At 69.6% G+C, this 57671-nt stretch carries 44 protein-coding genes and 2 riboswitches (1 of these 46 running past the window's edge); of the genes, 23 read left to right on the top strand and 21 right to left on the bottom strand.

Annotated elements, in window-relative coordinates; genetic code table 11:
• The 4 genes from ABDW59_RS08310 to ABDW59_RS08295 form a co-directional block, all read left to right on the top strand.
• On the top strand, window positions 1-2368 hold the end of the coding sequence (locus ABDW59_RS08310; RefSeq protein WP_343629187.1) for a HAMP domain-containing protein. 2690 nt of this gene lie to the left of the window's left edge; 2368 of the gene's 5058 nt are visible here — the last part of the coding sequence; the start codon falls outside the window, past its left edge; it ends in the stop codon at window positions 2366-2368.
• Window positions 2365-4701 (top strand): response regulator, encoded by a 2337-nt coding sequence (locus ABDW59_RS08305; RefSeq protein ID WP_343629185.1) that lies wholly within the window; start codon window positions 2365-2367, stop codon window positions 4699-4701. Before ABDW59_RS08310 ends, ABDW59_RS08305 begins: the two co-directional genes overlap by 4 nt.
• Window positions 4702-4798: 97 nt before the next feature.
• Window positions 4799-4966 carry a hypothetical protein gene (locus ABDW59_RS08300; protein ID WP_343629183.1) on the top strand — a complete coding sequence of 56 codons (168 nt, stop codon included), beginning with the start codon at window positions 4799-4801 and terminating at the stop codon, window positions 4964-4966.
• Window positions 4967-5278: 312 nt separating this feature from the next.
• Complete coding sequence (locus tag ABDW59_RS08295) at window positions 5279-7420, top strand: hypothetical protein (RefSeq protein ID WP_343629182.1); 2142 nt, start codon at window positions 5279-5281, stop codon at window positions 7418-7420.
• 118 nt (window positions 7421-7538) lie between these two features.
• Here ABDW59_RS08295 and aceA read toward each other — a convergent pair whose 3' ends face one another.
• The gene (aceA, locus tag ABDW59_RS08290) at window positions 7539-8828 is read right to left on the bottom strand and encodes an isocitrate lyase (RefSeq protein ID WP_343629330.1); all 1290 of its coding nucleotides are present in this window, start codon (window positions 8826-8828) and stop codon (window positions 7539-7541) included.
• Window positions 8829-9276: 448 nt separating this feature from the next.
• On the opposite strand from aceA, the gene ABDW59_RS08285 reads away from it, so the two are divergent.
• On the top strand, window positions 9277-9450 hold the full coding sequence (locus ABDW59_RS08285) for a hypothetical protein (RefSeq protein WP_343629181.1): 174 nt from the start codon (window positions 9277-9279) through the stop codon (window positions 9448-9450).
• Window positions 9451-9582: 132 nt separating this feature from the next.
• Here ABDW59_RS08285 and ABDW59_RS08280 read toward each other — a convergent pair whose 3' ends face one another.
• Window positions 9583-10560: a tripartite tricarboxylate transporter substrate binding protein BugE gene (locus tag ABDW59_RS08280; RefSeq protein WP_343629180.1), complete on the bottom strand. Its 978-nt coding sequence runs from the start codon at window positions 10558-10560 to the stop codon at window positions 9583-9585.
• 174 nt (window positions 10561-10734) lie between these two features.
• Between ABDW59_RS08280 and ABDW59_RS08275 the strand changes: the two genes are divergently transcribed.
• Window positions 10735-11622, top strand: coding sequence for an AEC family transporter (locus ABDW59_RS08275; protein WP_343629178.1), 888 nt, complete (start codon window positions 10735-10737; stop codon window positions 11620-11622).
• Here ABDW59_RS08275 and ABDW59_RS08270 read toward each other — a convergent pair.
• Complete coding sequence (locus ABDW59_RS08270; RefSeq protein ID WP_343629177.1) at window positions 11615-12385, bottom strand: amino acid racemase; 771 nt, start codon at window positions 12383-12385, stop codon at window positions 11615-11617. The two genes, ABDW59_RS08275 and ABDW59_RS08270, sit on opposite strands and share 8 nt — an antisense overlap.
• Before the next feature lie 7 nt (window positions 12386-12392).
• Window positions 12393-13298, bottom strand: a complete 906-nt coding sequence (locus ABDW59_RS08265) for an amino acid ABC transporter substrate-binding protein (RefSeq protein WP_343629176.1) — start codon at window positions 13296-13298, stop codon at window positions 12393-12395.
• Between the two features lie 127 nt (window positions 13299-13425).
• On the opposite strand from ABDW59_RS08265, the gene ABDW59_RS08260 reads away from it, so the two are divergent.
• Window positions 13426-14307: a LysR family transcriptional regulator gene (locus tag ABDW59_RS08260; protein WP_343629174.1), complete on the top strand. Its 882-nt coding sequence runs from the start codon at window positions 13426-13428 to the stop codon at window positions 14305-14307.
• Here ABDW59_RS08260 and queG read toward each other — a convergent pair.
• Window positions 14273-15355 (bottom strand): tRNA epoxyqueuosine(34) reductase QueG, encoded by a 1083-nt coding sequence (queG, locus tag ABDW59_RS08255; RefSeq protein ID WP_343629329.1) that lies wholly within the window; start codon window positions 15353-15355, stop codon window positions 14273-14275. The genes ABDW59_RS08260 and queG overlap by 35 nt on opposite strands.
• A 95-nt stretch (window positions 15356-15450) precedes the next feature.
• Here queG and tsaE point away from each other — a divergent pair, with 95 nt between their 5' ends.
• Window positions 15451-15948, top strand: a complete 498-nt coding sequence (tsaE, locus tag ABDW59_RS08250) for a tRNA (adenosine(37)-N6)-threonylcarbamoyltransferase complex ATPase subunit type 1 TsaE (RefSeq protein ID WP_343629172.1) — start codon at window positions 15451-15453, stop codon at window positions 15946-15948.
• Between the two features lie 18 nt (window positions 15949-15966).
• A complete protein-coding gene (locus ABDW59_RS08245; protein ID WP_343629171.1) occupies window positions 15967-17451 on the top strand; it encodes an N-acetylmuramoyl-L-alanine amidase in 1485 nt (494 codons plus the stop codon).
• 16 nt (window positions 17452-17467) lie between these two features.
• Here ABDW59_RS08245 and ABDW59_RS08240 read toward each other — a convergent pair whose 3' ends face one another.
• The 3 genes from ABDW59_RS08240 to ABDW59_RS08230 form a co-directional block, all read right to left on the bottom strand.
• Window positions 17468-17953, bottom strand: a complete 486-nt coding sequence (locus ABDW59_RS08240) for a hypothetical protein (RefSeq protein WP_343629169.1) — start codon at window positions 17951-17953, stop codon at window positions 17468-17470.
• A gap of 246 nt (window positions 17954-18199) precedes the next feature.
• The gene (locus tag ABDW59_RS08235; RefSeq protein ID WP_343629167.1) at window positions 18200-21646 is read right to left on the bottom strand and encodes a PDZ domain-containing protein; all 3447 of its coding nucleotides are present in this window, start codon (window positions 21644-21646) and stop codon (window positions 18200-18202) included.
• A gap of 158 nt (window positions 21647-21804) precedes the next feature.
• Window positions 21805-22455, bottom strand: coding sequence for a DedA family protein (locus ABDW59_RS08230; protein WP_343629166.1), 651 nt, complete (start codon window positions 22453-22455; stop codon window positions 21805-21807).
• 185 nt (window positions 22456-22640) lie between these two features.
• Here ABDW59_RS08230 and mutL point away from each other — a divergent pair, with 185 nt between their 5' ends.
• Genes mutL through miaA form a run of 3 tightly spaced genes read left to right on the top strand, consistent with a single transcriptional unit; the run spans window position 22641 to window position 27341 of the window.
• Window positions 22641-24689 carry a DNA mismatch repair endonuclease MutL gene (gene mutL, locus ABDW59_RS08225; RefSeq protein ID WP_343629165.1) on the top strand — a complete coding sequence of 683 codons (2049 nt, stop codon included), beginning with the start codon at window positions 22641-22643 and terminating at the stop codon, window positions 24687-24689.
• Between the two features lie 49 nt (window positions 24690-24738).
• On the top strand, window positions 24739-26355 hold the full coding sequence (locus tag ABDW59_RS08220) for a pseudouridine synthase (protein WP_343629164.1): 1617 nt from the start codon (window positions 24739-24741) through the stop codon (window positions 26353-26355).
• Between the two features lie 26 nt (window positions 26356-26381).
• Complete coding sequence (gene miaA / locus ABDW59_RS08215) at window positions 26382-27341, top strand: tRNA (adenosine(37)-N6)-dimethylallyltransferase MiaA (RefSeq protein ID WP_343629163.1); 960 nt, start codon at window positions 26382-26384, stop codon at window positions 27339-27341.
• A gap of 30 nt (window positions 27342-27371) precedes the next feature.
• Here miaA and ABDW59_RS08210 read toward each other — a convergent pair whose 3' ends face one another.
• Window positions 27372-28004, bottom strand: coding sequence for a hypothetical protein (locus tag ABDW59_RS08210; RefSeq protein ID WP_343629162.1), 633 nt, complete (start codon window positions 28002-28004; stop codon window positions 27372-27374).
• Window positions 28005-28179: 175 nt separating this feature from the next.
• On the opposite strand from ABDW59_RS08210, the gene ABDW59_RS08205 reads away from it, so the two are divergent.
• The 3 genes from ABDW59_RS08205 to ABDW59_RS08195 are packed head-to-tail and all read left to right on the top strand — an operon-like array spanning window position 28180 to window position 32745.
• Entirely contained in the window at window positions 28180-28839 is a 660-nt protein-coding gene (locus ABDW59_RS08205; protein ID WP_343629160.1) for an ABC transporter ATP-binding protein, read from the top strand.
• A gap of 1 nt (window position 28840) precedes the next feature.
• On the top strand, window positions 28841-31459 hold the full coding sequence (locus ABDW59_RS08200; RefSeq protein WP_343629159.1) for an ABC transporter permease: 2619 nt from the start codon (window positions 28841-28843) through the stop codon (window positions 31457-31459).
• Window positions 31456-32745, top strand: coding sequence for a carotenoid 1,2-hydratase (locus ABDW59_RS08195; protein ID WP_343629158.1), 1290 nt, complete (start codon window positions 31456-31458; stop codon window positions 32743-32745). Before ABDW59_RS08200 ends, ABDW59_RS08195 begins: the two co-directional genes overlap by 4 nt.
• Here the strand turns inward: ABDW59_RS08195 and ABDW59_RS08190 are convergent.
• Window positions 32721-33224 carry a diguanylate cyclase gene (locus tag ABDW59_RS08190; RefSeq protein ID WP_343629156.1) on the bottom strand — a complete coding sequence of 168 codons (504 nt, stop codon included), beginning with the start codon at window positions 33222-33224 and terminating at the stop codon, window positions 32721-32723. The genes ABDW59_RS08195 and ABDW59_RS08190 overlap by 25 nt on opposite strands.
• A gap of 422 nt (window positions 33225-33646) precedes the next feature.
• Between ABDW59_RS08190 and ABDW59_RS08185 the strand changes: the two genes are divergently transcribed.
• Window positions 33647-35680: a CHASE domain-containing protein gene (locus tag ABDW59_RS08185; RefSeq protein WP_343629155.1), complete on the top strand. Its 2034-nt coding sequence runs from the start codon at window positions 33647-33649 to the stop codon at window positions 35678-35680.
• A gap of 19 nt (window positions 35681-35699) precedes the next feature.
• On the top strand, window positions 35700-36275 hold the full coding sequence (locus ABDW59_RS08180) for a GNAT family N-acetyltransferase (protein WP_343629154.1): 576 nt from the start codon (window positions 35700-35702) through the stop codon (window positions 36273-36275).
• Here ABDW59_RS08180 and ABDW59_RS08175 read toward each other — a convergent pair.
• Entirely contained in the window at window positions 36254-36856 is a 603-nt protein-coding gene (locus ABDW59_RS08175; protein WP_343629152.1) for a MarC family protein, read from the bottom strand. The genes ABDW59_RS08180 and ABDW59_RS08175 overlap by 22 nt on opposite strands.
• Window positions 36857-36953: 97 nt before the next feature.
• Here ABDW59_RS08175 and ABDW59_RS08170 point away from each other — a divergent pair, with 97 nt between their 5' ends.
• Entirely contained in the window at window positions 36954-37409 is a 456-nt protein-coding gene (locus ABDW59_RS08170) for an Lrp/AsnC family transcriptional regulator (RefSeq protein ID WP_343629328.1), read from the top strand.
• Between the two features lie 21 nt (window positions 37410-37430).
• On the opposite strand, the gene ABDW59_RS08165 is transcribed toward ABDW59_RS08170, so the two are convergent.
• The 7 genes from ABDW59_RS08165 to ABDW59_RS08135 all read right to left on the bottom strand — a co-directional run bounded on the left by ABDW59_RS08165 (window position 37431) and on the right by ABDW59_RS08135 (window position 47025).
• On the bottom strand, window positions 37431-39581 hold the full coding sequence (locus tag ABDW59_RS08165; RefSeq protein WP_343629150.1) for a hypothetical protein: 2151 nt from the start codon (window positions 39579-39581) through the stop codon (window positions 37431-37433).
• Window positions 39582-39670: 89 nt separating this feature from the next.
• On the bottom strand, window positions 39671-40621 hold the full coding sequence (xerD, locus tag ABDW59_RS08160; protein WP_343629148.1) for a site-specific tyrosine recombinase XerD: 951 nt from the start codon (window positions 40619-40621) through the stop codon (window positions 39671-39673).
• Between the two features lie 112 nt (window positions 40622-40733).
• Window positions 40734-42317, bottom strand: coding sequence for a DegQ family serine endoprotease (locus tag ABDW59_RS08155; protein WP_343629146.1), 1584 nt, complete (start codon window positions 42315-42317; stop codon window positions 40734-40736).
• Between the two features lie 114 nt (window positions 42318-42431).
• Window positions 42432-43811, bottom strand: coding sequence for an ATP-binding protein (locus ABDW59_RS08150; protein WP_343629144.1), 1380 nt, complete (start codon window positions 43809-43811; stop codon window positions 42432-42434).
• Entirely contained in the window at window positions 43808-44467 is a 660-nt protein-coding gene (locus ABDW59_RS08145) for a response regulator transcription factor (protein WP_343629142.1), read from the bottom strand. The genes ABDW59_RS08150 and ABDW59_RS08145 overlap by 4 nt, the downstream gene beginning before the upstream one ends.
• A gap of 64 nt (window positions 44468-44531) precedes the next feature.
• Window positions 44532-46151 (bottom strand): hypothetical protein, encoded by a 1620-nt coding sequence (locus ABDW59_RS08140; RefSeq protein WP_343629141.1) that lies wholly within the window; start codon window positions 46149-46151, stop codon window positions 44532-44534.
• A gap of 106 nt (window positions 46152-46257) precedes the next feature.
• Complete coding sequence (locus tag ABDW59_RS08135) at window positions 46258-47025, bottom strand: hypothetical protein (protein WP_343629140.1); 768 nt, start codon at window positions 47023-47025, stop codon at window positions 46258-46260.
• 167 nt (window positions 47026-47192) lie between these two features.
• A riboswitch (glycine riboswitch) is annotated at window positions 47193-47296 on the top strand.
• An 11-nt stretch (window positions 47297-47307) separates the two neighbouring features.
• A riboswitch (glycine riboswitch) is annotated at window positions 47308-47426 on the top strand.
• Between the two features lie 66 nt (window positions 47427-47492).
• On the opposite strand from ABDW59_RS08135, the gene gcvT reads away from it, so the two are divergent.
• From gcvT to ABDW59_RS08115, 4 genes are all read left to right on the top strand, one after another.
• Window positions 47493-48626: a glycine cleavage system aminomethyltransferase GcvT gene (gcvT, locus tag ABDW59_RS08130; protein WP_343629138.1), complete on the top strand. Its 1134-nt coding sequence runs from the start codon at window positions 47493-47495 to the stop codon at window positions 48624-48626.
• A gap of 69 nt (window positions 48627-48695) precedes the next feature.
• Window positions 48696-49067, top strand: a complete 372-nt coding sequence (gene gcvH / locus ABDW59_RS08125) for a glycine cleavage system protein GcvH (protein WP_343629136.1) — start codon at window positions 48696-48698, stop codon at window positions 49065-49067.
• Between the two features lie 75 nt (window positions 49068-49142).
• Window positions 49143-52034, top strand: coding sequence for an aminomethyl-transferring glycine dehydrogenase (gene gcvP, locus ABDW59_RS08120; protein WP_343629134.1), 2892 nt, complete (start codon window positions 49143-49145; stop codon window positions 52032-52034).
• A 111-nt stretch (window positions 52035-52145) separates the two neighbouring features.
• Window positions 52146-53537 carry an L-serine ammonia-lyase gene (locus ABDW59_RS08115; protein ID WP_343629132.1) on the top strand — a complete coding sequence of 464 codons (1392 nt, stop codon included), beginning with the start codon at window positions 52146-52148 and terminating at the stop codon, window positions 53535-53537.
• 146 nt (window positions 53538-53683) lie between these two features.
• On the opposite strand, the gene ABDW59_RS08110 is transcribed toward ABDW59_RS08115, so the two are convergent.
• Complete coding sequence (locus ABDW59_RS08110) at window positions 53684-54253, bottom strand: spore coat U domain-containing protein (protein WP_343629131.1); 570 nt, start codon at window positions 54251-54253, stop codon at window positions 53684-53686.
• Between the two features lie 319 nt (window positions 54254-54572).
• On the opposite strand from ABDW59_RS08110, the gene ABDW59_RS08105 reads away from it, so the two are divergent.
• The gene (locus ABDW59_RS08105) at window positions 54573-56018 is read left to right on the top strand and encodes an MFS transporter (RefSeq protein WP_343629129.1); all 1446 of its coding nucleotides are present in this window, start codon (window positions 54573-54575) and stop codon (window positions 56016-56018) included.
• A 7-nt stretch (window positions 56019-56025) separates the two neighbouring features.
• On the opposite strand, the gene ABDW59_RS08100 is transcribed toward ABDW59_RS08105, so the two are convergent.
• Together ABDW59_RS08100 and ABDW59_RS08095 are read right to left on the bottom strand one after the other, a co-directional pair.
• On the bottom strand, window positions 56026-56916 hold the full coding sequence (locus ABDW59_RS08100; protein WP_343629127.1) for a serine protease: 891 nt from the start codon (window positions 56914-56916) through the stop codon (window positions 56026-56028).
• Window positions 56913-57671: PilZ domain-containing protein (locus ABDW59_RS08095; protein WP_343629125.1), on the bottom strand; the 759-nt coding region annotated here is incomplete at its 5' end. The genes ABDW59_RS08095 and ABDW59_RS08100, both read right to left, overlap by 4 nt.

Below are 57671 nucleotides of genomic sequence, written 5' to 3'. Positions count from 1 at the left end.
CCAGCAGGAGCTGCAGCAGACCAACCAGGAGCTGCAAGAGAAGGCGCGCCTGCTGGCCCACCAGAACCAGGAAGTGGAGCGCAAGAACACCGAGGTCGAGCAGGCCCGGCAGGCGCTGGAGGAGAAGGCCGAGCAGCTGGCCCTGACCTCCAAGTACAAGTCGGAGTTCCTGGCCAACATGTCGCACGAGCTGCGCACGCCGCTGAACTCGCTGCTGATCCTGTCGGACCAGCTTTGCAAGAACACCGAGGGCAACCTCACGGGCAAGCAGGTCGAGTTCTCCAAGACCATCCACGCCTCGGGCAACGACCTGCTGATGCTGATCAACGACATCCTGGACCTGTCCAAGATCGAGTCCGGCACGGTGGCGGTGGACGTCAGCGAGCTGCGTCTGGACGAGCTGCAGCGCTCGGTGGAACGCAGCTTCCGGCACTTCGCCGAGTCCAAGCACATCGGCTTCGCGGTGGAGGTCGAGCAGCCGCTGCCCAAGTCGCTGGTGACCGACGTCAAGCGTCTGCAGCAGATCATGAAGAACCTGCTGTCCAACGCCTTCAAGTTCACGCATCAGGGCCAGGTGACCTTCACCGTCGCCGCGGCGAGCGAGGGCTGGTCGGCCGACCACGAAGTCCTGAACCACGCGGGCCAGGTGATCTCGTTCGCGGTGTCCGACACGGGGATCGGCATCTCCGCCGACAAGCAGCAGATCATCTTCGAGGCCTTCCAGCAGGCCGACGGCTCGACCTCGCGCAAGTACGGCGGCACCGGCCTGGGCCTGGCCATCAGCCGCGAACTGGCCAGGCTGCTGGGCGGGGAGATCCGCCTCGTGAGCGCGCCGGGCCGAGGCTCGACCTTCACGCTCTACCTGCCGCAGCACTATGCGCCGCCGCGCAACCCGCGACCGCGCGCCGGCGCGAGCGAAGCCGCTGAGGGAGCCGGCGCCGGAGCGGACACCGTGCGAACCGCCCTGCCCGTCTCCGCGCGCGGCAAGATCAGCGCCTCCGCGCTGGCCGAGGCCGCGGTGCAACGGGCCGCGTCGCGCCGGCCGCGCGCCGACGCCAACGGCGCCGCCGGTTCGACCGCCCCCTTGCCCCTGGAGACGGACCGCCCCCACCTGGACGCGCCGCCGGACAGCGTCGTCTTCGCCAACGTCGCCAAGGACGACCGCGCGGACATCGTCTCCGGTGACCGGGTGCTGCTCATCGTCGAGAACGACCTCGCCTTCGCCGGCGTGCTGCTGGAATCGGCACGGCAGGCCGGCATGAAGGGCCTGGTGGCGACCACCGGCGCCGGTGCGCTGACCTTGGCGCAGGAGTTCCGGCCGGCGCTGATCACGCTGGACATCTTCCTGCCCGACATGCAGGGCTGGCGCGTGCTGGACCGGCTCAAATCAGATCCCGACACCCGTCACCTGCCGGTGTGCGTGGTCTCCACCGACGAGTCGCGCGAGCGCGCGCTGCAGGCCGGCGCGCTGGGCTTCTTGGCCAAGCCGCTGCAATCGCGGGACGACGTCGACGCCGCGCTGCGCGATCTGCAGCTCTACCTGGACCGTCCGGTGCGGCGCCTGGCCGTGGCCATGCCGGCCGGGACGGAGCGGGAGGAGCTGCTCGCGCCCTTCGCGGCGATGGCGCACGAGTTCGAGACCGTGCTGCTGGGCTCGGCGGCGGACGCCCGCGCGCTGCTGCCCGGCGCGGACGCGCTGCTGGTCGACGCCGCCCGCAGCCCCTTCGGGCCGCAAGATGTGCTGGACGCGCTGGAGCGCCGCCCCGGGACGCTGCCACTGCCGGTGGTCGCGTTGCATGCGACGCCCTCGCCCGCCGGTCAGGACGCGACCGAGGCGGCCCGCTGGAGCCATGCGCACGGCCTGCCGGTGCGGGTCGCGGCGGACGTCGAGACGGCGGCCGCGCATCTGGCGTTGGCGCTGCATCGCGCGCAGGCCGATCTGGACGAGCGCGAGCGCCAGGCGTTGCGCCGGGCGCAGGAGTCGCGCTGTCCGCTGGCGGGGAAAAAGGCCCTGATCGTCGACGATGACATGCGCAACATCTTCGCGCTGGCCACGGTGCTGGACTCGCACGGGATGGTGATCGTCTCGGCGGACAACGGCCGCGAGGCGATCCGGCTGGTGCAGGAGGATCCCGCCATCGACATCGTGCTGATGGACATCATGATGCCGGAGATGGACGGGTTGGAGACCATGCAGCAGATCCGCCGCCTGCCGCGCGGGCGGGAGCTGCCCATGGTCGCGGTGACCGCCAAGGCGATGAAGGGCGACCGCCAGAAGTGCATCGAGGCCGGCGCCTGGGACTACCTGTCCAAGCCGGTGGACCCGACCTACATGCTGACCGTGCTGCGGGGCTGGCTATGCCATTGAGCGCCATCTTCGACGGCTACGCCACGCCCGACGCGGCCGAGCGGGCCAGCATCCTCATCGTCGACGACCTGCCCGAGAAGCTGCTGGTCTTCGAGACCATCCTGGCCGACCTGGGCCAGCATCTGGTGATCGCGCGTTCGGGCAGCGAGGCGCTGCGCGAGGTGCTGCGCCAGCAGTTCGCGGTGATCCTGATGGACGTGAACATGCCCGGCATCGACGGGCTGGAGACGGCGCGGCTGATCCGCGGCTACCGGCGCTCGGCGCACACGCCCATCATCTTCATGACCGCCTACGCCGACGAGATGCAGCTGGCACAGGGCTACTCGCTGGGGGCGGTGGACTACATCCTCTCGCCGGTGATCCCGGATGTGCTGCGCAGCAAGGTGAGGGTCTTCGTGGACCTGTTCATCATGCAGCAGCGGCTGCGGCAGCAGGCGCTGGAGCGTATCGCCATCGCCCGCGCCGAGGCCGCCCAGCGCGCCGCCGAGGAGAACACGCGCCGCTCCATCTTCCTGGCCCAGGCGGGCCAGGAGCTGGCGCACTCGCTGGACGCGGACATTGCGATGCGGCGGCTGCTCGCGCTGCTGGTGCCGCGCTTCGCGCCGCGCGCGCTGCTGTGGCTGCGCGACGGCGGCCACGGCCATGAGCGGGTGCTGCGCTGCGACGCGCCCGCCGCGGCGGACGAACCGCCGTTGTTCTTCGAGGGCCGCGAGCAGATGCTCTCGGAGGTGCTCTACAACGCCACGCGCAACGCGCTGGAGCCGGCGGTGGCCGCGGACGAGGACCTGGCCGCGCACGCGCCGCTGCGCCGCGACACGGCCAGCGGCTCGGTGCTGCCGCTGGTGACGGGCGAGCGCGCCATCGGCGGTCTGCTGCTGGCCGATCCGCATCCGCCCACCGACTGGCCGACGCTGGAAGAGCTGGCAGGACGCGCCGCGATCGCCTTTGAGAACGCGCGGCTCTACGGCGCGCTGCAGGCGGAGATCGTCGAACGCCGCCAGGCCGAGGCCGAGCTGCTGCAGGCGAGCCATCGCAAGGACGAGTTCCTGGCGATGCTCTCGCACGAGCTGCGCAACCCGCTGGCGCCGATCCGCAACGCGATCGAGGTGATGCGCTCGTTGGCGGGCGCGCCGCGCGCGGCATCGGGTGCGGCAGCAGGCGCGGTGGCGGGCACGGCCAGCGGGTCTGTGACGGGCGTCGCGGCAGGCGCCGGAGCCGACGGCCGCTTGGCCGAGGCGGTGGCGGTGACCGATCGCCAGATGAAGCACCTGACGCGCCTGGTCGACGAGCTGCTGGACGTCGCCCGCATCAGCCAGGGAAAGATCGTGCTCAAGACCGAACTGCTGGACCTGCGCGACATCGTGCGCCAGGGCCTGGAGCCGGTGCAGTCGCTGATCGACGCGCAGCGCCAGCAGCTGCGGCTGACGCTGCCGGCGCATCCGGCGCCGGTGCGCGGCGATGCGGCGCGGCTGATCCAGGTGGTCACCAACCTGCTGCACAACGCGGCGAAGTACACCGACCCGGACGGCCGCATCGAGCTCACGCTGCGCGCCGATGCGCGCGGCGTCACGCTGTCGGTGCGCGACGACGGACGCGGCATCGCGCCCGAGTTGCTGCCCCATGTGTTCGACCTCTTCGAGCAGGGGCCGCGCAGCCTGGACCGCAATCAAGGGGGACTGGGCGTCGGTTTGACGCTGGTGCAGCGCCTGGTGCAGCTGCATCACGGCGAGGTCCGCGCGAGCAGCGAAGGCGCGGGACACGGCTCGGAGTTCGTGGTGACGCTCCCGATCGCCGAAGGCGCCGACATCGTTTCACTACCCTCGTCCGTGTCCCCACGATCGACGGCCGCGCTGATCGCTGCCGGGACGCTGACAACACCGGGTACCCCGGGGTCGGTGCCGAGTCTGCGCGGCGGGACCTCGCTGCCCGACGACTGCCGCGTGATGGTGGTCGACGACAACCGCGATGCGGCGGACTCGATGGCCGTGTTCCTGGAGCTGGCCGGTTTCGAGGCCCTGGTGGAGCTGGACGGTCCCTCGGCGCTCACGCGCGTGGCCGAGCGCATGCCGCAGGTGGTGCTGCTCGACATCGGCCTGCCGGGCCTGGACGGCTACGAGGTGGCACGTCGCTTGCGCGCGCTGCCCGGCGGCGACAAGTGCCTGCTGATCGCCCTCACCGGCTACGGCCAGCAGGACGACCGGCGCCGCGCGCATGAGGCCGGCTTCGACGTGCACCTGGTCAAGCCGGCGGATCCGGACGCGGTGGTCGAGCTGATCCAGGAATGGCGGCATCGGGAGGCGGCGGCGCTGAGTTCGGCCGAGGGGATGCGCTGACCGGCCTCCGACCAATGAGCGCTCCGGACGGATCGGGACACTAGGTCCGTTCATTCATCCCGGCGGTCAACGACCGCCCCTCTCAAGGAGTGCTCTCATGTCCATCAATCCTCTGGGCGCCGTCTCCGGTGCCGTCTCCGGGGTCGCCAACGGCGTGTCCAACGCAGTCGAGAAGATCCCCCTGGTCGGCGGGCTCTTGGGCGGGATCACCCGCGGGATCGGCGCACTGGCGGGGGGCGGCCTCTCCAAGCTCTTCGGCGGCTGATCGGGAGCGCGCGATGGTTGCTCCGGTTCTCCTCACAGCTTGCACCTCTCTGGGTGTCTCCGCCGCAGGCGACCTGCTATGCAAGTGCCTTAACAAGGCCGGGCTGACAGGCACGGCCAGTACCCTTCACAACACCACGCAGGCTGTTTCAGGCGGCATGATGGGCGCGTCCGCCAACAGCATCTTGAACGCGTTCAGCCCATCCACGCGCTGATCGTGAAGCCCGCCCCGGTCCCGTGCCGGGGCGCCCCCCAGCCAGCTCGACAGTCCCTCGACAAGCCAGGTCCATTTCGCCCATCGAGGAAGGACCCGATGAGAGACTCATCCATCAACGCCAGCGCGCACGCGCTCTTCCCACCCCCATCGGAGCCCGAGGCCGGAGCGTCCTGCGCATCGTCGGGCACGACCCCACAGATCGTCGACGCCGGGCTACCGCTCCAAGCGACGCCCTCGGCGCCCGTCGCCGTCCGATTGGGCCGGTGCCTCTTCTCTTCCCGCCCCAAGGTCATCGACGATTTTTCAGGCAGCGGCCTGCTGTCGGCGCTGCGCATGGTCGCGCGGCTGCGTAATCTCGACGGCCCCGACGACCTCGCCGGCGCCATCCCGGCCGGCTTCTCCGAAGCCAATCAGCCGTACATCGAGATCGGCTTGCTCGCCGCGCTCTTTCCGCTGGTCGCGATCGCTGCCCATGGGGCGGTGCGGTCCGCCAAGGCCGGCTATCAAGAGGTCTATCCGCAGAGCGTGCAGAAGGTGCTCGATCAGCAGCGACAACTGATCGAGGCGCTGCGACACGCCAACGAATGCGATGCCGCCGACGCGGCGCGCGATCCTGGCCACCCGTACGGCGATATCTACCACCGGCTGGACCAGGAGTTGCGCCTGCGTCGCCTCGAACGGCTGAATGCCGCCGGCGTACGCCGCTTCGAGAACCGTCAACACCATCGGGAGAAGGGATGGTTTTCGATTCCTCTCGCAGGGCACAACCTGGTGAGCAAGATCCGCGGCGTCCCCGGCAATGCCATGTTGAGCGAGCAGTTCAGCCAAGCGGCGGCGGAGCTGCTCGCCGCACGCTTCGCTCACCGCCGGGCAGCGGCGGCATCCCAGACGCCTGGTGCCGATGCGGCGAACGCGCGCGGCACTTATTTCGCGGAAGTCGACTATCAGCACCACCTGAGCTGCAAGCTCAACGTCGGTCTGCCCCAAGCCAAGCGCGGGCGCATCGCCTGGCTGTTCAGCGGCATCGGCATGCCGGGCATGGCCAGCGGCATGGCGACCTCGGCCGGCGCCTCCGCCGCGAAGGCGGCGGGACAGCTACTCGGCGGCACCGCGCCACGGCTGGCTGAACAGGCCTTGGAATCCGCGACCGGTGGTCTCATGATCGGCGCCCAGCTCGCCCAAGGCATGGCCGGCGCCTGCAACTTCCGGCTCCACCGCGCCGAACATCGCCAGCTGAAGGCCGATCACGACGCGGCGCGCGGCCTGTCCGCGCATCTCTCGCCGACGGCATTCAAGGTCTACGAGGGCGACGCCGCTTTCCGCCTGGCCGACAGCGCGCGGGATCAGGTCTTCGACGCCATGCTGACCGCGGGCCAGGGCCTGATGCTCGGCGCGAGCATCTCCAACTTTGCCTGTCCGCCGGTCGCGGCGGCCTTGGCGGCGCCGGGTGCGCTGCTCACCATCGGCGCGAGCATCGGCGCTGGCGTCAACGAAAAGCACCGCGCGGACTTTCTCGGCGACCAGACGCCGGAGACGGTCAAGTCTCAGATGAGATGGGGCAATCTCGGCCCGCGTCTGCGCGAGCACGCCCTCGACACGGTGCTGCAGGAAGTCGCGGGCGGCTTCGAGGGGTATCAGGAGCAAGTCGTCCGCACGCGGCTGTGGAACGACCTGCTGAAGGTGCTCAAGAAGGAAGACGCGCTCGACGAACGCAGTTCCCATCCCGCGGCGGAGCGGCATCGACGGCTCGTCGAGCGCACGGAGCGGCGCAAGGGCGCGGCACATCTGCTGCCCGTCGGCGTGGAACGCCTGCGGGCGCTGCGCGACGAGCGTTATCCCTTGCCGAACCTGGCGGCCTCCACCGCGGTGCTGCACGAGCGTCTGGCGCAGGAACTGCGGGCGCATCCCGCCAGCGACGCGATCATCGCCCAGCCGTCCTTCCAGCGGGATGTGCTGTTCGCGACCGCGCAAGATCTGGCACATCGCAATCGGCCAGACACGCGCGCACTGTTCTTCGATGCGCGGGGGCGCCGCAAGCCGACCCTGCCGGCCGACGCGCAGTTCTTCGATTTCCTGGACGGCAACGACGCGGCGCGCACCGTCTATCTCCAGCACCACAACGAGGCCCTGGTCCGCGCGCTGACGCCGACCGACCTCTTCGGCCGGGCCGACAGCCGCGATGCGCTCACCGATCTGGCCCATGTGATGCGCGAGCGCGCGCTGCGTCAGCGGCCCTGAAGCGAAGACCGGGCGAGGACCTCCGTGGAGGGACTCGCCCGGTGCGGGCGGCCGTCGATCGGACGGCCGTCGGAGGGCGGCCTCGGTCAGGCCGCCGCGTTCACGATGCCGGCGGCGATCAGCCGTGCTTGGCGTCGAAGAACTGCTCGTCCTCGGTGGAGCCCTTGAGCGCCGCGGTCGAGGCTTGCGCCTCGATCGTGGTGGTGACCGCGTCGAAGTAGCCGGTGCCCACCTCGCGCTGATGCTTCACCGCGGTGAAGCCCTTCTCGGCGGCGGCGAATTCGGCTTCCTGCAGCTCGACGAAGGCGCTCATGTTGTTGCGCGCATAGCCGTAGGCCAGGTTGAACATCGAGTAGTTCAGGCTGTGGAAGCCGGCCAGCGTGATGAACTGGAACTTGTAGCCCATCGCGCCCAGTTCGCGCTGGAACTTGGCGATGGTGGCGTCGTCCAGGTTCTTCTTCCAGTTGAAGCTGGGCGAGCAGTTGTAGGCCAGCAGCTTGCCCGGGAACTTGGCGTGGATGGCCTCGGCGAAGGCCTTGGCGAAGGCCAGGTCGGGCTTGCCGGTCTCGCACCAGATCATGTCGGCGTAGGGGGCGTAGGCCAGGCCGCGGCTGATGGCTTGATCGAGGCCGTTGCGGGTACGGAAGAAGCCCTCGACGGTGCGCTCGCCGGTGCAGAAGGGCTTGTCGTTGTCGTCGATGTCGGAGGTCACCAGATCGCCGGCTTCGGCGTCGGTACGGGCCAGCAGCACGGTGGGCACGCCCATCGTGTCGGCCGCCAGACGCGCCGCCACCAGCTTGGCCACCGCCTCACGCGTGGGGACCAGCACCTTGCCGCCCATGTGGCCGCACTTCTTGGCCGCGGCCAGCTGGTCCTCGAAGTGCACGCCCGCCGCGCCGGCGTCGATCATGCTCTTCATCAGCTCGAAGGCGTTCAGCACGCCGCCGAAGCCGGCTTCCGCGTCCGCCACGATGGGAGCGAAGTAGTCGATGTCGTTCTTGCCCTCGCTCCACTGGATCTCGTCGGCGCGCTTGAAGGTGGCGTTGATCTTCTTGACCACCTTCGGCACCGAGTCCACCGAGTACAGCGATTGGTCGGGATACATCTCGCCGTTGCTGTTGGCGTCGCCGGCGACCTGCCAGCCGGACAGGTAGATCGCCTTGAGGCCGGCCTTGACCTGTTGCATCGCCTGGTTGCCGGTCAGGGCGCCCAGCGAGTTCACGAACGGCTCGGTGTTGACCAGGTTCCACAGCTTCTCGGCGCCGCGCTTGGCCAGCGTGTGCTCGATCGGCAGCGAGCCGCGCAGCCGCACCACGTCGGCGGCGGAATAGCCGCGCTGGATGCCCTTCCAGCGGGGGTTCTCGGCCCAGTCCTTTTCGAGGGCGGCAATCTGCTGCTCGCGGGTCAGCGTCGTCATGGTCAATCTCCTGTCGGGTGAAGTTGAGGAATTGCGAAACCGTTGGGGTCAAATTTAGGCGCGGACGGCGCCTTGGTTTCGCTTCATGTCTTATATAAGACCGAATTTTTTATCCTTCAAAATCAACGACTTGCGATTAAAAAACCGGATCGTGAGATGAGCTCTTCCATGATGAGAAATTTTGCGGCGGCGCAGCACACGGATTTTTTGCATGCCGCGAGATTCTTTTCATCATCTGAAATTTGCTAGCGGACCGCACCGATAGGCCAGTCGAGCACGAACTGTTCGCACCTTCTACGAACGACTGGATGTCGACAGACAAGCACTAGCCCGCTTGTGCCGCGAACGACATCCGGATCGCCGGTGTTTCTCCCCTCCGCCAGCGGCACGCGATCTCGGGGAGCGACGAGCCGGCGGTCCATCCTTCTGGAGAACTCACATGATTCCCATCATCGGCCCCCTGCTCAGCAGTCTCGGCGGCAGCGCCATCGGCGGCGCGGCCAGCAGCGCGGTCTCCCAAGCCGCTCCGGCCATCGGCAACACCATCGGCAATGTCGCCGGCAACCTGCTCGGCAATGTGGTGGGCGGCCTGGGCAAGATCTTCGGCGGCTGATCGACCGGAAAGCGCACCGGGCCTCACGAGGGCCCGGTGACGCCGGAACGACAAAGGGGGCACCTCACGGTGCCCCCTTCTCTTTTTGAGCGTCGCGGTCTGGCGCGCCGGACCGCAATCTTCATCGATGGATCAATCGAGCTTGAGCTTCTGCTGCTCGACGACCTTCTTGTAGACCGCGTACTCGGCCTTGATCTGCTCCGTGAACTGCTCCGGCGTGTTGCCGATGACAATGGAGCCGGTCTGCTCGATGCGGCTCTTCACCTCGGGCATCTCGATGGTCTTGCGGGCGGCCTCGTTGATCTTGGCCACGACGTCCTTGGGCAGGTTCTTCGGGCCCAGGATCCCGTAATAGGCCATGCGGTTGACCGGCTCCAGACCCAGTTCCTTGAAGGTCGGGACGTTGGGAAGCACGGCCAGACGCTGCGGCGCGGCGACCGCGATGGCGATCAGACGGCCGTCCTTGATGAAGGGCAGCGCGGACGGCAGGTTGTCGAAGATCATCGGCACCTGACCGGCGACAGTGTCGTTCAGGGCCGGGCCGGCACCGCGGTACGGGATGTGCGTGACGAACGTGCCGGTGAGGCTCTTGTAGAGCTCCATCTGCAGGTGGCCGATGCCGCCGGTGCCCGAGGTCGAGTAGCTGTACTTGCCGGGGCTCTTCTTGAGCTCGGCGATGAAGCCCTTGTAATCCTTGGCCGGGAAGGACGGGTGCACCGCGATCACGTTGGGCGTGGCGGCCAGGTTGATGATGGGTGTGAAGTCCGTCAGCGGGTTGTACGGCGTCTTCGGATTGATGGCGGGGTTGGTGGCCGTGGTGGACACGGTGGCCACACCCAGCGAGTAGCCGTCGGGCGCGGACTTGGCCGTGTCGTTGGCACCGATGATGCCGCCGCCGCCGGCCTTGTTCTCCACGATCATGGTCTGACCGAGCGGACCCGCGATGTGCTGGGCGACGACGCGGGCGACGATGTCGGTGGTGCCGCCGGGCGCGAAGGGCACCACCAGCTTGACCGGCTTGTTGGGATAGCCGTCGGCCAGGGCGAGCGAGCAGCTGACGGTCAGCGTGCCCAGGACCAGGCCGCGTTGAAGGATCGAGCGACGGTTCATGATCTCCTCGTCTCTGAAAAGGTGGACGTTGATGCGAGGCCGAGGAATCGGCCATCGGGCGAGCTTAAGTATCCCGCCCCCCGAGAGGCGCTAGCGGAACTACGTAGAGACTTCGTCAAGACGCGTGCGATCCGGCTGGCACACTCGGGCGCCCCTGGACTGCCCGCCCCCCGCATGCTGCTGTTGCTGCCTGACTTCCTGCTGATCGTGGCGGGATTCCTGCTGTGCCGATACACGCCGCTGGACCGGCCGGTCTGGGAGGCGGCGGAAAAGCTCGTGTACTTCCTGCTTTTTCCTGTGCTGTTGTTCAACTCGATCTCGCGCAGCACGTTGTCCCCGGGCGACACCTTGACCCTGATGGGCGGCGGCTTGGGCGTGCTGCTGGCCGGGGTGGCGATGGCGTACGCCCTGCGCTGGGTGCCAGGTGTTGCCCCCCGCGACCACGCGTCGGGCTCGCAGGTGGCGTTCCGCTTCAACACCTTCGTCGGACTGGCCTTGGCGGAGCGCTTGCACGGCGCACAGGGCGTGGCCTGGATCGCGATGATCGTGGCGGTGTGCGTGCCGCTGGCCAACGTCGCGGCGGTGTACCCGCTGGCGCGGCACGGCGGCCACGGCTATCTGCGCGAGCTCGCGCGCAATCCGCTGATCGTGGCGACCTTGGCGGGCCTGGCGGCCAACCTGCTGGGCTTGCGCCTGCCCGAGCCCGCCGCGATCAGCCTGCAGAAGATCGGACTGGCGGCCTTGCCGCTGGGGCTGATGGCGGTCGGCGCGGGGTTGCGACTGGGCGCCCTGAAGGATGCGCCGCGGCTCGCGGCGGCGCTGCTCGCGATCAAGCACCTGATGCTGCCGCTGGTGGCGATCGCGCTGGGGCACTGGCTCGGCCTGCCCCCGCCGCAGGCCGCGCTGCTGATCGCCTTCGCCGCGCTGCCGACGGCTTCGAGCGCCTACGTCCTCGCGGTCCGCATGGGCGGCAATGGGCCCTTCGTGGCGGGACTGGTCACGGTGTCCACGCTGCTGGGGATGATCGTGTTGCCGATGTGGTTGGAGGCGGTGGTCAGCTAGCCGACCGATGCTCGCGACGGGCCCACGCCACCGCCCGCCTCGCCAGCGCCGCCGTCGCATCCACGACCGGCATCCCCGCCGCCTGCGAGTCCAGCACCAGCGGAATCTCCGTGCACCCCAGCACAACCGCCTGCGCGCCGCGTTGACGCAGCGCCCACGCGGCCCGGGTCAAGCGCTCGGCCGCCGACGCCAGCTGCGAAGCCTTCACCTCGGCGATGCCGGGCATCACCAGCTCCAGCATCTCGCCCGCCGTCGGCAGCAGCCACTGCACGCGTCGTCCATCGCGCGAGGACCGATTCAGGTAGAGCCCCGAGGCCAAGGTCGCGTCCGTCGCCAGCAGTCCGACCTTGCCGCCGTCGGGCACGCGCTCGAGCGCCTCGGCGATGGCGGCGTCGACCAGATGCAGCATGGGCAGTCCCAGGGCTTGCTCCAGCTCGTCGAACCACAGATGCGCAGTGTTGCAGGGGACGACCACCACGCCAGCGCCCGCGGCAATCAGGCGGCGTCCGCTGGCGATCATTGCGTCCAGCGGGGACTCGCCCTCGCCTCGGAAGGCCGCCGTGCGGTCGGGCACCTGCGGGATGCTGCTCACCACGACCGGGACGTGCTCCTGATCAACCGTCGCCGGCGTGGCCGCGAGCATCTTGCGCATGAAGTCGACCGTCGCGAGCGGCCCCATGCCGCCGAGGATGCCCACGACGCCAGGCGCGGCGTGCATGGCTCCGCCCGCGCCGCGCGCCAGGCGCGGAGTTGTCTGCGTCATGGGAGGCTTACAGCGCCGGCTTGTCCGACAGCGCCTTGAGGTTGTCCTGCAGCTCGCGGCTCATGGGCGCGTTCAGGTTGATGCCCTTGGGCGGGATCGGCGACTGGAACCACTTCTTGTAGAGCGCCTCGAACTCGCCGCTCTTGATCAGCTGCGTCAGCACGCCGTCCACCAATTGCTTGAAGGCGGGATCCTCCTTGCGCAGCATGATCGCGTAGGGCTCGACCTGCAGCGCCTCCCCGACCACCGCCAGCTCCGCCGGATTGGCCGAGCTCGCCTTCAGGCCGTAGAGCAGGATGTCGTCCATGCCGAAGGCATCCGCGCGGCCGGCCTGCACCAGCAGGGCGGACTCCGCGTGATCCTTCGCGCTGATCAGCTCGAAGCCGACGCTCTTCTCCTGGTTGAGCCGGCGCAGCACCTGGAAGTTGGTCGTGCCGGTGGTCGACACCACCTTCTTCCCCTTCAGGTCGGCGAAGCTCTTGATGCCCGAATCCGCCTTCACCAGCAGCCGCGTGCCCGTGTAGAAGTAGTTGATCGCGAAATCCACCTGCTTCGCGCGCTCGCTGTTGTTGGTGGTGGAGCCGCATTCGATGTCGATGGTGCCGTTGGCCAGCAGCGGAATGCGGTTCTGCGAGCTCACCGACTGCGTCTGCACCTTGAGGTCGGCGCGGCCGGTGGCCTTCTTCACCTGGTCGACGATCTTTCCGCAGATCTCCCAGCCGAAGCCGGTGGGCTTGGCCTCGGCGTCCAGATACGAGAACGGGATCGAGGAGTCCCGGTAGGCGACGGTGATGACGCCGGAGGACTTGACCTTCTCAAGCGTCCCGCCCGGCTGCGCCAGGGCGATGCCGGATCCGGCACCAGAGACGACGAGGGTCAGAGCGACGACTGCACGGGGAACGAAGGCCTTCATGGCGTGTCCTTTCTCGCGGTGGGCGAAGGTGGCAATGCGTGGACGATATTGAACCTCAGTCGTCGGGTGCATCGGAAGCGCGCCTGAATGTATAAGCTGGCCTTATGTTCTTGGCCGGGAGCGCGGCGTGCGCCTGAAACACATCGAGGTCTTCCACGCGGTCATGCTGACGGGCTCGGTGAGCGCCGCGTCCAAGCTGCTCCACGTCACCCAGCCGGCGGTCACGCAGGCGTTGCAACTCGCGGAGCTGCAGCTCGGCTACGCGCTGTTCACGCGGCAGCGCCGACGGCTGATCCCCACGCGCGAGGCTCAGGCGCTCTTTCCCGAAGTCCAGGCGCTGATGTCGCAGCTGGAGTCGGTGCGACGCATGGCGACCGCGCTGGGCAGCGGCGAGGGTCAGGGCTTTCGCATCCTCGTCGTCCCTTCATTGGCCGTGCGAGCGCTGCCGGAGGCGCTCAAGCGCTTCCGCCGCCGATATGGCGATCTGCCGATTTCCGTGCGCACGCTGCATTCCAACGACATCGCCCGCGCGATGGCGCTGCAGGAGGGCGACGTGGGCATCGTTTACGGCCGCCTGCCCCACCCTGCCCTCACCGACGAGTTGGTGGCCACGGGCCGGCTGGTGTGCGTCTCGCCGCGCGGCAAGACCGGTGGCGACCGGCGCACCACCGTCGCGCTGCAGGACGTGCTGCGCGAGCCCTTCATCCGCATCGACGAGCGCGATCCGCTGGGTGCCGTGCTCGCCGACCAGTGGGCAAGGCTGGGACTGACGCCGCAGGCCGGCATCACCGTGCAGACCCACCACATCGCGATGGTGATGGCGGAACAGGGCTTCGGGCCGGCGATCGTCGACTCCTTCACCGCCCTGGCCCGCGGTCCTGACATGCTTCAGCGCACCTTGCTGCCGGAGGTGCCGGTCGAGGTGCGCGCGGTCCAGCCTCAGGGCTTGCGCTCGCCCAAGGCGGTGTCGGACTTCATCGCGGCGCTGCGTCAGGCGATTCAGGAATAGCCAGCGCCCAGTCGATGTGCTCGGCCAGCAGCGCCGACGCCTCCGGCCGGACCGCCGTGAGCGCCTGTCGCAGCCGCGCGCGCAGTTCCGGGGCCAGGTCTTGCCGGAGCGCATTTCCCATCGCGACCGCGATGTTGCGCCGCCAGCGCGCATGCCCGATCCGACGTATCGCCGAGCCCTCGGTGCGGCGAAGGAAGGTGGGCTCGTCCCAGGCCCAGAGTTCCAGCAGCGACGCGTTGCCCAGAGGCTCCCGCCATTCGAAGTCCCGCAGCGCGGTCTTGCGCGCGAACTTGTTCCATGGACAGACGAGCTGGCAATCATCGCAACCGTAGATGCGGTTGCCCATGGCCGCGCGAAACTCGACCGGGATCGGACCGTCCTGTTCGATCGTCAGGTAGCTGATGCAGCGCCGCGCGTCGAGCCGATAGGGGGCGATGATCGCCCCGGTCGGGCAGGCGTCCAGGCAGGCGCGGCACTGGCCGCAATGCGCGGTCACCGGCTCGGTCAGCGGCAGCGCCACGTCCAGGAAGATCTCGCCCAGGAAGAACATGGAGCCGCTGTCGCGATGCAGCGTCAGGGTGTGCTTGCCGCGCCAGCCGATGCCGGAACGTGTCGCCAGTTCCACTTCCAGCACCGGCGCCGAGTCGGTGAACACCCGATGCCCCATCGGCCCGATCGCCGCCTGGATGCGATCGGCCAGCTGCTGCAGCCGGTTGCGCAAGACCTTGTGATAGTCCCGCCCCCGCGCATAGAGCGAGACCTGCGCCCGCGACGGGTCGCGCATCGCGGCCCATTCGCGGTCCTGCCAGTCGGGGCCGGTGGCCTCGGGCAGGTAGTCCATGCGCGCGGTCAGGATGCTGAGCGTCCCCGGCACCAACTCGGCGGGCCGCGCGCGTTTGAGCCCGTGCGCCGCCATGTAGTTCATCTCGCCGTGGAAGCCCGCGTCCAGCCAGGCTTGAAGTCCGGCCTCCGCATCGCTCAGATCGACGTGAGCCACACCAATCTGTGAGAATCCGAGCTCATGCGCCCAGGCGCGGACCTCGACCATCAGCGCCTGCAGCGCGGCGGGGTCTCGGGAGGGGCTCGATGACGCGTCGGATGTCGCATCGGGCCTGGGCATGTCGATCAAGGATTGCATAGGTTTTGAGCATTCTAGAAACTCGCCCGTTCCATTGGCCCGACGAGGTAGCCTGCGAGCAGTTCGCACAGGCGCTGGCCGCTTGTCCTCAGATCACGGATGTGAGCATCGAGCTCGACGGCGGCCTGGGCGCCGGCAAGACCAGCCTGGTCCGCCACCTGCTGCGCGCGCTGGGCGTGACCGGCCGCATCAAGAGCCCCAGCTACGCCGTCGTCGAGGACTACCAGCCGCCCGCGCTCAAGGGTCTGCCGGCGCATCATTTCGACTTCTACCGCTTCAGCGACCCGCGCGAGTGGGAAGACGCCGGCTTCCGCGACCTCTTCGCCGCGCCGGGGCTCAAGCTCAGCGAGTGGCCCGAGAAAGCCGCCGGCATGCTGCCGCCGCCCGACCTCAAGCTGCACCTGGACGTCAACGACGACGACAGTCGCGCCGTTCGAGCCGAGGCCCATACCCCCCGCGGCCAGTCGCTGCTCGCCGAGCTGGCTCGGCGTCTGTCGATCTGAAGCCATGCGTTCCACCCGATGACCTCGACCCGAGCCAAGGGAAACCTGCCCGCCCCCATGACCGGCACGCCCAAGACCCCGTCCCACGAACGCCGCAAGGCGCTGCGCCGCATGGGCGCCGTCGCGCTGAGCTTCCCGGTGCTGCCGGCCCTGCCCGCGCTGGCCGCGAGCAGCGCCTCCATCGTCGCCGTGCGGGTCTGGCCCGCGAGCGATTACACCCGCGTCACGCTGGAGTCGGACCGTCCGCTGGCGGCCAAGAGCTTCATGGCGGCCAACCCGGATCGGCTGGTCATCGACATCGACGGCTTGGAGCTCAACCCCAACCTGCGCGACCTCATCGGCAAGGTGAAGCCGGACGACCCCTACATCGCCAGCGTGCGCGTCGGCCAGAACACACCGCGTGTCGTGCGCATCGTGCTCGACCTGAAGCAGGCGGTGGCGCCGCAGGTGTTCACCATCGAGCCGGTCGCGGCTTACAAGAACCGGCTGGTGCTCGATCTTTATCCCACGCAGGAGCGCGATCCCCTTCTGGATCTGGTCCGGGGCAAGGAAGCCGCCGAGCGCGCCGCCGCGCACGAGGTCAACGACGCGCTGGGAGAGTTGATCGGCCGCATCGACCGGCCACAGACCGCGGCCTCGATGGCGGAGAGCGCCGCCAGCGCCGCGACCGCGCCGCCGCCCAAGAGCGGACCGCTGGTCGCCCAGACCACGCCCCCCGTCACGCCCGCCGCTCCGCCCGCGCCGCCGCTCAAGGAAGTCGCGCCGGAAATGAGCCAGACCAAGCTGGACCGGCTGATCGTGATCGCGATCGATCCGGGGCATGGCGGCGAGGATCCCGGCGCCATCGGTCCGAGCGGCTTGCGCGAGAAGGACGTGGTCCTGGCCATCGGCAAGAAGCTGCGCGACCGGTTGAACACCAATCCCCGCATCCGCGTGATGATGACCCGCGACGCGGATTTCTTCGTCCCGCTGAACGAGCGGGTGCGCAAGGCGCGCCGCGTGCAGGCCGACCTGTTCGTGTCCATCCACGCGGACGCCTTCATCACGCCCAAGGCGCGCGGCGCCTCGGTCTTCGCGCTGTCCACCAGCGGGGCGAGCTCCACCGCCGCGCGCTGGATGGCGGACAAGGAGAACGCGGCCGACGTGATCGGCGGCGTCAACAGCAAGGTCGTCAAGGACGAGGGCGTGCTGCGGGCGATGCTGGACATGAGCACCTCGGCACAGATCAAGGACAGCCTGAAGCTGGGTGGAGAGGTGCTGGGGCAGATCGGCAAGCTGGCCAAGCTGCACAAGGGCAGCGTCGAGCAGGCCGGCTTCGCGGTGCTGAAGGCGCCGGACGTGCCGTCCATCCTGGTCGAGACCGCCTTCATCTCCAACCCGGAAGAAGAGTCCAAGCTGCGCGATCCCGCTTACCAGGACGACCTGGTCAAGGCGCTGGCCACGGGCATCGCGCGCTACTTCGCGAAGAACCCGCCGCTGGCGTCGCGGCATCGCGCGCTGTGAGCGCATCGCCGATCCCTCAGGACGCCCTGCTCTTCTGAGCCGGATCGGGCCCGCGCTCCGCCTGCGCGAGCCACAGGATCAGATCGACGCGCAGCCGCCGCGCGCTGGGGGTGCGGGCGCTGAGCATGTCCTCCATGTACTGCTGGATTTGCCGCTCGTAGCGGCGGATCTCGAAGGGCCGTCCGATGGTCTTCGCGAGACCGCGCGCGACAGGCTGAAGCGCGCAAGCCCACGCGGGCGGCGCTTGTTCGGCAACGACCGCCACCTCGGGCGAGCTCTGCGCGTCATCGGTGACCGCCTGGGCGGCCGCGTCGACGAGGACTTCAATGCGCTCGTTCTTGTCGGGAAGCGCCATCCCTTCCACGAGTTCGACCTCCACGGGCTGTGGCGCTCGCTCGGACTCATCGGATAACCGGTCGGCATCCCTGTCGGATTCCGCTGCCGCGGGCTCAACGCGCTGATCCATCTTGACCTCCAGATTGATCCTCAGACGCGACCACATGGCGTCTGACGAGCGATCGATGGTAGGCAGCCAAAGCCGGCTTGAGGGGGCTTCTCCCCCATTAACGCGGCGCCTCCGCCTTCGGGGGGAGGGGCGTCAGGCAATGGAAAGCCAAGCTCATTTCAAGAGATCGATGCCGCGCGCGAGCTGTCGGGCTGAAGCACCGCCCAACGAAAAACCGGGGCGCAGTTCACAGGGCCCCGGTTTCGTTCGATCAGTTCGCGCCGATCAGCGCATTCGCTCGGCTCACTTGCCGACCTGCGTCGGCATCGCCGGCGCCGTCGTGCGTTGGATCGGCTTCCAGGTCTTCAGCCGCTCCATCACGTTCGCGACCGCCGCTTCCAGCTGCACGTCGCGACCCGCGTTCACCGCCACCGGATCGAGGTCCACATCGATGTCCGGCGCAACGCCTTCGTTCTCGATGTGCCACTCGCCTTCGGGCGTGAAGAAGCGGAAGAAGGGCACGACCAGGAAGCCGCCGTCGATCAGCGACGGATTCGCCGAGATGCCGATCAGCCCGCCCCAGGTCCGCTTGCCGATCAGCGGACCCAGGCCCGTGCGCTTGAACGCGTAAGGCATGAAGTCGCCGCCCGAGCCCGCGTCCTGGTCGATCAGCATGGCCTTCGGACCGTAGATCGCGCCGGCCGGCGTGTCGTAGATCAGGCCGTCGCGGTCCTTCCAGCTGCCCAGGTAGGCGCGGTTCAGCAGCTCGGTGACGTAGTTCGCCGCCTGGCCGCCGCCGTTGCGGCGGTCGTCGACGATCAGCCCCGCCTTGTCGACCTGCGCGAAGAACATCCGGTTGAAGTGCTGGAAGCCCGGGCCCGCCGTGTCAGGCATGTAGACGTAGGCGATCTTGCCGCCGCTCAGGCGGTCCACTTCCTGCCGGTTGTGATCGATCCACCACCACTGGCGCAGACGGCCCTCGGTGCCGGTCGGCTCGACCGTCACCTGGCGCGCGCCCTGCCCGTTCGCAGTGGCCGACACCGTCAGCTGCACCTGCTTGCCGACCGTGTTCTCAAGCTGCTGGTACAGGTTGTGCGTCGCGTCCACCGTCTGCCCGTTGACCGCCAGCAGGTAGTCACCTTCCTTGACGCCCAGGCCCGGCGCGTTCAGCGGCGCCTTCAGATTGGGATCCCAGCGGTCGCCCTTGAAGATCTGCTTGATGCGGTAATGGCCGTTCTCGATCGCGAAGTTCGCGCCCAGCAGACCCACCGGGACGCGCGCTTCCTGATGCACGTCGCCGCCGCCCACGCGGTTGTGGCCGACCTGCAGCTCGCCGATCATCTCGACCAGCAGATCGTTCAGGTCCTCGCGGCGCTGCACGCCGGCCACCAGCGGCGCATAGCGCTGGTAGACGCCGTTCCAGTCCAGCCCATGGAGCTTGGGATCGTAGAAGTACTCCTTCTCCATCCACCAGGTCTCATCGAAGATCTGCTTCCACTCGGCGCGCGGGTCGATGCGCACGCGCAGTCCCGCCAGATCGATGCTCTTGGTGTCGATCTTCTCGCGCGCGTCGGAGATCTCCATCCGGCCGCCGCCCAGGTTCAGCAGGATCTTCTTGCCGTCGGCGCTGATGTGATAGCCCTGCACCTGCGGCTTCACCAGCTTGGCCTTCTTCTCCTCGAAGTCGAAGCGGTACAGCTCGCCCTTCTCGTCATCCCGGCTGCCGACGTCGATCGCGACGCCCGGCTGACGACGCTCGAGGTAGAACAGCGCGCCGTCGTCGGCCACGCCCAGCGAGTCATAGCGCGCCTGCGCCACCGGCAGGCCGACGATGCGGTCCTGCAGGCCGGCGAAGTCGATGCGCACCGGCTTGACCTTGGGCTTGACGTCCTTGGCCTCGTCCTTCCTGCCGTCCTTGCCGTCCTTGGCTTCGGCCTTGTCCGACTTGCCGTCCTTGTCCTTGTCCTTGTCCTTGTCCGCGTCCTTCGCGTCCTTGGCCTTGTCGGCCTTGTCCTCGTCCTTCTTGTCCTTGGACTCCTCGTCGCCGGCCTTGGGCGCGAGCGGCGACTTGCCGTCCGCGCGCAGCACCGCCGCGTAGAGGCCCAGCCGCACCGAGCGCTCCTGCGTCGACATGTCCAGCCCGACCTGCGCCGGCCCGGTGTTGATCGAGGCCGCGAAGAACAGCACGTCGCCCTTGGTCGAGAACACCGGGGCGATGGCGTGGCTCAGGCCGTCGGTAACGGTGTGGCGTTCGCCGGTCTGGAAATCGATGACGCGGATCTGGCTGAAGAAATTCTTGCCGAAGACGTTGTAGGCCAGGTAGCGGCCGTCGGGCGAGAAGCCGATCTCGAAGTCACCGCGGCGCTCGCTGGTGTCGATCTTGACCAGCTTGCCCGACTGCGGGCCGCTCAGCGCCAGCTGGTACAGGTTCAGATGGTTGTCCTGCAGCACCAGACGGGCGCCGTCCGGCGACCAGTCCATCAGCGAGTAGTAGCCGGTCTCGGGCAGCAGGATCTTGCGGGTGGGCTTGTGGGCGGCCTGATCGCCGAGCTGGTCGCGGATCACGACCTGATGGCGCATGCCGGGCTCGTCGGAGACGAAGGCCACTTGCTGGCCGTCGGGGCTCCACACGCCGTCCTTCTCGCGCACGCCGGAGGTGTTGGTCAGGTTGCGCACCACGCCGTCCTTGACCGGCACGGTGAAGATCTCGCCGCGGGCGCTGATCACCACGCGTTTGCCGGTGGCCGACAGCATCGCGTTGTCGATGGTCTTGGACGCGTCCTTCCACTGCTCGCGGGCCTGGTTGCTGGGCTCGCTCAGCGCGATGCTCAGCACGCGCGGCGCGCCGCCGTCCAGACCGATTTCCTTGAGCACGCCGCCCGCCTCGTAGACCACGCGGCCGTCACGGCCGTCGGCGCTGCGTACGTCCCAGACGGTTTCCTTGGTCAGCTGACGCAAGGCCTTGGTCTTGGTGTTGAAGGCGAAGAGATTGGCCGCGCCGTCGTTGCGGTCCGAGATGAAGACCACCTCGTCGCCCATCCAGATCGGGTTCTTGTCGGTCGCGTTGACGTGCGGGATCTGCTCCCAGGTCTTGGCCTTGGGGTCGAGGATCCAGATCGGCGGCGTGGTGCCGCCGCGGCTCTGGCGCCAGCCGCTCACGCCGGCGTAGGCCTGACCGTAGGGCCGATACGCGAGGCGCGATCCGTCCGGCGACCAGACGCCCTCGTAGGCGACGGCCTCCATGACCTTGCGCTCATAGCCTCCCTCGGCGGGGACCTCGTAGAGCTGGTTGCTGCGCGCGTTCAGCACCTCGCGCGCCGAGGCGAACAGCACGCGTTTGCCGTCGGGGCTCCAGCCGGTGACCTGATCGGCCATCGGATGCCAGGTCAGGCGCTTGGGCTGGCCGCCCGAGGCCGGAATCACGTAGACATCGGTGTTGCCGTCGTAGCTCGCCGAATAGGCGATCCAGCGGCCGTCCGGCGAGAAGCGCGGCGCGAACTCGGCCGCGGCATGGCTGGTGAGGCGGCGCGGCTGGCTGCCGTCGCGGTTGGCCACCCACAGGTCGCCGCCGTAGACGAAGGCCAGGCGGTCGGCGGACACGGCTGGCTCGCGCAGCAGCAGGGTCACGGCGGGCGCGGGCGCGGCGGAGGGGGTGGTCGAGGCCTGTTGGGCCAGGGTCGGGCCGGCCGCGATGCCGGCGGTCAGGCTCAGGGCCAGGGTGATGGCCAGGCTCAGGGAGCTGCGTTGCATAGGTGCTTGTGTCCGGGTGGAAGCAAGCGGACCAGCATAGCGGCGCGACACCCCCGTGACGAAGCTCACCCGGCCCTGCCGCGCGCGGGCCGGCTCGGGGTTTTCCCGAGCGGTTGCCGCGGCTTTACACGGCGTTCACAGGCTCTCCCCCGACAGGGTCAGGTCGTGACGGCGGTCTTGCGCGAAGCGCGCCAGCCGCCGTAGATCGCGACCAGGCCGGGGATGATGATCATGGCCCAGATGATCTTGCTCAGATGGGTCTGGACGAAGGGGATGTTGCCGAACAGGAAGCCGGCGACGGTCAGGCCCACGACCCACAGCACCGCGCCACCGACGTTGTAGGCGGTGAAACGGCTGCGGGTCATTTCGGCGACGCCGGCCACGAACGGGGCGAAGGTCCGGATGAAGGGCATGAAGCGCGCCAGCACGATGGTGATGCCGCCGTGCTTCTCGTAGAACTGATGGGCGGCGTCGAAGGCGCGCTTGTTGAAGAAGCGCGACTGCTCCCACTGGAACACCTTGGGGCCGAAGTAGCGGCCGATGGTGTAGTTGCACTGGTCGCCGAGGATGGCGGCCACCAGCAGCACCGCGATCGCCAGCGGCAGGTTCATGACGCCCGCGCCGCACAGCGCGCCCACCACGAACAGCAGCGAGTCGCCCGGCAGGAAAGGCATCACCACCAGACCGGTCTCCACGAACACGATCAGGAAGAGCAGGCCGTAGACCCACATGCCATAGGCGGCCACGAACTCCGCCAGATGGGCGTCGACGTGGAGGATGAAATCGATCAGGAAGTGCAAGAGATCCATGGCGGCGGATTATGGCGGGCGGTTTCCATCTGAAGATGACCCGTTCCGCTTGGAAGCCACCGAATTCTCTGGATCGATCTGAAAGGAAACGGAAGCGGTTCGTATCAGCTTGTCGCGGGGCGGCTCCCCCGAAGTGACGGGGACGACGGGAGGGTCGGGAGCCGCAGCTTCTACAATCGCGCCCCATGGACGACACCCTCGCCCCCGCGGCGCCGCTCGCACCTTCGGCGCCCGGCTCGCTCCCCGGCCGTCGCGCGATCCGCGAGCTCCCCGATGAACTGATCAGTCAGATCGCCGCCGGCGAGGTCGTCGAACGCCCGTCCTCCGTCGTACGCGAGCTCGTCGACAACGCGCTGGACGCCGGCGGCACGCAGATCCAGCTCAAGCTGATCGCCGGCGGCATCCGCAGCCTGATCGTCGAGGACGACGGCCACGGCATCCCCGACGGCGAACTGCCGCTCGCGATCAAACGCCATGCGACGAGCAAGATCGGCTCGCTGGACGACCTGGAGGCCGTCGCCACCATGGGCTTCCGCGGCGAGGCCCTGGCCGCCGTGTCCTCGGTCGCCGAGCTGGCCATCGTCTCCCGCCACACCGGCGCCGCGCACGCCTGGCGGCTCGAGGCCCGCACCGGCGAGCTCAGCCCCGCCGCCCGCGCCCGCGGCACCAGCGTCGAGGTGCGCGAGCTCTTCTTCAACACGCCCGCGCGGCGCAAGTTCCTCAAGAGCGAGGGCACCGAGCTCGCCCACTGCCTGGAGGCGCTGCGCCGCCACGCGCTGGCGCGGCCCGATGTCGGCTTCGCCGTCTGGCACGAGGGCAAGCTGGTCGACCAGTGGCGCGCGGCGCCCCTGCCTCAGCGCATCGCGGAGGTGCTCAACGAAGACTTCATCGCCCAGAGCCGCGAGGTCTTCCACGAGGTCGGCCCGCTGCGCGTGCACGGCCGCGTGGGCCTGCCCGAGGCCGCGCGCAGCCGCGCGGACATGCAGTACGTCTACGTCAACGGCCGCTACGTGCGCGACAAGCTGATCGCCCACGCGATCCGCTCCGCCTTCGACGACGTCCTGCACGGCCACCGCCAGCCGACCTACGTCCTGTTCATCGACGTTCAGCCCGAGCTGGTCGACGTCAACGTCCATCCGACCAAGATCGAGGTCCGCTTCCGCGACGGCCGAGAGATCCATCAGCAGGTGCGCCGCGCCGTGGTGGCCGCGCTGGCGCTGTCGCGCAGCGACGACTCGCAGCCAGGCGCCCCGTCCGCGCCGCAGGATGCGTCGGCTTCCGCTGCCGCGCCCTCGGGCAACGGCCGCGAACGCTGGACCGGCACGCCGGCCTGGGAACGCCCGATGGCCGGCGAGCCTGCCGCCCCGTATCAGCCGCCCGCGCCCTATGACGCGCCCTCGGCGCGCTTCGCCGGGCCCGAGGGCTGGCGCGCGCCGATTCCGACCCGCGCGCAGACGGCGCTGGCACTGGAGCAGGCCGAGGCTCTCTACGCCAGCGCCCCCCAGGGCGGCCTGCCGACCGCGACCGGCGCTGGAGCCGGCCTCGATGCGGCCGCCAGGTCGGCGTACGGTCCCGGCACCGTGTCGCCGTCCGCGTTGGCCGCCTTCGGCACCGCGCCCTCCGGTCCGCTTCCCGCGAGCCAGGCCGGCGAGTGGCCGCTGGGGCGCGCGATCGCGCAGATCCAGGGCGTCTACGTGCTGGCCGAGAACGCCCAGGGTCTGGTCATCGTCGACATGCACGCGGCGCACGAGCGCGTGGTCTACGAGCGTCTGAAAACCGCGCTGGGCGGGACCCGCATCGACTCGCAGCCGCTGCTGATTCCGGTGACCTTTGCCGCCACGCCGGCCGAGATCGCCACCGCCGAGGCGCAGGCCGAGACCTTGCAGCGACTGGGGCTCGACATCGCGCCGCTGTCGGCCAAGGTGCTGGCGGTGCGCGAGCGCCCCGCCCTGCTGGCCGGCGGCGACGTCGTCGAGCTGGCGCGCGGCGTGCTGGCGGAGCTGGCGCAGTTCGACGCCAGCCATGCGATCGAGCGCGCCCAGCACGAGATCCTGGCAACCATGGCCTGTCACGGTGCAGTGCGGGCCAACCGTCAATTGACGCTGGACGAGATGAACGCGCTGCTGCGCGACATGGAACGCACCGAGCGCGCCGATCAATGCAACCACGGCCGACCGACCTGGCGCCAGCTCACGCTGCGCGACCTGGACGCGCTGTTCCTGCGCGGCCGCTGAGTCCACGGACTCAGCCCGCCCACCCCTTTTCACCTGAAGCAGTACCGATATGGCCACGCTCAAACTCAACAAGAACAAAACGGCCGGCCCGGACGGCAAGCCCACCGAGAAGTCTCGCCGCGCGCCCCTGCGCGGCCAGGGCGTGAACAAGCCGCGGCCCACGCTGGCCCAGGCGCAGGCCGACCGTGCCCAGCGCGAGGCGGAGTATCAACAGCGCCGTGCCGAGGAAGGCCGCAACGAGCGCCATCACGGCCAGCGCGACGCGCGCGGCCCGCAAGGACGCGACGACCGCCGCAGCGGCCCGTCCCACCGCGATGACCGCGGCCCGCGCCGTGAAGGCGGCGGCTTCGGTGACCGCGGCGGCAACCGCTACGGCGAGCAGCGCCGCGAAGGCGGGTTCGGCGACCAGCGCCGTGAAGGCGGCTTTGGCGGCGAGCGTCGCGAAGGGTACGGTCAGCGCCGCGAAGGCGGCTACGGCGACCGGCCCGATCGCGGCCCGCGCGAGGATCGCGGCGACTTTGGCCGTCCCGACCGCGAAGGCGGCGAGCGCCGTCCCTTCAACGACCGCCCGCGCTTCGAGGACCGGCCTCGCCATGAAGGCGACCGCCCTCGCCGCGACGACCGCTTCGGCGGCCAGGGCCCGCGTGGCGATCGCCCGCAAGGCGACCGTCCCCGTCATGAAGGCGGCCGTTACGGCAACGACGGCCCGCGTCGCGACCAAGGCTCGCGCTACGGTTCCGGCGGGGGCTTCGGTGGCGGCTCGCGCTACGGCGACGACCGTCCGCGTCGCGGTCCCGACGAGGTCCATGCCCGCGCCGAACGCGAGGAACGCGCCGAGCGCACCGATCGTCCGCGTCGCCCGGAAGGCCCGCGCCAGCCCGCGCCCGAGCGCCTGGCCGACGCCGATGCCGGTGAGCGCCTGTCCAAGCGCATGAGCGAACTGGGTCTGGCGTCGCGCCGCGAAGCCGATGAATGGATCGAGGCCGGCTGGGTCACCGTCGACGGCCAGCCCGCGACGCTGGGTCAGCGCGTCGGCCCCGACGCCAAGATCGAGGTCGATCCCGCCGCCCGCGAACAGCAGGCCCAGCGCGTGACCATCCTGCTGCACAAGCCGATCGGCTACGTCTCCGGCCAAGCCGAGGACGGCTATGAGCCGGCCGCCGTGCTCGTCAAGCCCGAGTCGCACTGGGGCGAGGATCCGGCCAAGATCCAGTGGGCGCCGGGCCATGGGCGCAACCTGGCCCCGGCCGGACGTCTGGACATCGACTCCACCGGCCTGCTGGTGCTGACGCAGGACGGCCGCATCGCGCGACACCTGATCGGCGAGGACTCCGATGTCGAGAAGGAATATCTGGTCCGCGTCGCCGTCGAGAACGGCGATCCCGACCAGCACCCGCAGCATCAACTGGACCCGCGCGCCATCGCGCTGCTGAACCACGGCCTGGAGCTCGACGGTGTCGAGCTCAAGCCGGCCAAGGTCAGCTGGGCGAACGAGGACCAATTGCGCTTCGTTCTGCGCGAGGGCCGCAAGCGCCAGATCCGCCGCATGTGCGAGCAGGTCGGCCTCAGGGTGCTGGCGCTCAAGCGCGTGCGCATCGGCCGCATCCCGCTGGGCCAGCTGCCCCAAGGCCAGTGGCGCTATCTGGCGCCGTGGGAGCGCTTCTGAGCGGCGCATCCCCGGACGGCGTGCACTTGAACGGCAGGGCCTTGACGGGCGCGTCGCTCAGGCCGCTCTGCATCGCGGGTCCGACCGGCTGCGGGAAGACCGCGGCCGCGCTGGCCATCGCGCGCAAGCAACCGGTGGAGATCATCAGCGTCGACTCCGCGCTGGTCTACCGCGGCATGGACATCGGCACCGCCAAGCCCACGCGCCAGGAGCTGGCCGCCGTCCCGCATCACCTGATCGACATTCTCGAGCCGACCGAGAGCTACTCCGCCGCGCAGTTCGTGCGCGACGCGCTCCGGCTGGTCCCGGAGATCCAGTCGCGCGGCGCGCGGCCGCTGCTGGTCGGCGGCACGATGCTCTACTTCAAGGCGCTGTTCGACGGTCTGTCCGAGCTGCCGCAGGCCGATGCCGGGCTGCGCGCGCAGCTCGACGCCGAAGCCGCCCGCGAGGGCTGGCCGGCGATGCACGCGCGATTGGCGGCGCTGGATCCGGAGACGGCGGCCCGCCTCGCGCCGCTGGATTCGCAGCGCATCCAGCGCGCGCTGGAGGTCTGCCTGCTGAGCGGCGAACCGATGTCGGCGCTCTACAAGCGCCAGCGCAGCCAGGGCGTGGACTGGCCGCTGCTCTCACTGGAACCTTCGGACGCCTCGCGCGCCTGGTTGCATCAGCGCCTGGCGCAGCGCTTCGCGCTGATGCTGGAACAGGGCTTCGTCGACGAGGTCCGCCGGCTGCGGGCCCGCGGCGATCTGCACCTGGGACTGCCCTCGATGCGCTGCGTCGGTTACCGGCAGGCTTGGGAGCTGCTCGACGCGAACGAGGTCGCCCCCGACCTCGCCGCGCTGCAGGAGCTGGGCACGGCCGCCACGCGCCAGCTCGCCAAGCGCCAGATCACCTGGCTGCGCGGCATGCCGGCGCGCCGCGTCGTGCCGGCCGAGGCGCCCGATGCGCTCGATCGCCTGATGGGCGCGGTCCGCCAGGCCGGCTGAAGGCGGTGCGAGGCCGCGCACCGCTCCGGCTCAGGTCAGCAGCTCGCCCAGCACCTCGATCATCAGTTTCAGTGTCTCTCCGTCGCAAAACTCAGCCGACATTCCCCGAAAATAGCGCTCGTCCAGCCAGGGCATGGCCGCCTGAGCGCGGTGGACGAGCGCCCCCATCGACTGCACCTGTTTGGGCGTCGGAGGCGTCCAGTCAAGCGCGGCTGCCACATGGGCGCGAACGATCTGCCGGATCAACTGGGTCTCGACGGCGTCGTAGGGCGCGCCGGTGCGGCCATGGGCCTCGCGAAACTGCCGGCGCACCTGCTGCGCCAGATCGCCAATCTCCGCCAGCAGCCAACCGCAGTCCCGCTCAGCGAGTCGCGCGCGTCGCGCGGGGAGCCAGGGTGACGGCTGGTCGCCGCGGGTGCGCAGCGTGAGCATCAGCGCTTGGGCGGCCGCTTCCATCTCCGGCCAGCGCAGCTGGCGCGCGGCGACCTTCTCCCGGATCGCCGGCGCGCTCGATCGCTGGTCTGACCGCGGCAACCAGCGCTCGCCCACCTCGTGTGCGACCTCAACCGCCTTCGCCATCTCGTTCGGGACCTGAGCCTCCCGCTCTGGCGCCACCCAATCCACCGGTTGCGACCAGCGGTCGCTGTTCGCTGTCAAGCGCATGTCAGTTCTTTCGTCGAATGAGGAAAGCCAGTGAGTTGTCGATGGGCGCAGGGTGAGCGCGATCCGACAGCGGAACGTTTCAGACCGTAACGCAGACGCCACAATCGCCGGATTCCGCATTCCGCGCGGCAGTCGTCGACCTCGGGTCGCGCGATTGCCGTGCCTTCGCTTGACGATGGATGTCCCACTCCTCACCGCTACCGGCCTGACCAAACGCTACGGCTCGCACACGCTGTTCGAACGGCTGTCGCTGAACCTGCATCGCGGCGAAATGCTGGCGCTGCTGGGCGAGTCCGGCAGCGGCAAGTCCACGCTGTTGAACGGCCTGGCGGCGCTGGAGCCGCTGGATCGAGGTCAGGTCGTGCTGCAGGGTCGCGACATCCTGGCGCTGGACGAGACTGGCCAGGCGGCGCTGCGGCGCGAGCAGCTGGGCTTCGTGTTCCAGGCCTTCCACGTGCTGCCGCATCTGAACGTCCAGGACAACGTCGGCTTGCCGCTGCTGCTGCAGGGCCGGCCCGATCCGCGGCGCGTCGCGCAGATGCTCGAGGCCGTCGGCCTGAGCGCCCATGCGCGCCACCTGCCGCGCCAGCTCTCCGGCGGTCAGCTGCAACGCGTGGCCATCGCCCGCGCGCTGGTGCACCGGCCGGTGCTGGTGCTGGCCGACGAACCGACCGGCAACCTCGACCCCGAGCACGCCGACCAGGTCATGCGGCTGCTGCGCGAGCAGTTGCGCGAGCAGCAGGCCGCCTGTCTGCTGGTGACCCATTCCGCCCATGCCGCCGAGATGGCGGACCGACGCCTGCGCCTGGAAGGCGGCCGGCTGGTCGAGGCCTGACATGCCGACCGCAGCGCCACCAGCGCGCCGCCCACCGCTGATCGGTCTGCGCCGCGCCTGGGGCTGGTGGTGGCAACTCTCCTGGCCTTCGCTGCGTTTGCAATGGGGCCGGCAACTGGCCGCGCTGCTGACGATCGCGCTGGGCTTGGCCTTGGCTGGCGCGGTGCACTGGATCAACGCGTCCGCGCTGGCCCAGTTCGAATCCGCCGCGCGCCAGAGCAGCGCCCAGGCCGACCTGGAGCTGAGCGCCGCGCCCGGCGCGCCGTCCATCGGCGACGCGCTCTATGCGGAGCTCGCCGCGCGCGACGACATCGCCGCCCTCGCCCCGCGCCTGGACGCGAGCGTTCGCGTGCAGGGCCGGGACGGCGAGTGGCTGCGGGTGCGGCTGGTCGGGCTGGATCTGCTGCAACTGGGCGCTTTCCATCCGCAATGGCTGCCGCGCGCCGACGGGGGCAATGGGGCCAATGGGGCCGATGGGACCGATTTCATCCGCGCGCTGCGCGAGCCTTCCGTGTTCATCAGCGATGCGGCGTGGCAGCGGCTCGGCTTGGCCCAGACGCCCGCCGCCGAGGTCGCCCCCGTCCGGCTCGACCTCGCGGGGCGCAACGCCGCCCTGCCTGTCGCCGGCCGCTTCCCCGATCGCGATCAGCCGCTGGTGATCATGGACATCGCCTGGGCCCAGCAACTGCTGAACCGGCCAGGGCAGCTTGACGCGATCCTGCTGCGCCTGACGCCGGGCCGCGCCGCGCCCCTGGCCTGGCCCGCCGGCGTGATCGCGCAGAGCCCCGCCGATCAGGCCCGTCAGCAGGCCGACGAGGCCCGCCGCATCACCCGCGCCTATCGGCTCAACCTGGGCGTGCTGTCGCTGATGGCGCTGTTCGTCGGCGCGTTCATGGTCTTCGCGGTGCACAGCCTGTCGGTCGCACAACGTCTGCCGCAGCTCGCGCTGCTGGGCGTGCTCGGCATGAGCGCCCGTCAGCGCCTGGGTCTGCTGGTTTCCGAAGCCTTCCTGCTGGGCGTGGCCGGCGCGGTGCTGGGCCTGGCGCTCGCGCTGGGACTGGCCGAGCTCGGCCTGCACGCGCTGGGCGGCGACCTCGGCGCCGGACTCACCGGACTGCATGGCAACCGGCCCACGCTGCAGACCTCGACCGCCTCCATCCTGGGCCTGCTCGCGCTCGGCCCGCTGGTCAGCCTGGGCGCGGCGGCGCTGCCGCTGGCCCGGCTGCGCCGGCTGCCGGTCGCGCAAGTGCTCAAGGGTCTGGGCAGCGGCGGCGCCGACAGCCGCTGGCAACTGCTGGGTCCCGTGCTGCTGGTCGCGGCGCCCTTCCTTGCCGAGTTCCGTCCGGTGCTGGGCATCGCCTGGGGCGCTTATGCCGCGATGCTGGCGCTGCTGCTCGGCGCGCTGGGGACCGTGCCGCTGGCGCTGCGCACACTGACCGGCCTGCTGCGCGGCTGGGCCGCCAAGCGCGCCCTGCCGCTCCTGGCGGTCGAGCGCGCCCGCGATCAAGCCGGCGAGGCCGGTCGCCTGATCGCCGGCGTCCTGGTCGCGCTGGCGCTGGCCGTGGCGATGCTGGTCATGGTGGCGAGCTTCCGGCTCTCGCTGGACCAGTGGCTGACCGACATGCTGCCGGCCGATCTCTACGTCCGCCAGACCGCCCGCGACAACGCCCAACAGGGCCAGCCGATGCCGCCCGCGTGGGTCGCGTCGGCGGCGACGCTGCCAGGCGTGGAACGCGTCTCCCCGCAGCGCTCGCGCAACATCGGCATCACGGTGCGCGGCATGACGGGCTCGGCGACGCTGCTGGCCCGGCCGCTGGATCACCGCCTCCCCTTGCAGGGCGATCCGGCCGCGCTGCCCGACGGCCTGCCGCCGGTCTACATCAACGAGGCGATGGGCGACGCGCTGCGGCTCAAGCCGGGCGACCGCTTCATGCTGCGCCTGGACGGCCGCCAGATCCCGGTCGGCGTGAAGGCCGTCTGGCGCGATTACAGCCGCCAGTCCGCCGCCGTCCTCATGGAGCGCGAGCTGTGGCGCCGCCTCAGCGGCGACGCCGCGATCACCGAACTCGCCTTGTGGCTGCGCCCCGGCGCGGATCCGGTCCAGGCCCAGGCCGCGCTGCGCGCGATGACCGGCTCGCCGGACGCGCTGGAGATTGCCTCGGCCGGCGAGCTGCGGCGCTTCTCGCTGGACATCTTCGATCGCAGCTTCGCGATCACCTACTGGCTGCAGGCGGTGGGTCTGGGGTTGGGGCTGTTCGGCGTCGCCGCCAGCCTGTCGGCGCAGCTGCTGGCGCGGCGTCGCGAGTTCGGCCTGCTCCTGCACCTGGGCCTGACGCGCGGGATGCTGCGCCGGCTGGTCATCGCCGAGAGCCTGCTGCAGGCCGTCGCCGGCGCGCTGATGGGCACCGCCGTCGGACTGGCGATCAGCGCGGTGCTGGTGTTCCGGCTCAATCCGCAGAGCTTCCACTGGAGCATGGACTGGCAGGTGCCGGTCTGGCGGGTGCTGGCGCTGCTGGCCGCCAGTCTGGCGGCCACCGGCATCACCGCGGCCTGGGCCAGCGCCCGTGCGCTGCGCTCCGGCCAGGGCGAGGCGCTGCGCGCCGTGAGGGAGGACTGGTGATCGCGCGACGACATGTGCTCAGGGGCCTCGGTGCCTGGGGCGGCCTGAGCGGCTTGAACGCCGCGAGCGGGCTCGGCGGGCTCGGGCTCATCCTGGTGCCGGGCACCTCGCAGGGGCAGGCGCTCTCCGACGCGCCGCTGCGCTTCCCGCGCGACCACGGCGCGCATCCCGAGACACGCATCGAGTGGTGGTACCTCACCGGCGTGCTGCGCTCGCCGTCCTCCGACGCCGCGAGCGCGCCGACGCACGGTTTTCAGCTGACCTTCTTCCGCTTGCGCAACGATCTGGCCCAGCCGCTGAGTTCGGCCTTCGCGCCGGGCCAGCTGATGCTGGCGCATGCGGCGATCTCGGACCTCGGCCGCCAGCGTCTGCTGCACGACCAGCGCGTGCTGCGGCACGGCTTCGCGAACGCGCGGGCCGAGCTCGGCGACACCGCGACGCGACTCGGCGATTGGCAGCTGCGGCGCTCTGATGCGGGCGACGGTCGCAGCCGCTACGACCTGGTCATGCACAGCGAGTCGGCCGGCTTCGCCCTCTCGCTCTCGCTGCGGGCGCCCTTGCCGCCGCTGCTCCAAGGGCGCGAGGGCTGGTCGCGCAAGGGCCCCCGCCCCGAGCAAGCCAGCCGCTACGTGAGCGAGCCGCAGTTGATCGGCACTGGCCGGCTCGCGCTTCGCGACGGCGGGACGCGAGAGGTTGCGGCCCGCGCCTGGCTCGACCACGAGTGGAGCAACGACCTGCTCGGCCGCGGCGCGGAGCGCGACACCCCGGCGCCCGCGGCGCAACCGGCATCGCCATCGGTCCAAGCGCCGTCATCCGCGTCCGCTTCCTCGGCTTGGAATTCGGCTTCAGCACCGACCACCGCCGCCGACAAGGCAGACCGCGGCCCGCACGCCGGCTGGGACTGGTTCGGCCTGAATCTGAACGACGGCTCGTCGCTGACGCTGTTCCAGGTCCGCAGCGAGGGCGGCCCGCCCGTCTGGACCGGCGGCGGCTGGCGCGGCGCGGACGGACGACAAGTCGACTTCGAGCAGCAGCTGCGCTTCGAGCCGCTGGCCCATTGGCGCAGCCCGGTCAGCCTGGCGAGCTACCCGATCCGCTGGCGCGTGCGCTCGCCGCGTGGCGTGTTCCTGATCGACGCCGCCTTCCAGGCGCAGGAGATCGACGCCCGCCGCAGCACCGGCTTCCCGTACTGGGAGGGCGTCGCCCGCGTCAGCGACGAGGCCGGCCGGACGCTGGGCTGGGGCTATCTGGAGATGACCGGCTACGCGGGCCGCGTGCCGCTGTAGCGGTTGCGCCCGGAAGGCATCGCGGCATAGGCGCGCACGCAGTTGCAGCCGGCGCCGCGCGCCATCGCCAGCGCTTGGCGCGCCTGCTGCAGCAGCTGGTCGGCGCCCTGCTGCGGCTCGCGCTTCCAGTCCTGCCAATGCGCCAGGCCCAGGCTGGCGCTCAAGGGCACGGACTGTCCCTGCCACCGGTAATCGAGCGTCGCCACCCGGGCGCGCAAGCGGTCCGCGGCATCGAGCGCGCCGAGGGGATCGGTACAAGGGAGATAGGCGGCCCAGACGCCGCGCGGCAGCGGCATCAGCCAATCGCCGCCCCGCAGTTGCTGAGCGGCGAGCTGCCCCAGGCGCTCCTCCAAGGCGGCGATGCATTCGTCCCCGTACTGCTGCTGCAGCCGCACCCACGGGTCGAGTTCCAACAGGATCAGCACCCCGTCATGGCCGTGACGCTGCGCTCGCGCCGCCTCGCGTTTGAGGCCGTCCATCAACTGCGCCTCATCGACCGGCGCGCTGCGCGCCGGCTTGTTCCGACGGGCTTGCCAACGCCGCCGCAACGCTGTCCACCAGGCCCCGGGGCCCCTGTCCGAGTCTTGAGCCATGCTGCTGCCCGCCTTCGCCGGAGATGAGGATTGATTGCAGCACAGGAGCAAGCACCGCGCCGCCCCCTTGAGCGAGGGAGGATAGGCCCGCTCGCCGCCTCGTGGCGAGTCAGATGTAACGAATCCGGGCGGCCGCGCGGGGCGCACCGACATGGGATGCGCATCGCGCGCGGCTGCTCTACAGTCGGCGGTCGTGTTCAGCGCCCGCGGCCCCGACCGCCCAGCCCGTGAGCTTCAGCGCCGCCACTCCCCCGCCCCCCGCTTCTTTGGCGACTCCCGCGACCGCCGCGCCGCCCCCGGGGCCTCCGATGGGCGCCGTCATCGGCGCATTACTGGTGCTGCTGCTGGGCCTGGTACTGACGCTCAGCGCGATGTTGTGGAATCGCAATCGCGTGGTTGCCGAAGCCCGCCTGCAACTGGGAGCCCAGATGGAGCGCCTGGAACGCGACATCGTCCAGCGCTTCGTCCAGCCGGTCTACGGCCTCAAGGGCGCGCGCGGCGCGATTGCGTCCTTGGGCGGACATGTCGATCGCCGCGCCTTCCGCGCCTACGTCCAGTCACGCGACCTCCCGCGCGAATTCCCCGGCGTGCGCGGCTTCGGGTTCGTCCTGCCGGTCGCGCGCGAGCGCCTGGATTCGTTCATCACGGCGCAGCGAGCCGACGGCGCGCCGCAGTTTTCGGTGCGGACCCGCGGCGACGCGCCCGACCTGTTCGTCATCGCGCATGTGGAGCCGTTGTCGCAGAACTACCCCGCCTGGGGCTACGACCTGGGCTCCGAGCGTCTGCGCCGCGAGGCGATCGAGCAAGCGATCCGCACCGGCGAGGCGCAACTCACCGCGCCGATCGCGCTGATCCAGGACCGGGCGCGCGGGCCCGGCATGCTGCTGCTCATTCCGGTGTTCCGCGACGGCGCCGATCCGATCGACCCGGCCCAGCGTCGCCAGGGGCTGCTGGGGCTGCTCTACGCGCCGCTGGTGGCGCAGGAGATCCTGGCCGGCCTGAAGGAGGGTTTGGCGCAGGCGCCGGTCGACTTCCGGCTGATGGTCGACGACCACACGCGAACCGAGGATCTGCTGCTGGACTCCGCCGCCGGCATCCAGCCGCTGGACACCTCGCCCGCCGCGGTGCCCGGTTTCGAGGACCGGCTGGTGTCCCTGGAGCATCGCGTGGACATCATCGGTCGGGGCTTTCGCATCGAGGCCGCGATGTCCTCCGCCTACGAGCGCCGCGTGATCGACGCCGCGGGCTGGAGGCCAGGCCTGATCGGTTTCGTGCTGACGGTGTTGCTGGCCGCCACGACTTATCTGCTGGCAGCCGGCCGCGCCCGCGCGCAGGCGCTCGCCGACGCGATGACCGAGGATTTGCGCCGGCTCACGCTGGATCAGCAGGCCATGCTGGACGCGGACATCCTTGGCATCGCCAAACTACGCGGTCGCCGCATCGTCTGGCGCAACCGCGCGCTGGAGCGGCTGTTCGGCTACGGCGAGGGAGAGATGCAAGGGCTGGCGGTGCAGGATCTGTATGCCGACGAGGCGGCCTTCAACGCGCTGGGTCAGAACGCCTATCCGCTGCTCGCGCGCGGCGACCATTACCGCAGCCAGCAGCAGATGCGTCGCAAGGACGGGACCCTGGTCTGGATAGACCTGAACGGCGTGGCCCTGCCCAGCGAGCGCGAGGCTGACACGACGCTGTGGATGATGGTCGACATCACCCACAGCAAGGAGTACGAGGCCCGCGTCGAGCGTGCCGCCTTGCACGACGCGCTGACCGGCCTGCCCAATCGCGTGCTGCTGGCCGACCGGCTGCGACAGGCGATCGCGGCGGCGGCGCGGCAGGATGTGGCGGTGGGCGTCGTCTACCTGGACCTGGACGGCTTCAAGGCGATCAACGACACGCACGGCCACGACGCCGGCGACGAAGTGCTGCAAGCGGTCGCCCAACGGCTCCGGGACGGGATCCGCGCCTCCGACACGGCGGCGCGGCTGGGCGGCGACGAGTTCGTCGTCCTGCTCACGCCGCTGCCCTCGCGCGACGACAGCCGCGGCGCCTGTGAGCGTCTGCTGCGCGCGATCCTGGCGCCGGTGATGCTGCGCTCCGGGCGCGAGGTGCAGGTCGGCAGCAGCATCGGCGTGGCGCATTACCCGCTGGACGCGGTGGCGGCGGAGGATCTGATGAGCCAGGCGGATCAGGCCATGTTCGAGTCCAAGCGGGCCGGCCGGTGCAGGATCCGGCTGCTCAACGGCGCGGCGCTGCCGCAGGAGATCGACCTGTCGGGGCTGCGGCGCCCGGCAGCCGCGCCGACGCCCGACGCCGCGCAGGGTGACCGGAGTCACGCCGACTGAGCCGCCGTACAGTCGACCCATGACCATCCTGACCACCGCGCGGCTCCGCCTCGAGCCGATGAGCGACGAGCACCTGCAGGGCTTGTTCGAGATGAACCGCGACGCCGAGGTGATGCGCTACATCACCGGCAAGCCCGACACGATCGCCGACACGCAGGCCATGATCGACCGGGTCCAGGCCCGCTGGGCCGAGTGGGGCTACAGCTGGTGGACCTTCATCGAGATAGAGACCGGCGAGATCGTCGGCGCCGGCTGCGTCCAGCACCTGGGCCGCGACCAGGCCAACCCGCATGAACTGGGCTGGCGTCTGCGCCGCGATCGCTGGGGCCGCGGCTATGCGTCCGAGGCGGCGATCCGCATGGCGGCCTTCGCCTTCGATGAGCTGAAGGCGCCGCAGCTGGTGGCCTTCTGCGACGCGGACAACCAGGCGTCGTCGCACGTCATGGAGAAGCTGGGCATGCGCTTTCGAGCGACCGAGCGCTGGTACGACTTCGACGGCTCGGTGTACGGGATGACGGTCGAGGAATGGCGCCGGGGTCTGGGCGCCCCAGGCGCGGCGGGGGCGCCGGAGCGTCAGAGTCCGCCGACGAAGTAGCGCTTCAGGCCGGACAGGATCATCTCCACCGCGATGGCGGTCAGCACCAGACCCATCAGCTTTTCCAGCGCGGACACCACCGAGTCGCCCAGCAGCTTGCGGATGCGGTCGGCCAAGGTCAGCGCCAGGAAGGAGATCACCATCGCGGTGAACAGCGCGCCCACCCATTCGGCGACGCGGTCCGGCTGGCGCGAGGCCAGCAGCAGCACGGTGGCCATCGCCGACGGGCCGGCCAGGAGCGGCACGGCCAGCGGGAAGATGAAGGGCTCCTTGCCCGTCTCCACGCCGTAGGCGGACTCGCCCGCGTGGCTGAAGATCATGCGGATCGCGATGATGATCAGGATCACGCCGCCCGCGACCTCGAGCGAACGCTCGGACAGGTGCATCAGGCGCAGGAAGCTGTCGCCCAGGAACATGAAGGCCAGCAGCACCGCGAAGGCGATGCCGACTTCGCGCGCGGCCACGCGCAGGCGGCGCTCGCGCGGCACGGCCCGCATGATGGGGATGAAGATCGGCAGGCTGCCGAGCGGGTCCAGCACCAGCAGCAGCAGGACGAGGGCGGAAAGAAAGCTGTGATCCATGGGGCGGGATTGTCTGCGATCATCCGCGCCGATGAACGATGCCGCCTTCAAGCCTGCCCCCCCGGACGCTCCCGCCGCGAAGAATGCCGCCGTCGCACTGGACGCGATCGATCGCCGCATCCTGCAGGCGCTGCAGCGCGACGGGCGGATCTCGAATGTCGATCTGGCGGCCCAGGTGCACCTGTCGGCGCCGCAATGCCTTCGCCGGGTGCGGTCGCTGGAGGAGCGCGGCGTGCTACGCGGCTACCGGGCCGACGTCGCGCCGATGGTGGTGGGCCTGGGGGTGACGGCCTACGTCAGCCTGAACATCACAGCCCAGGCCTTCGGCCGCGTGCGGGAGATCGAGTCGCTGATCCGCGACTTCCCGCAGATCCTGGAATGCCACACCGTGTCGGGCGACTGCGACTACCTGTTGAAGGTGGTCGCCCGCGACCTGCAGGCGCTGTCGAAGTTCCTGACCGACCGGCTGATGCAGCTGGACGGGGTCGCGGACGTGCGGTCGATGATCTGCCTGGAGGAGATCAAGCCGCCGGCGGGGTTGCCGGTGGATTGATCAGGGTTTCGGAGAAGGCCCTCAGACCTTGGTCTCTCGCACAGGGGCGAGTCCCCTGCGCACGCCGCTCAGAACCGCCTCGATGAGGTTCGCCTCATTCAACAGCTTCCGGCGTTCCTCGCGATCCGCCGGATCCGCTGGGTCGAAGCTGCGGCCAAGATCGACCAAGCCCTCGGCGTGGCTCAGCGCCTTGCTGAAGGCTCCGTCCGGACGGGCAACCATCTGCGCCAAGGCGTCGCGCCGGGTTGCCGGCAAGCCGGCCACGGCGTCGGCAACTTGCTGTCGCAGGATGTCCCTGCTGAGCACGCCCTTGTCACTGGGGCCGTTGATCTGACGGTGCGCGGCTCTCATGCGCTCCATCGAGGGGGCCATGGCGGCGATCAGCTCCAACAGGCGGGCATCAGAGGTCAGACCTCTGGCCAACTGGCCGTTCAGCCCCGCACGCGGCGACAAGCCGAGCCCCTCCATCAGCCGGTCCACACCCTTCTTCGCCGTTTGCATCGCGATATCGAGCTGGCGTTGAGATTCAGCCTCGGTTCGAGCCTTGCTCAGGGTCCGGTTCAACTCCGCCTCGCGGCGAAGGTTCTCCAACTGGCGACGCTCACGCTCTGCGCGGGCGTTGTTCGGTCCCAGCGACGGAGCACTCGCGGCCCGCGGCAGCCCCCCTTCGGGCTTGGCGTCAAAGCGGCCAGGGATGTGCAGGGGCACGTCCGGAAGATTCGGAAGCGACGTTGTTCGCCTCAGCGTGTCAGGACGCGCCACGGCCACCGGCGGCGCTGGCGGCGGCGGTGCAGCGGCGACCTCTGGACGCGGCGCGTTCGCCTGAGCCTGCTGCGGCGCAACCGGCTGACTGGGAGCGTCGGTCATGGACCGACGCGCAGCGAGGTCGCTCGCGCCAGCCCGGCGCTCGTCCCGTTTGGGCCGAGGCGGCGCTTTCGGAGTGTCTCCGTCGGCCGAACGGCCTGTCTCCGTCTGTGTGCCGACCTCGACGCTGGGACGTCGATCGACTGGGCGGTCTCGCCTGGCCTCCGGCTCGGCGTTCACCGGGGTCTGGGTTGTCGACTCCTTCGGTCCTTGCACATTCGATGGGAGATCCTCATTGAACACGCTATCGCTCAAGGACCACGTGCTGCCGCCAGGATCGCTGCCCGCGATGCTCGCGGTATCGCTGGAGAGGTCGCTCTCGTAAGCCGTGTCCTCGTCGCTCTCCTTGTCAAGCTCGACGACGGCGGCCGTGGCCCTCTGCGTCGAAACGAACGGCATGCGCAACATGGCCTCCGGCGGGCGACTCGGCTGTCGAGCACCGACATGGAGGAACGGCTCCATGCCCTTCGCGAACCCCTGACCCAGCGTCTGGCGGCAAGTCTCCTGATACTCGCGGCTTGATCGCTGATCCGCCTGAGGCGACGAGACGGCGTGCACACCATCGTGCGTGGACCGCTGGAACTCGCGATGCATCTGCTGCATCGTTGCCGCCATGGCGCCGGAGAGCGTCGCGCCGTCCTCGCACACCACCGCGATGCGCGGATCCTCCCCCTGGGCCATCCGTCCCAGACAAGACTGGAATCCGTGCGAAACGTCGTCCCGAAACTCCTCCGGCTGCCGCGCGTCGTCGCTGACCGTGTGCACACGCGTGGACCGCGAGGACTTCAGTTCATGACCATGGTAGAGATCGGTTCGCATCACCCAACTGCCGTCGTCGGTCATCTCACCAGTGCGCTGGAAGCGGACCGTGACCGGCGGCTCGCCGGGCGACTGCCCCGACCATTCCAGGCTCTGCCCCGGCACCTGGAGCTGCGCGAGCAGCTTGTGGCTGCGCTCCTGGCCCCCGATGAATACATCGGTCGCGTCCTGCTCGTTGAGCAGGTTGGCGAAGCCGATCATCTCCGGCGCATCGTTCTTCGTGTAATGCGGCGACAGCGCCGCCTGCAGCAGGGAGGGAAAGCCCTCGAACTCCGGGGTCCTGACGGCATTGAAGACCGTGGGGATCACGCCCGCGAGCCAGTTCCCCGCTGCGGCGGCCGCCATGGTGATGAGGTTGGCGCACAGCACTTCGGGGTGCAGGGGCGACCCGGGGTGCGGGAAGAAAGCCGCGGCGCCGAGGCCGACCGGGCCGTGAGGGAAATGACACACCGTGTCACCGAAGGCTTGCTGATTCACGCGATCGAACATGGGAGTGACGACGGCCCCACAGGGGGCCGCCGGAGAATGCTGGGACCGTGATTGGTGTCCGAGCTCGCGGACCGGGTTCCCGGCCTGGATCAGCCGCGCGGGTGATGCGCCGCGTGCAGCACCTTGAGCCGCTCCCGGGCCACGTGCGTGTAGATCTGCGTCGTCGACAGATCGGCGTGCCCGAGCAACAACTGCACCGCGCGCAGATCCGCGCCATGGTTCAGCAGATGGGTCGCGAACGCGTGCCGCAGCGTGTGCGGCGAGATCGGCACCGTGATGCCCGCGATCAGCGCGTACTTCTTGACCAGGCGCCAGAAGCTCTCTCGGATCATCGCCTTGCCGTGCTTGGTGATGAACAGGTCGTCGCTGCCGCGCCCGCTGAGCAGCAGCGGTCGCGCCTCGGCCAGATAGCGCATCAGCCAGGCGTGCGCCTCCTCGCCGAAGGGAACCATCCGCTCCTTGTCACCCTTGCCGGTGATGCGCAGCACCGCCTCGCGCAAGCCGACATGCACGCTCTTGAGCGTCACCAGCTCGGTCACCCGCAGCCCGCTGGCGTACATCAGCTCCAGCATCGCGCGGTCGCGCAGACCGTTCGGCGTACCGACATCGGGCGCCTCCAACAGCATTTCCACCTGCCCTTGCGAGAGCGTCTTGGGCACGCGCATCGGCTTCTTCGCAGCGATCAGCTTGAGCGTGGGATCGCGCTCCACCCGACGCTCCCGCAGCGCCCAGCGGAAATAGCGCTTGAACACTGAAAGCCGCCGATTCGCCGAAGTCGCCTTGCCGCCGTCGTGCCGCGATGCGGCATAGCCCATCAGATCGAGTTCGCTCGCGTGATCGAGGTCCCGCTTGGGCGTCGCCGCCAGCCAGTCGGCGAGCAGCTGAAGGTCGCGGCGATACGCCAGCTGCGTGTTGCGCGACAACCCTTCCTCGATCCAGAGCGACTCGATGAACGCATCGATCGCACGCTGGCTGCGCTGACGCTCGGCGGAAACGGCCGGCGGTGGCGGGACGGGATCGGGCAGGACTTCGGTCGACATGGCGCGCATGATGCCAGGGCGAAAAAAAGGGCCCGCGCCACCACGCGCGGGCCCACGGAGCAACCGCCACAGGCAGCGGTTGATTGGGGGACCGGAAAACCTGAAAGACGCCTCAGCCGATGCTGACCGGCACGAAGATCTTGTCGCCGCCGCGCTGCACCAGCAGCGCCACCGACTTGCTCGCGCCCTGCACCGCGCCGCGGACCTGATCGACCGACTGCACCGGCGTGCCGTTGATCGCCAGCAGCACGTCGCCCGGACGCACGCCGGCCTTGGCCGCCGCGCTGCCGTCGCTGACCTCCTGGATCAGCAGCCCGTCGCGGGTACCCAGCTGACGGCGCTCTTCCGCCTGCAGCGGTCGCAGCGCCAGACCCAGCTTGCCGTGCGCCGAGCCGCCCTGATCCTCGTTCTTCGCGACCTTGGCGGCCTTGTCGTTGGCGTCGCCCAGCGTCGCGGTCAGCGTCTCGCGCTTGCCGCCGCGCCAGACTTCGATGACCACCTTGTCGCCGGGGCCGGCCTGGTCGACCAGCGCCGGCAGATCGCCGCTGCCCACGATGCGCTGACCGCCGAAGCTCAGGATCACGTCGCCCGAGCGCAGACCCGCCTTGGCTGCCGGGCCGCCGTCCTCGACGTTGGCCACCAGGGCGCCCTCGGGTTTCTCCAGCTTGAAGGAGTCGGCGAAGCCCTGGTTGACCTCTTGCACCATCACGCCGAGCTTGGCGTGCTGCACCTTGCCGCCCTTTTCGATCTGGGCGCGGACCTTGTTGGCCACCTCGACCGGGATCGCGAAGGACAGGCCTTGATAGCCGCCCGAGGCGCTGTAGATCTGCGAGTTGATGCCCACCACCTCGCCGCGCGCGTTGAACAGCGGACCGCCGGAGTTGCCGGGGTTGATCGCCACGTCGGTCTGCAGGAAGGGGACGCGGCTCTCATCCGGGCCGAGCGAGCGCCCTTTGGCGCTGATCACGCCCGCGCTGACGCTGTTCTCGAAGCCGAAGGGCGAGCCGATGGCCAGCACCCATTCGCCCACGCGCAGGTCCTTGGTCGCGCCCAGTCGCACGGTCGGCAGGTTCTTGGCGTCGATCTTGAGCACGGCGACGTCGGTGGACTTGTCGCTGCCCAGGACCTTGGCGCGGAACTCGCGGCGGTCGGTCAGCTTGACCACGACCTCCTGCGCGTCCTGCACGACGTGGGCGTTGGTCAGGATGATGCCGTCGTTGCTGACGATGAAGCCCGAGCCCTGGCCGCGGATCTGGCGGCTGCCGGCACCGTCGCCGTCGCCGCCGGGGCCGCCCGGCATGCCCGGCATGCCGAAGCGGCGGAAGAAGTCGTAGAAGGGATCGTCGGGATCGATCTGCGGTGCGCGGGAGTTGCGCGTCTTCACCACGCCGGACACGCTGATGTTGACCACCGCAGGGCCCTGCGCCGCAGCGATCTGCGCAAAGTCGGGCATGCCGGCGGGCGGCGGCGTGAACGAGGCGGGCGAAGCGCTGCCCGTCACCGGCGCGCTCAGCGCGGCGACCTGAGCCCCATCCGCGCTGGAGTTCGCCGACGCGTCGACGGCTTGCGTGTCCGAGGCCTGCGTCAGCTTGGCGTTGCGCATCGCCAGCGCGCCGCCACCGGCGCCCAGCACGCCCGCTGCGGCCAGCGCCCACACGAGCTTCTTCACCGAAATCATCTTTTCCACTTGAGCCATCTGAACCTCCTGTGAGGAGAGCCTGCCCGGGGCCTGGAGCCCACCGCAGACTCGATGGCTTGAAGTGTGGAGATCGAGCCTTAGTCCGCTCTTAATGAAGCGCTTAACCGCGGCTTAAAGACTCGGCGACGGCGACTGCGCGCGCCCGGGCGTGGAACCGAGCGGCAACGCCATCTCCACGCGCAACCCGCCCAGCGCGGTGCTGTGTCCCAGGCGCAGCGTGGCGCCGTGGTCCTGCGCGATGCTGCGCACCAGCGCCAGCCCCAGCCCAGTGCCCGGCGCCTGCTGCGCCTGCGATTCCGAGCGGTAGAAGCGATCGAAGACCCGCCCGCGCTCCGCGTCGGGAATGCCGGGGCCGTCGTCCTCCACGACCAGCAGCGCCTGTCCGCCGGAACGCTCCAGGCTCAGGTCCACGCGGCTGCGGCCGTACTTGATGCCGTTGTCCAGCAGGTTGCGCAGCAGCATGGTGAGCGCCTCCGGATGGCCGTCGACCCGGACCTCGTCGCAGCGTCCCAGCCCGAGGTCGATGCCGCGCGCATGGGCCAACGTGGCGCCGTCCACGACCGCATCGCGACAGAGCTGATCCAACGCGATCGCCTGCGCCGGCGCCGGCGTCTTCGCGCTGTCCTGGCGGGCCAGCGCCAACAGCTGCTCGATCAGATGCGAGGCCCGATCGATGCCCTGCCCCAGGCGCTCCAGCGCCTGCGCGCGCGCCGTCTCGTCAGGCGCGCGTCGCACGGACTGCAGCTGCAACTTGAGCGCCGCCAATGGCGAGCGCAGCTCATGCGCCGCATCGGCCACGAAATGCTGTTGCGCCTCGAAGGCCTGACCGACGCGCGCCAGCAGGCTGTTCAACTCGGACACGAGCGGCTGGACTTCACTGGGGACGTCGGCCTCGTCGACCGGGGCCAGGTCTTGCGCGACGCGGCGAGAGAGCTGCTGCCGCACCCGCTCCAGCGGCGCCAGCGAATGGCTCACCACCCACCACACGACCAGCGCGAGCAGCGGCAGCATCAGCGCCGTCGGCAGCACGGTGCGCCAGGCCAGTTGACCGGCCATGCGCTGACGCACGGCAATGTCCTGCGCCACCTGCACGACCTGGAAGCGTCCCTGCACCGCGAAGACGCGATAGCGCTTGCCGCGCAGCGCCACGTTGGAGAAGCCCAGCACCGCGCGCTGCGGCAGCCAGTCCGGCCCGGCGGAGCGGTACAGCGGCGTGCCGTCCAGCCCCCAGACCTGCACGATCAGGTCGATGCTCTGCTCCTCGCCCAGCGTCAGCGGCAGCCCGGTGCCCATGCCCGCGCGAAGCGACAGCGCCACCTGCTGCATCTGGTAGTCGAAGATCTCGTCGGTCTCCATCAGCGCGTTGCGGTAGGCGCTCAGGCCCTGGATCAGCGCGCTGGTCAGCATCGCGCCCAGGAGGAACAGCAGCAGCCGGTAGCGCAGCGAGCGCGGCAGCAGCGTCCAGCGCCGGCCGCCCGGGGCGTCGTTCATTCCTTGGGGACCCGGTAGCCCACGCCGCGCACGTTCTGGATCAGTTCCGCGCCCAGCTTCTTGCGCAGCCCGTGGATGTAGACCTCGACCGCGTTGCTGCTGATCTCGTCCTTCCAGCCGTAGAGCTTTTCCTCGAGCTGCTGACGCGAGAGCACCATGCCCGGTCGTGCCAGCAGCGGCTCCAGCACGGCCCATTCGCGCGCCGACAGCGTCACCGGATGGCCGTTGGAGGTGACCTCGCGGGTGGCGGGATTGATGCTCACGCCCATGTGTTCGTAGACCGGTTCGGAGCGCCCGGCGGCGCGGCGCAGCAGCGCGCGGATGCGGGCGAGCAGCTCGTCGAAGTCGAAGGGCTTGAGCACGTAATCGTCAGCGCCCGCGTCCAGCCCGGCGACGCGCTGCGCGGAGGCGTCGCGCGCCGTGGCGATCAGCACCGGCACCGCCTGTTTGCGAGCCCGCAGCGCCTGCAGCACGCTCATGCCGTCCCGCTTGGGCAGGCCCAGGTCGAGCAGCACCAGGTCGTAGGTCTGGGACTGCAGCGCCGTGTCGGCGATTTCGCCGTCACGGACCCAGTCCACCGCGTAACTTTCGGCGCGCAGCAGCTCGAGCAGCTGCTCGCCGATCATGAGGTCGTCTTCCACCAGCAGGAGTCGCATGGGGGGCGATTGTGGCGCAATCGCCCCGCTCCGGCGACGATCGACCGCACGGGCGGGCGCCCAGTCAGTCCTGCTGGCGGTCCGGCGCCATGCCCGAGCCGGCCGGCGCTCGGGCGGCGACCGTTTTCAGCAGCCACAAGGCCTCGGCGATCGCCGAGGTATCGCGCAGGCCGGCAAGTCGAGGGGCGGCCCCCCTCTCGCCCTGTTGCCGCCGACGCGCGGCCGCCCATCCGCCGACCCTCGGGCGCTCGATGCGGGCCCGCCATCGCTCTTGCTCCGGAGCGGGAAGTTCACTAAAACCTTGCGCCAGCACCTGCCGGACAGCCTCGTTCCGCAGCCACGGCAGCGCCTCACCCGGCGCGCCGAGCGCCGTTCCCCGACGCGGTGTGATCACCTCATCGACCGCGTCGACAAGCTTTCCCGCGAGCCGATCCATGGGCTCCGGCTTCTCACCATGAAAGACCCGCCGGTACCAGCCCGCCAGACCCGAGGGCCTCGCCATCCGCGCCGCCAAGTCTTGCATCGCCTGCTTCACGCCGAGGTCGCGATTCACCGCATCGAAGGCGCGCTGGTTCGACTCATCATGCCCTTCAGGGGGCAGCGTCGGCGTCGGTATCGGCATCCGAATCACGGGCGAGGGCTCCAGGCGCCTGCCCGAATCCTTCTTGACCGAGCTCGCTCTCAGGCGCTCAGCCGGGCAGCGGATCACAGGCGAAGGCGCCAGTCGCACGCCGTCGGGCCCCGATCTGGCGGCAGGACCAGCGATGGAACGCGCGACCGGACGCTCGGCCGAAGGAACCGGGGGCGGCGGAGGCAACGGACCCGCGTGCCGTGGTGCGACGCGGTGGCGCGCCGCATGCTTGGCGGCGCGGATGCCCTCGACTGTCTGCTCGATTGAAGCGCCGCCTCGCAGCAACCCGATCGCCGCGAGGGCCGGTGCCAGGTTCTGGTGCCGGCCTTCGTGGATCAGCGCCACGCCGGGCGTGATGCTCTTGTCCGCCAGGGCACCGCCGTAGCGCGCGCCCAGCGCCATCGCTTCCTTGACGCGATGCGCCATGAGACTCGGCCGGCGCAGCGGCAGTGCGTGCAGGGACGCGGTCGTCCGCCAGGATTCGCCACGATCACTCTCGACCGCCACGTCGATGACACCGAACGTCGATCCCGGACGCTCTTGCCGCGGACGGCTGCTGATGGTGTAGCGGGCCTGCTCGGTGGTGATCTGCGCCCTCAGAGGACCCGCGAGCAGCCGCTCGATCGCCGTTCTTCCGGCTGGAGGCTGAAGCGGATCGGGCTCCTGCTCGACCGGTTCAACCAAGCTCGCGACTCTGTCATTCAGCATCGTGTCGGCCAGATGCAGCAGCAATACCGGATCGGAGTCCGGCAGCTCTCCTTTGCTCATGTCCAGACTCAGCACCCGCCCGCCGGCCTGAGTCGGCAAGGCCACGGCGGTCAATGCCCAGTCGCCGGGCAGGCCGTTCTTGAACCTGCGCATTGGAGCACCCAGATCTGCTCGGGCCTGCTTCGAGGATCGCATCGCCCCGGACTTGGCCGCGATCGCCTGCAGGCGACCGTCGATCCCGATGATCGTGCCGTTCGGCACCTGCTCCCCTGGCGATGATTTCCGGTCCTCGACCGGCGTCGTGCAGCACGACAGCAGCGTCGCGATGCGGTTTCCGATGCTCACGGTGAACTCCCTGGCGAGCCCGCCCGCCGGGCCGCTATCGTCTGTGCCGCACCTCCTGCGACTCATCCGACACCTCGGGGCACCTGACTCCGACTCCGAGATCCCCTCAGGTCTCGCGCACCTGGGACCGGATGCACGACAGCAGACGCGACAGCGGCGAGTCCAACTCCAAGAGCGCCTCCGGGCTCGGCGAAAAGTTCGGGCCGACCGACCGCCGCTGCTGCGCACGCACCGCCGCGAGAAAGCTGCCGGCCCGCTGGCTTTCCACCCGCTGGCACCAGCGCGACCGTCCCTTGGCCGACGTGGCCCCGGCGGCCTGCTTCACCAAGCTCGCGGCCATGGCATCGACCGCCTGCTCGATGTGACGGAACACCGTCACCTCACCGGCCCGCTTGCGCTGCTCGCAGGCCGCCCGCAGGGCATCGACCAGTCGGGAAGCCAGTGTCTCCACCGACTCGACCTTCGGCCCGAAGCGATGGCGCCACCAGCCTCGCAGACCAGTGGGCATCGTCATGCGGTCCAGCAACGCGGCCGTCGCGGCCTGGACCTGAGGGCGACTCGTCACCGCCTCGATCTCCGCGAGACGCAAGGCGTCACTGTTCTGGCGAATCCGGGGCCCGTGCCCCCTTTCCCCCGGCAGGCGCGTGTCCTCGGGTCTGGCCAGCGGTGCGCGCTGCGAAGACCGCAGACACTGAATGACGGGGACATGGGCGCCCGGCCGGATGCGGTCGCACGGATCCCGGCCCTCCCCCGGCGTGCTGCACGCGTCCCATTCCCGCAGATAGTCGCTCAGCGCCGCATGGTCGACGCGATCGGGCACCAGGGTCGGGTGGGGCGAGATCGAGGAAGGGGAAAGTCCGAAGTGGATGCTCATGCGGGCTCCTCGCGCGATGCGCTGTCGAAAGCGCGGTGGGTCCGCAGGCGACAGCCCATGGTTCACAGCCGCGCCCCTCGACGAGCCGTCTGCCCCCGATCCGGCCAACGCGCGCGCCATCCTCCGCAACACGAATGCGTCAATGCCTCCCATTCCATGACTACAATGCGCGCCAGTCAGGAGAGAGCCCCTTCGCGGGGGCCGCCGAAGGCGCAGTGGCACTGGTGATCCCACGCTGCGAACGCTCAGGCAAAAGGACTGACGAGACGTCCGAGATGTCGGGCGTTCCTCACTGGAGAGAGACGGGGCGGACCTGCGGTCGAGCCCGTCCACCGAAGGGGCAAGCTGTCGGTCAACCACCGGCGGCCAATCTCTCAGGTAAAGCGGACAGCGAGGGCATCTCCCAACCCCGGGGCCGGCAGGTCCATTGACCGGGGTTGCCCAGACGAATGCCCTCGGAGTGAGACATGTCCGCTGACACCAACGCGCAAGCCGCGCTCAACAAGACGCCGCTGCACGCGCTGCACATCGAACTGGGCGCCAAGATGGTGCCCTTCGCCGGCTACGACATGCCGGTCCAATACCCCGCCGGCGTCATGGCCGAGCACAAGCACACCCGCTCACAAGCGGGCCTGTTCGACGTCTCGCACATGGGTCAGGTGCTGCTGGTCGGCGACGACGCTGCCGCCGCGCTGGAGACCCTGGTCCCCGTGGACATCGTGGACCTGGGGCTGTTCAAGCAGCGCTATGCGCTGTTCCTGAACGACGAGGCCGGCATCATGGACGACCTGATGGTGGCCCGCCGCACCGACGGCCTGTTCGTCGTCGTCAACGCGGGTTGCCGCGACCAGGACATCGCTCACATGCAGCAGCACCTGTCGGGCCGCTGCGAGGTCCGCCCGATGCCCGACCAGGCGCTGCTGGCGCTGCAGGGTCCGCAGGCGGTGACCGCGCTGTCGCGCCTGAATGCCGACGTCGCCAAGCTGGTCTTCATGACCGGCGGCTTCTTCGACCTGGACGGCATTCCCACCTTCGTCACCCGCTCCGGCTACACCGGCGAGGACGGCTACGAGATCTCGGTGCCCGCCGACCGCGCGGTCGAGCTGGCCCGCAAGCTGCTGGCCCAGCCGGAAGTGATGCCCATCGGACTGGGCGCGCGCGACTCGCTGCGTCTGGAAGCCGGCCTGTGCCTGTACGGCCATGACATCGACACCAAGGCCACGCCTGTCGAGGCCTCGCTGACCTGGGCGATCCAGAAGGTGCGTCGCGCCGGCGGCGCGCGTGCCGGCGGCTATCCGGGCGCGGCCATCGTCGACAAGCAGCTGGCCGAAGGCGTCGCGAAGAAGCGCGTCGGCCTGGTCAGTTCGGAGCGCATGCCCGTGCGCGAAGGCGCCAAGCTGGTCGACGCCAACGGCGTCGAGATCGGCGTCGTCACCAGCGGCACGCTGGGCCCGACGGTCGGCAAGCCGGTCGCGCTGGGCTATGTGCAGACCGCGTTCGCCGCGGTCGGGACCGAGCTCTTCGCCGAAGTGCGCGGCAAGCGCACCCCGATGACGGTCTCTTCCACGCCCTTCACGCCCAACGGATACTTCCGCGGCTGATCCGTTGATCCTGGGTCGCGTTTCTCTCCGCGCTTTCTCTTCTCACCGATTCCCTTACGGAGCCTCTCCATGAGCATCAAGTACACCCCCGACCACGAGTGGGTCGACACCACCGACGGCATCGCCACCGTGGGCATCACCGTCCATGCGCAGGACGCGCTGGGCGACGTGGTCTTCGTCGACCTGCCGGAAGTCGGCAAAAGCTTCGCCGCCAAGGAAGTGGCCGGCGTGGTCGAGTCGGTCAAGGCCGCCGCCGACGTCTACGCCCCCGTCTCGGGCGAGATCGTCGAGGTCAACGAAGCCCTGCGCGACGACCCGTCGCTGGCCAACAGCGATCCGCTGAAGACCGGCTGGTTCTTCAAGGTCAAGCTGTCCAACCCGTCCGAGCTGGACGCCCTGATGGACACGACGGCTTATGACGAGCTGGTGAAGAACTCCTAAACCATCGCTCGCGAGGTTCCGGGGCGAACGACCCGGAACCTCGGCAAAGAATTCAATCTCCAGGATCGCCCCGCCATGTCCGCCCTGCCCCACTTCACCGAGCTCGAGAACCCTTCCGAGTTCCACGCCCGCCACATCGGCCCTGACGCGCACGATGAACAGCTGATGCTGTCGGCCATCGGTGCCGCCTCGCGCGCCGCGCTGATCGACGCGATCGTGCCCGCCGCGATCAAGCGCGCCGCGAAGATGGACCTGCCGGACGCCGTGACCGAGGCGCAGGCGCTGGCCGAGCTCAAGGCCATCGCGGGCAAGAACCAGATCCTGAAGAGCTTCATCGGCCAGGGCTATCACGGCACGCTGACCCCGGGCGTGATCCTGCGCAACATCCTCGAGAACCCCGCCTGGTACACGGCCTACACCCCGTACCAGGCCGAGATCTCGCAAGGCCGCATGGAGGCGCTGGTCAACTTCCAGACCATGGTCTGCGACCTGACCGGCATGGCCATCGCCAACGCCTCGATGCTGGACGAGGCCACCGCCGCCGCCGAGGGCATGACCCTGGCGGCCCGCATGGCCAAGAGCAAGAGCCAGGTCTTCTTCGTCGCCGACGACGTGCTGCCGCAGACCCTGGAAGTCGTGCGCACCCGCGCCGAGCCGCTGGGCATCACCGTGCAGGTCGGCAAGGCCGAGGACGCCGGCCAGTCCGAATGCTTCGGCGCCCTGGTCCAGTACCCCGGCGTGACCGGCGTGGTCCGCCCGCTGCAGGCGATCGCCGACGCGGTGCACGCGCAAGGCGGCCTGCTGGTGGCCGCGGCCGACCTGCTGGCCCTGACGCTGATCGTTTCGCCGGGCGAGCAAGGCGCCGACATCGCCGTGGGCACCACGCAGCGCTTCGGCATGCCCATGGGCGCCGGCGGCCCGCACGCCGCCTACATGGCCTGCCGCGACGAGTTCAAGCGCTCGCTGCCGGGCCGTCTGGTCGGCGTCTCCGTCGACGCGCACGGCAAGCCCGCCTACCGCCTGTCGCTGCAGACCCGCGAGCAGCACATCCGCCGCGAGAAGGCGACCTCGAACATCTGTACCGCCCAGGTGCTGCCGGCCGTCGTGGCCAGCATGTACGCGGTCTATCACGGCCCGCAAGGCCTCAAGCGCATCGCGCAGCGCGTCACCGCCTACGCCGCGGTGTTGGCCCAAGGCTTGAAGGCGCTGGGCCTGACGCTGATCCATGAGACCTCGTTCGACACCCTGCACGTGCAGACCGGCGCCCACACCGGCCCGATCCTGGCCGCCGCCGTGGCCGCCGGCATGAACCTGCGCCAGGCCGGCGCGGAGAGCATCGGCATCACGCTGGACGAGACCACCTCGCGCGCCGACATCCAGGCCCTCCTGACCGTCTTCGCCGAAGGCAAGCCGGTCGCGGACGCCTTCGCCGGCGCCACCGCCGCCACGCTGATCCCGGCCGCGCTGTCGCGCACCAGCGCGTACCTGACGCATCCGATCTTCAACGTCCACCACTCCGAAACCGAGATGCTGCGCTACATCCGCCAGCTGTCGGACAAGGACCTGGCGCTGGACCGCAGCATGATCCCGCTGGGCTCCTGCACGATGAAGCTGAACGCCACCAGCGAGATGATCCCCATCACCTGGCCCGAGTTCGCTTTCGTCCACCCGTTCGCCCCGCAAAGCCAGCTGCAGGGCTACGCCCAACTGGATCAGCAGCTGGCCGCGTGGCTGTGCCAGGCGACCGGTTACGCCGGCGTGTCGCTGCAACCGAACGCGGGCTCGCAGGGCGAATACGCCGGACTGCTGATCATCAAGGCCTGGCACGAATCGCGCGGCGACGCACATCGCAAGATCTGCCTGATCCCGGAATCGGCGCACGGCACGAACCCGGCCTCGGCGCAGATGGTGGGCATGCAGGTCGTCGTGACCAAGTGCGACAAGGAAGGCAACATCGATCTGGCCGACCTGAAGGCCAAGTGCGAGCAGCACAGCTCGAATCTGGCCGCGATCATGATCACCTACCCCTCGACGTACGGCGTGTTCGACACGCACGTCAAGGAGATCTGCGCGCTGGTGCATGAGCACGGCGGCCGCGTCTACGTGGACGGCGCCAACATGAACGCGCTGGTCGGCATCGCCGCCCCGGGCCAGTTCGGCGGCGACGTGTCCCACCTGAACCTGCACAAGACCTTCTGCATCCCGCACGGCGGCGGCGGCCCGGGCGTCGGTCCGGTCTGCGTGGTCGAGGACCTCGTCCCCTTCCTGCCCGCCCACCGCTCGGCCGGCCTGGGCGAGAAGACCGCCATCGGCGCGGTGTCCGCCGCGCCGCTGGGCAACGCGGCGGTGCTCCCGATCTCGTGGATGTACATCCGCATGATGGGCGAGGTCGGCCTCAAGGCCGCGACCGAAACGGCCATCCTCTCGGCCAACTACGTGGCCGCCCGCCTGTCGGACCATTACGACATCCACTTCAGCGGCAACGTCGCGGGCGTCAAGGGTGGCGGCGTGGCGCACGAGTGCATCCTGGACCTGCGTCCGCTGAAGGACAGCTCGGGCGTGTCGGCCGAGGACGTGGCCAAGCGCCTGATCGATTACGGCTTCCATGCGCCGACGCTGTCCTTCCCGGTGGCGGGTACGCTGATGGTCGAGCCCACCGAGAGCGAATCCAAGCATGAGCTGGACCGCTTCATCGCCGCGATGATCCAGATCCGCGCGGAGATCGCCAAGGTCGAGGCCGGCGGCTGGCCGCAGACAGACAACCCGCTGGTCAACGCGCCGCACACGGCCGAGAGCCTGCTCAAGACCGAGTGGACGCACGGCTACAGCCGCGACGAGGCGGCTTACCCGGTCGCCGCGCTGCGCCAGACCAAGTACTGGTCGCCGGTGGGTCGCGTGGACAACGTCTACGGCGACCGCAACCTGGTCTGCTCCTGCCCCCCGCTGTCCGCCTACGCGGACGAGTGATCGAGGAGGCCGCTGACGCGGCCTTCTTTTTTGGCCTAGCTTTGATTCGTCGTCTCGCCCCGCTGCCACGAGCGCACGGGGCGGGCGGCTCGCCTACCCACGAGGTTTGCCATGGCAGTTTCCGTTTTCGACCTCTTCAAGATCGGCATCGGGCCGTCCAGTTCCCACACGGTGGGACCGATGCGCGCGGCGCGCATGTTCATCCAGCGCCTGCGGCATGAAGGCGTGCTCGACAAGACCGTGCGCGTGGCCACGACCCTGTACGGCTCGCTGGGCGCGACCGGCAAGGGGCACGGCTCGGACAAGGCCGTGCTGCTGGGCCTGGCCGGCCATGAGCCCGACACCGTCGACATCGAGGCCATCCCCGGCATCCTGGAGGCGATCCGCGCGGACAAGCGCGTCGCGCTGGGCGGCGACCATGTGGTCGCCTTCGATGAAGCCCGCGACCTGGTCATGTACCGGCGCCAGAGCCTGCCGCTGCACGCCAACGGCATGCGCCTGATCGCCTTCGACGCCGAGGGCAACGAGCTGCAGAACCGCGTGTATTACTCGGTGGGCGGCGGTTTCGTCGTCAGCGAGGAAGTGCTGGCCGACGGCTCCAAGCAGAAGCAGATCGCGCCCGACACGACGGTCCTGCCCTACCCTTTCAAGACCGGCGCCGAACTGTTGGCGCTGACGGAGAAGGAAGGCTGCTCGATCGCCGAGATCATGCGTCGCAACGAGCGCCACTGGCGCAGCGACGAGGAGACGCGCGCCGGTCTGCTCAACATCTGGCGCGTGATGCAGGAATGCGTGACGCGCGGCTGCAAGACCGAAGGCATCCTGCCGGGCGGCTTCAAGGTGCGGCGGCGCGCGGCCCATCTCTATCGTGAGCTGACCGCCAATCCCGAAGCCGCGCTACGCGATCCGCTGCAGGTAATGGACTGGGTCAACCTGTACGCGCTGGCCGTGAACGAGGAGAACGCCGCCGGCGGCCGCGTCGTCACGGCGCCGACCAACGGCGCGGCCGGCATCGTGCCGGCGGTGCTGCATTACTACGCCCGCTTCGTGCACGGTGCCAGCGAGAGCGGCGTGGTGGACTTCCTGCTGACCGCCGCCGCGATCGGCATCCTCTACAAGGAGAACGCCTCGATCTCCGGCGCCGAGGTCGGCTGTCAGGGCGAGGTGGGCGTGGCCTGTTCGATGGCGGCGGCCGCACTGTGCGCGGTGATGGGCGGCACGCCGGCCCAGGTCGAGAACGCCGCCGAGATCGGCATGGAACACCACCTGGGCCTGACCTGCGATCCGGTCGGCGGCCTGGTGCAGATCCCCTGCATCGAGCGCAACGCGATCGCGTCGGTGAAGGCCATCAACGCGGCGCGCATGGCGCTGCGCGGCGACGGCACCCACCACGTCAGCCTGGACAAGGTCATCAAGACCATGCGCGAAACCGGCGCGGACATGATGACCAAGTACAAGGAGACGGCCCGAGGCGGCCTGGCGGTGAACATTGTCGAGTGCTGACACGCCGCATGTCAGGGGGGAGGCCGGGCCGCGTGCGTGTCCGAGGCGCGAGGCCTCCCACATCAATCACGACTCGTGCGGCGCTGGACGTCAGCACTCGAGCAAACGGTCGGTCCGGCCCCTGACGCCGGACCCGGGGTAGCGCGTCAGTAGCTGACGGTGACCGTGACGGTGTCGGTGTAGCTGCCCGGCACGACGTTGGACAGCGACGGGATGCGGCCGTAAACCGGGATGGTCTGCGCGCTGCCGGTGCCCGTGCCGCTCTTGGTCGCCGAGGAGGCGGTGCCGTCGCCCCAGACGCTGGAGCGACCCGAATCCAGGTACAGCTGATAGGCCAGCGTGTCGGAGCCGCTCTTCATCGTGCGGCTCGTGAAGTTGGACGCGCCGCCCGCGTTCGCGCCGGCGTTCAGCGACACCGAGTACGGCGTGCTGTTGGAGCAGCTGACGGTCAGGTTGGACGAGGCGTCCAGCGGCAGCCCGGTGGCCAGCGGGTCGATCGCGCTGCCGAAGTTCAGATTGGAACCCGACACGGTGCAGGAACTGGTGATGGTCGCCGTCGCTTGGAAAGTGTTGGTGACCGGCGTGGCGGCGTGGGCGTCTTGCGCAACGCTGAACAGCAGACCGGCGACCATCGCCAGACTGGACAGCAGCAGTGCCGTCTTGAAGCTGCTGTGGCGCCCCTGGCGCGCCGCTTTCGCGTACTTGGTGATGCTCATGGTCGTGATCCCCTGTTGATGGAACGAATGTTGTCGCTGCGCCTGTTCGCACGGCAGACATGCAAGCCGTATCGCGTGGTGCAGCGATGACGGCAGCGTCTGTAGGCGATCGACCGACAGCTGACAGCCCGTGGCAGCACGTCCCGGGCCTGGGACCTGCGGCACTGGCGGGGGCTCAGTGCGGCTGATAAAAACGCGGTCCTTCGCCGCAACCGTCGCGCTCGCGCGAGCCCACCGCATCGGGCCCGTGTCGATTTCACGCGGGCTGGCGCGTCGTGCTCACGACACCCTTCCGAGCTTCCAAGAAAGATCGCTCTCCATGACTTCCCACCTTGATTCCAAGCGACGCCGCTGGCTGGCGCTGGGCGTGCTGTGCCTGGGCGTGCTGATGATCGTGCTGGACACGACCATCGTGAACGTGGCCCTGCCCTCCATCCGCGCCGACCTGCACTTCACCGAGACCTCGCTGGTGTGGGTGGTCAACGCCTACATGCTGACCTTCGGCGGCTTCATGCTGCTGGGCGGCCGGCTGGGCGACCTGTACGGACACCGGCGCATGTTCCTGGCGGGGCTGGCGCTGTTCACCGGCGCGTCGGCGGCCTGCGGGCTGGCGCACACGCAGGAGCTGCTGATCGCGTCGCGCGCCGTGCAAGGCCTGGGCGGCGCGGTGGTGTCGGCGATTTCGTTGTCGCTGATCATGAACATGTTCACCGAGCCCGGCGAGCGGGCCAAGGCCATGGGCGTCTACGGCTTCGTCTGCGCGGGCGGCGGGAGCATCGGCGTGCTGCTGGGCGGGCTGCTGACCAGCACGCTGAGCTGGCACTGGATCTTCCTGGTCAACCTGCCGATTGGCGCGCTGGTGCTGGCGCTGTGCCTGTGGCTGATCGAGCGCGGCGGCCCGACCGCCCCGGGCGAGACGCTGGACTGGGCCGGCGCGGTGACGGTGACGGCCTCGCTGATGCTGGCGGTCTATGCGGTCGTGAACGGGAACGAAGCCGGTTGGACCTCGACCCGCACGCTCGCGATGCTGGGCGGCGCGGTGCTGCTGCTCGCCGTCTTCCTGGTGCTGGAGATGAAGGTGGCCCATCCGCTGATGCCGCTGTCGCTGTTCCGCTTGCGCTCGGTGGCGGTGTCCAACGTGATCGGTGTGCTGTGGGCGGCGGCGATGTTCGCGTGGTTCTTCCTGTCGGCGCTCTACATGCAGCTGGTGCTGGGCTATGACGCGATGCACGTGGGGCTGGGTTTTCTGCCGGCCAACCTGATCATGGCGGCCTTCTCGGTGGGCCTGTCCGCCAAGCTGGTGATGCGCTTCGGCCTGCGCCTGCCGCTGTGCGGCGGTCTGCTGCTGGCGGCGCTGGGCCTGGCGCTGTTCGCGCGCGCCCCCGCCGACGGCGGCTTCTGGCTGGACGTGCTGCCCGGCATGCTGCTGCTGGGCCTGGGCGCCGGCGTGGCCTTCAATCCGGTGCTGCTGGCGGCGATGAGCGAGGTCGCCCCCAGCGAATCCGGTCTGGCCTCGGGCGTGGTGAACACATCCTTCATGATGGGCGGCTCGCTGGGTCTGGCGGTGCTGGCGAGCCTGGCGGCCTCGCGCACGGCGGACCTCGCCGCGTTGGGCGCCGCGATGCCGGCGGCGCTGGCGGGGGGTTACCGCGTGGCGTTCGCGGTGGGGGCGGTCTTCGCCGCGTCGGGGGGCCTGCTGGCGCTGCTGCTGCGCGAGCCCGCGCCGCCAGCCGGCGTCGGCGCGCCGGTGGGGCATGCGGGCTGAGCGGGGATTACTTCCCCAACACCCCCATCACATACTTCACCGGCACCGCATAGCTGATGCCGCTGGGCGCGGTGAGCGCCGATTCACGCGTGCCCTTGAGCACCACCATGTTGACCACCCCGACGACCTTCCCGGTGCGGATGTCCAGCAGCGGCCCGCCGCTGTTGCCTGGATAGGCGGTGATGTCCAGTTGCAGGAACTCCACCGGCCCCTCGCGCAGTTGGCGCACCGCGCGCGGGTCCAGCGAGTTGGAATTCGGCGCCGGCATCGCGGCGGTGGTCAGCGCCGCCACCACGCCGCGGTGCGTGGCCATGGTCACGCCCAGCTGCGTCCCGATCGGGTAGCCCATCAGCGCCACCGCCGTGCCCTCGCGCACCGTCGGCTTGCCCTCCTCGACCGTGGCCAGCGACAGCACTTCGGTCAGCGGCTTTCCCTCGATCAGCTCCAGCACGGCCAGATCGTGCATGACGTCGCGCCGCACCAGCTTGACCGCACGCAGCTGCGGCTGGCCGGAGGTGTTGCCGGACGCCGGCACGGTGATCATCAAGTCCTTCTCGAGCGGACTCGGCACCACGTGCGCGCAGGTCACGATCTGGCGACCGTCGCCGACCACGAAACCCGTCCCGCGGAAACCGAAGCGCGGGTTGTCCGTCGCCGAGAAGGTCCCCACCGCCACCACCGCCGAGCGGCTGCGGTCGATCAGGTCCGGCAAGGTGTTGGACATCTCCTGCGCCCGCGTCGTCGCCGGCCACAGCGCGCTCAGGCCGGCGATGCCGCCCAGCACGCCGGCCGCGCCGAGCGCCAGCACGCCGCGGCGGCTTGATGCCGAGGGCAGATCCGCATCGGCGGCGAAGGACGTGATCCGGCCGAGCGACCGGCGAGGAGCGCGAGAATTCATGCGGCGAGGTCCTTGGTGGTCGTGCCCATCTCCAGCGTGGAGACGAAGCTGCGCCAGTGGCGATCGGGTTCGTCGATGCGGAAACCGTAGAAGCTGCCTTGCTCCGTGTCCTTGCGGCGCACCGCTCGGGCGGTCACATGGGCGCGCTCGTTGTGGCCCAGCTCGATCTCCACCGTGCCGTCGATCTGCAGCGGCAGTTCGTGATCGCACTCGGCCTGGAAGCCGTGCGCGGAGACCTCGATCACGTCCAGATCGAAGTGACCGAGCTGGCTGTCGTTGGCCGCGCGGATGTCCAGGTGGCCCGGGCAGCGGATGGAGTAGCGCGGGTACTGCCGCAGCGCCCGGCCCAGATCCTGGCCGCCGCCGCTGAGCATCGGCAGCACGGCCCGGAACTGCGGATCATCACGGTACACCGACCACAGCAGCGCCTTCTTGCGGTCGTCCATCTGCTGAAAGACCGGCACCACCTCGTTGAAGAAATGATCCAGCAGCGCCGGCGTCATGACCGGGTCGTTGGTCGTGTGGAAACGCCGCTCCGGCAGCTGGATGTTGGGCAGGCTCTGGCGGAAGAAGTAGTGGTGCAGGTTCTTGCGCGCCGCGCGACCGCGGTAGGCCTTCTCGAAGATCCGGTCGGCCTCGTGCAGGTCCAGCGTCGCCCCCACCGCCGGCGCGCCGTTGGCGAAGTCGTAGTTGTCCACCGTCTGCTCGCGCAGGCGCTTGAAGAAGAGCAGCGCCTCGTAGAGCTCGATCTTGTC

It is taken from the genome of Roseateles sp. (assembly GCF_039595295.1).
GTDB lineage: Bacteria > Pseudomonadota > Gammaproteobacteria > Burkholderiales > Burkholderiaceae_C > Roseateles.
The sequence above is the reverse complement of the archived record's forward strand: the minus strand, read 5'-3'. Positions and strand labels throughout refer to the sequence as shown.

Coding starts and splice junctions, on each gene's coding strand:
- ABDW59_RS08300 (WP_343629183.1), top strand. CDS start 4,799: ATGTCCATCAATCCTCTGGGCGCCGTCTCCGGTGCCGTCTCCGGGGTC.
- ABDW59_RS08295 (WP_343629182.1), top strand. CDS start 5,279: ATGAGAGACTCATCCATCAACGCCAGCGCGCACGCGCTCTTCCCACCC.
- ABDW59_RS08285 (WP_343629181.1), top strand. CDS start 9,277: ATGATTCCCATCATCGGCCCCCTGCTCAGCAGTCTCGGCGGCAGCGCC.
- ABDW59_RS08280 (WP_343629180.1), bottom strand. CDS start 10,560: ATGAACCGTCGCTCGATCCTTCAACGCGGCCTGGTCCTGGGCACGCTG.
- ABDW59_RS08275 (WP_343629178.1), top strand. CDS start 10,735: ATGCTGCTGTTGCTGCCTGACTTCCTGCTGATCGTGGCGGGATTCCTG.
- ABDW59_RS08270 (WP_343629177.1), bottom strand. CDS start 12,385: ATGACGCAGACAACTCCGCGCCTGGCGCGCGGCGCGGGCGGAGCCATG.
- ABDW59_RS08265 (WP_343629176.1), bottom strand. CDS start 13,298: ATGAAGGCCTTCGTTCCCCGTGCAGTCGTCGCTCTGACCCTCGTCGTC.
- queG (WP_343629329.1), bottom strand. CDS start 15,355: ATGGTCGAGGTCCGCGCCTGGGCGCATGAGCTCGGATTCTCACAGATT.
- ABDW59_RS08245 (WP_343629171.1), top strand. CDS start 15,967: ATGACCTCGACCCGAGCCAAGGGAAACCTGCCCGCCCCCATGACCGGC.
- ABDW59_RS08240 (WP_343629169.1), bottom strand. CDS start 17,953: ATGTGGTCGCGTCTGAGGATCAATCTGGAGGTCAAGATGGATCAGCGC.
- ABDW59_RS08235 (WP_343629167.1), bottom strand. CDS start 21,646: ATGCAACGCAGCTCCCTGAGCCTGGCCATCACCCTGGCCCTGAGCCTG.
- ABDW59_RS08230 (WP_343629166.1), bottom strand. CDS start 22,455: ATGGATCTCTTGCACTTCCTGATCGATTTCATCCTCCACGTCGACGCC.
- mutL (WP_343629165.1), top strand. CDS start 22,641: ATGGACGACACCCTCGCCCCCGCGGCGCCGCTCGCACCTTCGGCGCCC.
- ABDW59_RS08220 (WP_343629164.1), top strand. CDS start 24,739: ATGGCCACGCTCAAACTCAACAAGAACAAAACGGCCGGCCCGGACGGC.
- ABDW59_RS08210 (WP_343629162.1), bottom strand. CDS start 28,004: ATGCGCTTGACAGCGAACAGCGACCGCTGGTCGCAACCGGTGGATTGG.
- ABDW59_RS08205 (WP_343629160.1), top strand. CDS start 28,180: ATGGATGTCCCACTCCTCACCGCTACCGGCCTGACCAAACGCTACGGC.
- ABDW59_RS08200 (WP_343629159.1), top strand. CDS start 28,841: ATGCCGACCGCAGCGCCACCAGCGCGCCGCCCACCGCTGATCGGTCTG.
- ABDW59_RS08190 (WP_343629156.1), bottom strand. CDS start 33,224: ATGGACGGCCTCAAACGCGAGGCGGCGCGAGCGCAGCGTCACGGCCAT.
- ABDW59_RS08185 (WP_343629155.1), top strand. CDS start 33,647: ATGGGCGCCGTCATCGGCGCATTACTGGTGCTGCTGCTGGGCCTGGTA.
- ABDW59_RS08180 (WP_343629154.1), top strand. CDS start 35,700: ATGACCATCCTGACCACCGCGCGGCTCCGCCTCGAGCCGATGAGCGAC.
- ABDW59_RS08175 (WP_343629152.1), bottom strand. CDS start 36,856: ATGGATCACAGCTTTCTTTCCGCCCTCGTCCTGCTGCTGCTGGTGCTG.
- ABDW59_RS08165 (WP_343629150.1), bottom strand. CDS start 39,581: ATGTTCGATCGCGTGAATCAGCAAGCCTTCGGTGACACGGTGTGTCAT.
- xerD (WP_343629148.1), bottom strand. CDS start 40,621: ATGTCGACCGAAGTCCTGCCCGATCCCGTCCCGCCACCGCCGGCCGTT.
- ABDW59_RS08155 (WP_343629146.1), bottom strand. CDS start 42,317: ATGGCTCAAGTGGAAAAGATGATTTCGGTGAAGAAGCTCGTGTGGGCG.
- ABDW59_RS08150 (WP_343629144.1), bottom strand. CDS start 43,811: ATGAACGACGCCCCGGGCGGCCGGCGCTGGACGCTGCTGCCGCGCTCG.
- ABDW59_RS08145 (WP_343629142.1), bottom strand. CDS start 44,467: ATGCGACTCCTGCTGGTGGAAGACGACCTCATGATCGGCGAGCAGCTG.
- ABDW59_RS08135 (WP_343629140.1), bottom strand. CDS start 47,025: ATGAGCATCCACTTCGGACTTTCCCCTTCCTCGATCTCGCCCCACCCG.
- gcvT (WP_343629138.1), top strand. CDS start 47,493: ATGTCCGCTGACACCAACGCGCAAGCCGCGCTCAACAAGACGCCGCTG.
- gcvH (WP_343629136.1), top strand. CDS start 48,696: ATGAGCATCAAGTACACCCCCGACCACGAGTGGGTCGACACCACCGAC.
- gcvP (WP_343629134.1), top strand. CDS start 49,143: ATGTCCGCCCTGCCCCACTTCACCGAGCTCGAGAACCCTTCCGAGTTC.
- ABDW59_RS08115 (WP_343629132.1), top strand. CDS start 52,146: ATGGCAGTTTCCGTTTTCGACCTCTTCAAGATCGGCATCGGGCCGTCC.
- ABDW59_RS08110 (WP_343629131.1), bottom strand. CDS start 54,253: ATGAGCATCACCAAGTACGCGAAAGCGGCGCGCCAGGGGCGCCACAGC.
- ABDW59_RS08105 (WP_343629129.1), top strand. CDS start 54,573: ATGACTTCCCACCTTGATTCCAAGCGACGCCGCTGGCTGGCGCTGGGC.
- ABDW59_RS08100 (WP_343629127.1), bottom strand. CDS start 56,916: ATGAATTCTCGCGCTCCTCGCCGGTCGCTCGGCCGGATCACGTCCTTC.